This is a genomic window from Paenibacillus sp. FJAT-26967, assembly GCF_001541095.1.
Classification (GTDB): Bacteria; Bacillota; Bacilli; order Paenibacillales; family NBRC-103111; genus Paenibacillus_F.
Window position 1 is genome coordinate 1 of sequence record NZ_LMXH01000011.1, and the last position, 55,494, is coordinate 55,494.

A 55,494-nucleotide genomic window follows, 5' to 3' on the forward strand; every position below is an offset into this window, starting at 1 on the left:
TTGAAGACGACGAGGTAGATAGGTTGGAGGTGGAAGCACAGCAATGTGTGGAGCTGACCAATACTAATCGGTCGAGGGCTTGACCTACAGGTCTTTACGCGAGTAGAGGCCAACATCGGAAGCATAGCCTATGGCTGTGCACCACAAGATCTTTGGATGGATCTTAGTATATCTTTCGCTGCTAGTTTTCAGGGTACAAATCAAACCCCTACGAATGAAAAATTCGTAGGGGTTTTTGCTTTATTTGCATAAAATACAGGATAGCGTTAAAACTATAGAGAAGGATAATTAAAGAGTAGCCCTTATCAGGCACTTGCATAATTTACAGGAACTGATTATAATTAAGTTAAGGTCAAAGAAAGTCAAAGTCAATTTACTTCTCAAGTAACGGGGAGGATGAATTGATGCGTAATGTTTCCGAGATTATTGAGCAATACTTAAAGCACATTCTTCAGCAAAGTGCTGAGGGATCGGTTGAAATTCAGCGCAATGAACTTGCTGATCAATTTCAATGCGTGCCATCTCAGATTAATTATGTCATCAGTACGCGGTTTACCCTTGAAAAAGGATATGTGGTTGAAAGTAAGCGCGGCGGCGGTGGATATATTCGCATTCAGAAGATCGAATTAAACGCCTATGGTACACTGCTTGATACCATCATGACAACCGTTCGTGATAGTATAGATCAAGCTTCTTCTGAAGGATTAATCTACCGGTTGGAAGAAGGAAGAATCATTAGCCGTCGGGAAGCTGCTATTATTAAAGCAGCTATATCACGGGATGTGCTCCAGTTTAAGCTTCCCCTGCGCGATGAAGTGCGCGCCCGGATTTTGAAAGCCATGCTGATATCCTTACTGAGCAAATAAGGAGGGGTAGTATGACATGCCAGGAATGCGGTCAACGACCCGCAAGCCTTCATTTTACGAAAATCGTAAATGGAGAAAAGACGGAATTTCACTTCTGTGAATCATGCGCCAAAGAGAAAGGCGAACTGATCCCAGGTACACCGGGAGGATTTTCGATTCACAACCTGCTTTCTGGGCTGTTGGACTTTGATCCATCCTCAGGAGCCATGAGCAAGGCCCGCCCTATACGCTGCGAGCATTGTGGGCTTACTTATTCTCAGTTCAGCAAACTCGGGCGTTTTGGCTGCAGCAATTGCTATCAAAGTTTCAAGGAAAAACTGGACCCTCTTTTTAGAAGGGTTCACGGTAATACCCTCCATGTCGGCAAGGTGCCCAAAAGATCCGGTCAAGAGATTGAACAGAAACGTGAGATCGAGCGGCTCAAAAAGGAACTGCAGGGACTTATTGAGCAGGAAGAGTTCGAGAAGGCTGCCCAATTAAGAGACCGCATTCGAGATCTTGACAAGAAGCCAGCTGACAGCAGCGGTTAATCGCTCTGCCTCATGCCTTTGAATGATGGAATAAAGGAGGGGTTCCCTTTGAAACATTTTGTAGAAGAAGCACTGAGCGAATGGATGAAAGGGGACGGGCCGGATACGGACATTGTGATAAGCAGCCGTGTTCGTATTGCACGGAACTTAAAGGATTACCCTTATCCGATGTTGGCCACGATCCAGCAGTCTGCCGAAGTGCTAGAACAAGTATCAGCCGTACTTCAGAATGAAGATTTAAAAACGATTAGTGAATTCACACTTGTGCCGCTTCATGAGTTAAATGAACTGGAGAGAAGAATTCTGGTTGAAAAGCATTTGATCAGCCCGAACCTGGCAACAGAGTCTCGTAATGGTGCTGTTATTCTAAATGAGAACGAATCGATCTCCATTATGGTTAATGAAGAAGATCATCTTCGTATCCAATGTTTATGCCCGGGTTTTCAAATTAAGGAAGCGTGGGATTTGGCCAATCAGCTTGATGATATCTTCGAGTCCCACTTGGATTACGGATTTGATGAAACGAGAGGTTATCTTACCAGCTGTCCGACCAATGTGGGAACAGGGATCCGCGCATCGGTTATGATGCATTTACCGGCGCTAGTGCTTACCCAGCAGATCAACCGAATATTATCCGCTGTTTCTCAGGTTGGATTGACTGTTCGCGGATTATATGGCGAGGGCAGCGAAGCGCTGGGGAACCTGTTTCAAATCTCTAACCAGATCACCTTAGGTCAGTCGGAAGAAGAAATTATCGATAATCTTTATAGTGTAGCCAGACAGATCATCGAACATGAGCGTGCTGCACGCAAACAGCTTATGCAGGAATCCCGGATTAGAATTACAGACCGGGTTATGCGGTCCTATGGGATTTTAACGCATGCATCTATCATAGACTCCAAAGAAGCCGCTCAAAGGCTTTCGGATGTCCGTCTGGGAATTGACCTTCAAGTAATTGAGCATGTTCCCACACATACGATGAATGAACTTCTCGTCATGACACAACCTGGTTTCCTGCAACAAATCGCCGGAGCGCTCCTGTCACCTGATGATCGGGATATCCGGCGGGCACAAATTATACGCAGCCGATTCAATGCCGTGTCATAACGTTTAATGCTACTATACGGTTTTCGTTCGAAATTACAATGGAGGTGCTAAGTATGATGTTTGGAAGATTTACGGAACGCGCTCAGAAAGTTCTTTCTCTTGCGCAGGAAGAAGCAGTACGTTTGGGTCACAACAATATCGGCACAGAGCATATTTTGCTCGGCCTTATTCGTGAAGGGGAAGGGATTGCTGCCAAAGCACTGGTAGCTCTCGGACTCGGGCTTGAGAAAATTCAAGACGAGGTAGAATCCCTGATCGGCCGTGGACAAGAGCAGCCCTCCAATATCGCTTACACACCACGTGCCAAAAAGGTCATTGAACTTTCTATGGACGAAGCAAGAAAGCTTGGCCATACCTACGTCGGTACGGAGCATATCCTGCTTGGTCTGATCCGTGAAGGTGAGGGAGTCGCCGCAAGAGTGTTAAACAACCTCGGCATTTCTCTCAACAAGGCCCGCCAGCAAGTTTTACAGCTGCTAGGCAGCAGTGAAGTGGTATCAAGCAATCACGGGAGTGGCAACAACGTCAATACACCTACGCTAGACAGCCTGGCGAGGGATTTGACCACCTTTGCGAAGGAAAACAACCTGGACCCGGTAATTGGCCGTTCGAAAGAAATTGAACGTGTTATTCAAGTTCTGAGCCGCCGGACCAAAAATAATCCGGTATTGATCGGTGAACCCGGCGTAGGTAAAACGGCTATTGCCGAAGGCCTCGCCCAGAAAATTATCAACAATGAAATTCCGGAGACATTAAAAGATAAGCGTGTCATGACGCTTGATATGGGTTCCGTTGTTGCAGGCACCAAATACCGCGGTGAATTTGAGGATCGTCTCAAGAAGATCATGGATGAGATTCGTCAGGCAGGCAATATCATTCTCTTCATTGATGAGCTTCACACACTGATCGGTGCAGGTGGTGCGGAAGGCGCAATTGACGCTTCGAATATTCTGAAGCCGGCTCTAGCACGCGGCGAACTGCAATGTATAGGTGCCACTACTCTTGATGAATATCGCAAATATATCGAGAAAGACGCAGCACTGGAACGGCGTTTCCAGCCAATCACTGTCGATCAGCCGACTCCGGAGGAAGCTATTCAGATTCTCCATGGTCTTCGTGACCGGTATGAAGCACATCACCGGGTTAAGATTACGGATGCGGCTATTGAAGAAGCTGTTAAATTATCGGATCGGTATATCACGGACCGGTTCCTGCCAGATAAAGCAATCGATTTGATTGATGAGGCGGGTTCGAAAGTGAGGCTGCACTCCTACACGGTACCGCCTAGTCTGAAAGAGCTGGAACAGAAGCTTGAGAATATCCGTAAGGAAAAAGACGCTGCTGTGCAGAGCCAGGAATTCGAAAAGGCTGCATCCCTTCGCGATACGGAACAGAAGCTTCGTGAAGAGCTGGACAGCACAAAGAACGAGTGGAAAGAAAAACAAGGACGTATGGACACGGAGGTTACTCCGGATGACATCGCCCAAATTGTAGCTAGCTGGACAGGAATCCCGGTACGCAAGCTGGCAGAAGAAGAGACCGAGCGATTGCTGAAAATGGAGGATATCCTTCACAATCGTGTAATTGGTCAAGAAGAAGCCGTTAAGGCTGTCTCCCGGGCAATCCGCCGTGCTAGAGCGGGTCTTAAGGATCCGAAGCGTCCGATGGGCTCCTTCATTTTCCTGGGACCTACCGGTGTAGGTAAAACGGAGCTTGCCCGTGCACTGGCTGAATCCCTATTCGGTGATGAGAATGCGGTTATCCGTATAGATATGTCGGAGTACATGGAGAAACACTCCACTTCCCGTCTGGTCGGAGCGCCTCCAGGATATGTGGGCTACGAGGAAGGCGGACAGCTGACTGAGAAAGTACGCCGTAAACCTTACTCGGTTGTCCTGCTTGATGAAATCGAGAAAGCACACCCGGAAGTCTTTAATATTCTGCTTCAAGTTCTGGAAGACGGACGTTTGACAGATTCCAAGGGCCGTACGGTTGACTTCCGCAATACGCTGATCATTATGACATCTAATGTGGGCGCCGATATGATCAAGAAGAATTCCACGCTTGGTTTCACGGCAGTTCAGGATTCCGGTAAAGATTATAACAACATGAAGGATAAAGTCATGAACGAGCTCAAGAAAAGCTTCCGTCCTGAGTTCTTAAACCGGATCGATGAGATCATCGTATTCCATTCTCTGGATGAGAAGCATATTGCTGAAATCGTCAGTCTCATGGCTGAGGAATTGCGCAAGCGCCTCAAAGACCAGGAAGTGGATTTCATGCTCACCGAAAATGCTAAGAATTTCTTGGCCAAAGAGGGATTCGATCCAAGTTATGGAGCACGGCCTCTCCGTAGAGCCATCCAGAAACATATTGAGGACCGCCTGTCTGAAGAGCTGCTGAAAGGCAGCATTTCGAAGGGAGACTCCCTTACTATAGACGAAAAAGAAGGAGCGTTAGTTGTTCTGAAGAACGAGAACGCTATGTCTTAATCGTAATAAAATTGTAAGCATTTTGTGGTACTGTAAGAGTACTGCAAAATGCTTTTTCTTTTGAAAGTACTTTCATAGCATTCGCAAAAATGGTAAACTTTGAATGACGCTGGAACCTGTTCCTTGTTTTAGCGTAGAAAGAGAAAGGACCTTCGCGCCATGAGCAAAACGAAAACAAAATTCATCTGCCAGCAGTGCGGGTACGAGACCCCCAAATGGCTCGGCAAATGTCCCGGCTGCGGAGCATGGAACAGTTTCTCCGAAGAAGTTGAAACAGTTATCAAGACGCAGGGGATGAATTCAACCTTTCTGCGGACGAAAGAGAAACCAACTCCGATCATAAACATAGAGAGTACCTCTGAACAGCGCGTGCTAACCGATAATGGAGAGCTTAACCGCGTTCTGGGCGGAGGATTTGTCCCCGGTTCCCTAATTCTGGTTGGTGGAGATCCTGGTATCGGTAAATCTACTCTGTTACTGCAAACTTCACACTCGCTCACGAAAGAAGGGCGTAAAGTGCTGTATATCTCCGGTGAGGAATCGATCCGGCAGACAAAGCTGCGGGCAGACCGTCTGAATGCTGTTTCTCCGAACTTGTATGTGCTGTGCGAGACGAATATGGAAGTCGTGGAAGAGGCTATTCAGGATGTACAGCCTGATTTCTTGGTCATCGATTCCATTCAAACCGTATATCATCCGAGTGTTTCCTCAGCACCAGGAACAGTTTCACAAGTGCGTGAATGCACGAGCCACTTCATGCGCATAGCTAAACTCAAGAACATTGCAACCGTTCTGGTAGGCCATGTAACGAAAGAAGGAGCAATTGCCGGTCCCCGGCTGCTCGAACATATGGTGGACTGCGTTCTCTATTTTGAAGGAGAACGGCATCATACTTACCGGGTGCTTCGTGCGGTGAAGAACCGTTTTGGTTCTACGAATGAAATCGGTATTTTCGAAATGCTGGAGAGCGGCTTAGCCGAAGTGAGCAACCCCTCGGAGCTGTTCTTGTCCGAGAGGCCTCTGGGTGTAGCAGGTTCGACCGTTGTCGCAAGCATGGAAGGGACCCGGCCTGTTCTTGTTGAGATTCAGGCACTTGTGTCCACTACCAATTTCCCCTCCCCGCGGCGGATGGCAACAGGGATAGATCATAACCGGCTTTCCCTCATCATGGCGGTTCTGGAGAAACGCGTAGGCTTGTTTCTCCAAAGCCAGGACGCCTATCTGAATGTGGCAGGAGGTGTGAAGCTGGATGAACCAGCTGTTGATCTCGCTGTGGCAATCAGCATCGCATCCAGCTTCAAGGAAATGCCGACCCAGGCCTACGATGCCGTGTTCGGCGAAATCGGCTTAACCGGTGAGGTGCGCGGTGTATCGCGTATCGATCAGCGGGTCAAGGAGGCCCAGAAACTCGGATTCAGGCGTGTTATTATGCCGGAGAAAAGTCTTAAGGGCTGGACGCCACCGCAAGGTATCGAAGTGATTGGCGTCAGCACGGTATCGGAAGCTTTATCCGCGGCACTGGGCTGACGGAGCAGGAGCCAGGCGTGAGAAAGCTTAAACCGGCATCTCCCTCCTACCAAGGATACAAGCGATAATGCCATCAAGACTGTACAGAACGGATATGCTTCAGGAGGATTAACATGAGCAAAGAAGAAACCAAACGAGATGTGATGAGCCAACTGCTCCAGCTGGTCGCTCCCGGTACGCCATTCCGCGATGGCCTTGAGAACGTGCTTCGCGCTAAGACGGGTGCTTTAATCGTAGTCGGATGCAGTCCGGAAGTCATGGAAGTAGTAGACGGGGGCTTCAGCATTAATTGCGATTTTTCACCGAATTACTTATATGAACTGGCCAAAATGGACGGCGCCATCATCTTAAACGAAGACGGCAAGAAGATTCTTTATGCGAATACCCAACTGGTACCCAGTTCGTCGATCCCTTCGATCGAAACCGGAATTCGTCACCGTACAGCGGAACGTGTAGCCAAACAAACGAATAAGTTAGTGGTCTCGATTTCCCAGCGGCGCAATATCATTACACTATACCAAGGGAACTTGCGCTACTCACTGAAGGATATTGGCGTTATCCTGACGAAGGCTAACCAGGCTATTCAAACCCTGGATCGGTACAAGACAGAACTGGACCAGTCTTTAATTAATCTGGGTGCTTCTGAATTCGAGGAACTCGTTACCCTGCATGATGTCACCAATGCCATCCAGCGGGTAGAGATGGTGCTAAGAATTAAGAATGAACTAAACCGTTATATCACGGAACTCGGAACAGAGGGCCGGCTTATTTCTATGCAGCTGGAGGAACTTGTCGGCAATACAGAACTTGAGGAACGGCTGCTGCTCAAAGACTATGTCAGAGAGCTCAGTGAGGATAAGATCAAAGACATTCTTCTTGGACTCAAGCGACTGTCCTCTGAAGAGCTGCTTGATCCGCATCATATTATCAGACTGCTTGGCTACCCCCATACAAGTTCTATTGTGGAGGAATTGGTCTCTCCGCGTGGGTTCCGAGTCTTGAATAAAATCCCGAGACTGCCATCCATCATCATTCATAATCTGGTTGAAAAATTCGGTCGCTTGCCTCATATAACGGTGGCTTCCATAGAAGAATTGGATGAGGTTGACGGAATTGGAGAAGTCCGGGCCAGAGCTATTAAGCAGGGTCTACGAAGAATTCAGGAACAAGTACTAATTGACAGACATATTTAAATTGCATACAATCATAGGGTAATTAAAGAGAGAAGTCGCGTTGTTTGTATTAATGGGGTAAAGTATACTTAGAGGTGGACTAAACTAATATGATAACAAAATCGCTTCCTAGCCTGTTTACTGTTGGGAATCTGTTTTTAGGTGTTCTTGCCATTATTCTTGTCTTTAACGAGAATCCGGATATGGCGGCAGTACTCGTTATTGTGGCTATGCTTCTGGACGGGTTGGACGGGCGAGTTGCACGTGCATTGAATGCACAAAGTGAGTTTGGTAAAGAGCTGGACTCTCTGTCGGATGTTATTTCTTTCGGGGTAGCACCCGCGTTTATTATGTACGTAGTAGCTTTTGGCGATATCAGACCTGCTGCGGCTGCCTGGATCGTGACAGCCTTGTTCCCTATTTGTGGGGCCCTTCGTCTTGCACGCTTCAATGTAGTTGCCGGAACACCTGGGTATTTCATCGGACTTCCTATTCCAGCAGCTGGGGGCATTCTCGCAACACTGGCGTTGTTCCATAACGAAATTAACGTGTTCGTTCTTCTTGTCAGCACAATCTTGCTTTCCTATTTGATGGTCAGCAATGTAAAATACCCTAACTTCAAGAAAGCAGGCATTCCCAAAGCGGCGATCTGGGTTACGCCAATTATTGTTCTTGTAGCTGTAGTTATTGCAATCAAGGAACCATCCTTTATTTCTAAAATGATTTTTATCCCATTGGTCATTTATGCCCTATATGGCTTAAAAAAAAACGTTGATCGCCTCTTTACTCTCCGCCGCAGGAAGCGTAAAGGTAAAGGCGTGGAAGTCGAAGAACTGGCAAATTCTAAGACACATCTGTAAGGAGGAAGCCGTAAGGCTTCCTTTTTTATATCAATAACCTTTTATAAGACAGGATCTCATCCCTAATCTTTATCTCAATAAACATTGAGAATTCACATAGGTAAGTAGATTATGCTGTGAACTGGATTTAAAAAAGCATTTATTTTCTTCCGTTAAGAAACGGAGGAGAATAAATGCTTTTTTATTCGGACTCATATCTAAGACAAATTAAAAAAACCGAGTGTCGTACATTTCTTGGACTCATCTTCTAAGACCTTCTCAAGATTAACGTCAAGCAGGTTAGAAAGCGCGGATAAGTAGAAAAGGTGCTTCCCGATTTCGGCTGCAACGGCATCCATGCAATGTTCACATAGGTTACCCTCCAAATGAGTTTGCAGTTCATCCTTAGCTTGATCCAGAGTCATTTCGGGTGAATAAGATTGTTTCTTGGCATTTACTTCGATACAACCGCATTCTGTGATGGATTTGGTCACGGAACGGTTCACACCGGCGCTGGATTGTTGAACCTTGGAAAGGACATCAAGCAAACTACGGTGACGAAGAAGCAACTCGCCAACCTGGTCTTGGAAATCTTTAAGGGATAGGGCATTCATCTCATGCACCTCATTTTGAATTTCATCTCATCTTTATTATATAGAAGATCAGCAGATCAGGCAATCAAAGTCGAGGCAGGGCGTTTAGTGGGCCGATATTTGGAACATACTGGTAGAAGGGGAGTTTATCCTCATACATTGCATTGATGGAGGTGAATCCGTACGATGAGATGGATTCAATGGATTGTGGCCGTTTTGGGTGGTGTGCTCGGTTACGGGTGGAGTGATGCCATTATACGATTATTGGGAATTGCAGACACAGAGAAGATGAGCTATACAGTAGCAGGTGCAAGTGCTCTTGGTATGTTTCTCCTGACGCTATTGGGGATGGGACTGATTGTGAATCTTTTGAGGAGGGGAGAGAGTAAGTTATCTCAGCTTCCAGCGGAAGATTTACTGCCTGCCGCTTTTGGCATGGTCATCGGTTTGCTGGTGTCTGTACTTGTGTTTCCAGCCCTGGAAAGGGTTCATGTGATTTTGGCGGGTACCGTTACGGTCTTACTTGGAATGATGGGGTACCGGATCGGTTATCAGAAAAGAGACGAACTAGCCGATTTGTTTTCCAGCCAAAAAGGCGGGGGAGGCGGACGCGGAAAGCACCCGGAGGAACATAAGATTCTTGATACAAGTGTCATTATAGATGGACGTATTGCGGATATATGCAAAACCGGGTTTATTGAGGGAACTTTGGTTATTCCTGAATTCGTACTAGAAGAGCTGCAGCATATAGCGGATTCATCCGACCTGCTTAAGCGCAACCGCGGACGCCGAGGTCTGGATATTCTGAACAAGATTCAGAAAGAGCTGGATGTAAAGGTGCTGATTTATGAAGGTGATTTCGAAGAAATCTCGGAAGTTGACAGCAAGCTTGTACGTCTGGCGAAAGTGCTCCAGGGTAAGGTCATTACCAATGACTTTAACTTGAACAAAGTTTGTGAGCTTCAGGGGGTTTCGGTTCTTAACATCAATGACCTTGCTAATGCTGTGAAGCCCGTTGTTCTGCCGGGCGAAGAGATTCTGGTGCAGGTGATCAAAGACGGTAAGGAACACGGCCAAGGAGTGGCCTACCTTGATGACGGTACAATGATTGTGGTTGAGGGAGGACGTGACTTTATAGGTTCTCTGCTTGAAGTCATGGTGACGAGTGTTCTGCAGACATCTGCGGGACGGATGATCTTCGCCAAGCCGAAGCTATTGGAAAAAGCGCAATAAACGGTTATCATAGGGAGAGTATTTGCACCGGGTTCGGTTAGAATGCTGGATATATGCAGCAACTGCTGAATTAGGCCCGGTGGTAACCGGAGGGAATGCAGTGAACAAAGTCGGCGCTATTGTCGTCGCCGCCGGTAAAGGCTCGCGGATGCGGACGGCGGAGAGTAAGCAGTACTTGGAGCTGGCGGGAAAACCGATATTGGTGCATACGCTGGAGCTGTTCGAAAGGATTCGGGAGGTGGACTCGATCGTCCTAGTTGTAGGGGAAGGGGACGTCAGCCGCTGCGAATCTTATAAAGTTCAATATGGATTGGACAAGGTCACCCGCATTGTAGCGGGAGGTGGTGAACGGCAGGATTCCGTGAGCTTGGGACTAAAGGCTTTGCCCGATGACACGCAGTGGGTCCTTGTGCATGATGGTGTGCGTCCGCTGGTGTCCGAGCAGCAAGTGCTAGCCTGTCTGGATAAGGCTGCCGTCACGGAAGCGGCTGTTCTGGCCGTACCTGTTAAAGACACGATCAAAGTTGTAAACGACAAGGGGCATATCGTGTCAACACCGGACCGTAAAAGCTTGTGGGCGATACAAACGCCGCAGGCTTTTCGGCTTTCGCTGCTTCTGCAGGCGCACCAAATGGCCGGGCAGGATGGATTTGTCGGCACAGACGATGCCATGCTGGTCGAAAGAACAGGCGTGACCGTTCATGTAGTTGAAGGGGATTACTATAATATCAAAATCACAACACCAGAAGATCTGCCCTGGGCGGAATGGATCATGGGCAGCAGGAGAGGAGACGGCAGCAAATGATTCGTGTCGGGAATGGATTTGACGTTCATCAATTAACAGAAGGCCGGAAGTGTATTATTGGAGGAGTTACGATTCCTTATGAGAAGGGTCTGCTCGGCCACTCAGATGCGGATGTGCTGCTGCATGCGATTACGGATGCGATCCTTGGTGCGCTCGGTTTGGGCGACATCGGGAAGCATTTTCCGGATACGGCCGCGGAATTTAAAGACGCGGATAGCCTGGTTCTTCTTAAAAAAGTATGGGGACTAGCCAAGGAGCGGGGTTACAAGCTCGGGAACGTGGATTCAACAATCATCGCACAGAAGCCTAAAATGGCACCTTATATTCCTCAAATGGCCGAAATTATCGCGGAGGCACTCGAGGCGGAGCTGGAGCAGGTTAATGTTAAAGCAACCACGACAGAACAGCTTGGTTTTACCGGCAGAGGCGAAGGGATCGCAGCTCAATCTGTTGTTTGTTTGGTGAAAGGTATGCTATCATAGACTATTATTTATACGATCCCAAAAGGGAAGACGGAAGAGAGGTTTGACCTACATGAGTACCCCAATCCGCGTTCGTTATGCACCAAGTCCGACTGGGCATCTGCATATCGGTGGAGCACGTACCGCACTATTCGATTATTTACTGGCTCGAAAGAATGGCGGGCAATTCGTTGTCCGTTTTGAAGATACGGATCAGACACGTCATGTGGAGTCCGGCGTACAAAACCAGCTTGATGGTCTGAGCTGGCTTGGTTTGAATTGGGATGAGTCTGTTGATGTGGGTGGACCTTATGCGCCTTATCGGCAGATGGAGCGTCTTGACCTGTACCGTCCGTTCATTGATCAGCTGCTTCAAGACAAGAATGCTTACCCTTGCTATTGCTCTGAACAAGAAATCGAGCAGGAGCGTGAAGAGCAGGAAGCACGCGGCGAGACGCCTCAGTATTCCGGCAAATGCCGCCATCTGACCGATGAACAAAAAGCTCAGCTTGAAGCGGACGGCCGTAAGCCATCTATTCGTTTTCATGTCCCTAAAGATAAGATTATTTCTTTCACGGATAAAGTAAGAGAAGAGGTCGAGTTTGAGACCAACGGTATCGGCGACTTTATTATCGTCCGTCCGGATGGTATCCCGACCTATAATTTCGCGGTTGTTCTTGACGATCATTTGATGAGAATATCGCTGGTAATCCGCGGCGAGGAGCATCTGACCAATACGCCGCGTCAGATTATGCTTTACGAGGCTTTGCAGCTTCCGCTCCCGGAATTTGCGCATTTATCGCTTATTCTTAATCCGGACCGCAAAAAAATGAGTAAGCGTGATGAGTCGATAATTCAGTTCGTACAGCAGTACAACGAGCTCGGCTACTTGCCGGAAGCGGTTGTTAACTTTATTGCCCTGCTTGGATGGTCTCCGGTAGGGGAAGAAGAAATGTTCACGCTCGAAGAGCTCGTGGAACAATTCGATCTTGATCGTGTATCGAAGAGTCCGGCCGTGTTTGATATGGACAAGCTTAACTGGATGAACAATCATTATTTGAAAAAAGCCCCGCTGGAGCAAGTGGCCGGCCTAGCTATCCCGCATCTGCAGAAGGCCGGCCTTGTAGCGGCCGAGCCGACCGAGGAGCAGCTTCGCTGGGCAACCGAGCTCGTGGGCTTGTACCAGGAGCAGCTCCGCTACGCGGCGGAGATCGTCGATTTGTCCGAGCTGTTCTTCCGCGAACAGCTGGTCTTCGACGAAGAAGCGTCCGCTCTCCTGGCGGAAGAGCATGTACCGGCTGTTCTCCAAAGCTTCCTGAAGCAGGTGGAGAACGCGGCAGATCTGGAGCCCGGCAATGTGCAGAAGCTGCTCAAGAATGTGCAGGCCGAGACCGGCTATAAGGGCAAGCAGCTCTTCATGTCTATACGTGTTGCTTTAACAGGCCAGATGCATGGAAGAGACTTGAACATGACGATCCACCTGCTGGGTCGTGACAAAGTGCTGGCGCGTTTAAGCAGCTTATTGTAAACCGGGCTGTTTTGGGCTATACTGTAACCAACTTTATATGTACATGAACAGCATTGAACAGGAGAGTACACATAAGAAGGACCTTCAGAGAGGATAACCAGGCGGGCTTATTGGCCGCCAGGCTGCAAGTTATCCGATCCTTTTATGAGGAAATGCACCTGCGAGCTGCTGCACCGAAGTGACGTTTATCGTCCGTAGGTGCCGCCGGGTCGTTCCCGTTAATAACGAATAAGTTGGGAGACTTCAGAGTCACCAAGCAGAGTGGAACCGCGATAACACGCCTCTGCAGCCTTTCGGGCTGCGGAGGCTTTTTCTCTTTGAGGAAGAAGCGTATAGTTTTTCTCTTTTTTTGCAGAGAGTAGAGGTAGGAGCTAAGCTTTTTAGAACGAATAAGAAGGTGATGAACCTTGTGGAAATTTTTACGTTCCGATATCAAGGCGGTATTTGAGAACGACCCCGCTGCCCGCAGTTGGTTTGAAGTCGTCTTTACTTACTCCGGGCTTCATGCCATATGGGCACACCGGATTGCGCACTGGTTTTACATCAGAAGATGGTTTGTCATCGCCCGAATCGTTTCTCAGTTCAGCCGTTTTATGACAGGCATTGAGATTCACCCCGGAGCCACGATCGGACATAGACTGTTTATTGATCACGGGATGGGGGTAGTGATTGGCGAAACCTGTGAAATCGGCGATGACGTTATTCTTTATCAAGGAGTAACGCTTGGCGGTACGGGGAAAGAGAAGGGCAAGCGTCATCCGACGATCGGCAACAAAGTCGTAATTTCCTCCGGGGCTAAGGTGCTCGGTTCTTTTAAAGTGGGGGATCAATCTCTAATCGGGGCTAATTCCGTTGTTCTCAAAGAAGTTCCTGCAAACAGTACGGTTGTCGGAATACCGGGTAAAATAGTGAAACGGGACGGCATCCGGGTAAACCGGCTGGATCATGGTAACGTGTCAGACCCTGTAGGTGATATTTGCCGCTCTTTACAGCTGCAGATCGATGAGCTGAAGAATGAATTAGAAAAAGAAAAGATAAAGAATGGAGGACTCAGGGAGCATGACACTCAGAATGTTTAATACCATGACAAGGGAGAAGGAAGTATTCGAGCCCCTTGAATCAGGTAAAGTAAAAATGTATGTCTGCGGTCCAACCGTATACAATTACATTCACATCGGGAACGGTCGTCCCGCTATTTTCTTTGACGTCGTCCGGCGCTATTTGACGTATATCGGCTATGAAGTCAATTATGTGGTTAACTTCACCGATGTGGACGATAAAATGATCCGCAAGGCGGAAGAAACAGGCGAAACGGTACAGGAACTGGCGGATCGCTTTATCGCGGCTTACAAGGAAGATATGGAGACTTTGCGTATTGAACCGGCTTCCATTAATCCGCGTGTTACCGACAACATGGAAGTGATTATTACGTTTATCAATTCACTCGTTCAGCAAGGGTTTGCTTATGAAAAAGGCGGAGACGTTTATTTCCGTACTTCCCGCTTTAAAGACTACGGCAAGCTCTCGCATCAGAATCTGGATGAGCTTCAGTATGGTATCCGTATTGAAGTCGATGAACGCAAAGAAAATCCGCAGGACTTCGTTCTCTGGAAAGCGGCTAAGCCTGGAGAGATCTTCTGGAGCAGTCCGTGGGGGAACGGCCGTCCTGGTTGGCACATAGAATGTTCGGCTCTCGTACACAAGTACCTGGGTGCCACGATTGATATTCATGGTGGGGGTGTCGACTTGACTTTCCCGCATCACGAGTGTGAAATTGCCCAAACGGAAGTTCTCACAGGCAAGCCGATGGCTAAATATTGGCTCCATAATGAATTTCTTAACATTGATAATGAAAAAATGTCTAAATCACTTGGTAACGGGGTTCTGATTCGGGAAGTGGTTAAGCAGGTTCGTCCGGAAGCACTCCGGTTCTTCATGCTTTCTTCCCATTACCGCAATCCGCTTAACTTTAGCGAAGATGGCCTGACGCAGGCTACGAACGGGCTTGATCGCATTCAGAATAGTGTGACTAACTTGAAGCATCGTTTAACGGTTGCGCAGGAAGATGTGCTAGACGATCAAGTGGAGAAGCGAGTTAAGGATATTGAGACTCAGTTCATTGCCAAAATGGATGATGATTTCAATACGCCTGACGCAATCACGGCTGTATTTGATCTTGTGTCTGAAGCTAACCGGGTTCTGCAGCAGGACCGTGTATCGGCACCTACACTAAGGTTCCTGATGGGTCGCTTCCGTGCTTTTGATTCCGTGCTGGGTATTCTGGCGGAGGAGAGAGAGGAGCTGCTCGATGGGGAAATCGATAAGCTGATAGAGGAAAGAAATGAAGCGAGGCGGACTAAGGACTGGTCGCGAGCAGATGAAATCCGGGACTTACTGACTGAGAAGGGCATATATCTTGAGGATACACCGCAGGGTATTCGCTGGCGCAGGAAATGAACCAACCCTCATTGCCAATGAATACCCAGCTGTTCAGCTACCCGCCAGCCCAGAAGCCGGAACTGCTCAACCCGCTTGTGCTGGCTTACATCGGAGATGCCGTCTATGAGATGTTTGTCAGACAGTACGTTATCTCCCTGCCCAATCAGCGGCCTAACCATCTGCACCGCACGACAACGCGCTATGTGTCGGCTAAGGGACAGTCACGTGCACTTCAGCATATGATGCCGCTGCTTACAGAAGAAGAGGCTAATATTGTGAAGCGTGGACGTAATGCTAAATCCGGAACTATCCCCAAGAATGCGGATGTACTGGAATATCGGCACAGCACAGCTTTTGAATGTCTAATCGGCTATTTGTATTACAAGCAGTCCTCGGAAAGACTGAGGTATCTGATGGAGGTTTCGCTTACGCCTGAGAAGGCAGCTGAAGCGGCTGCGGCTTCTTTGACGACTGAGCCCGCAGCAGATCAGGCGGCGGAAGACGCATCCAGACAGCAGGGTTGAATGATGAACCCGGCAGCGCCCGGTTTTCACCGCGGCAGCTCTATCCGATGCGGACAATAAGAAGAACAACCTTTAGGAGGACTCAACATGGAAGAAGAATACATCGGCGGTAAACATTCAGTGCTCGAAGCACTCCGTTCCGGCCGCACCATTCATAAAATCTGGCTGGCTGAATCAGCGCAGAAACAGCTTGCACAGCCTATAGTGGCTGAGGCTAAGAAGCAAGGCATTGTCGTGCAGACGGCCGACAAGCGCAAACTAGACCAACTGGCGCCGGAAGTCCAGCACCAGGGAGTCGTCGCACAAGTGGCTGCATATGACTATGCCACGATCGACGACATTCTCGCGCGTGCAGAGCGCAAAGGCGAGGAGCCGTTCATTCTGATCCTCGATGAAATCGAGGATCCTCACAATCTCGGCTCCATTCTCCGCACCGCGGATTGCACGGGCGTTCACGGCGTCATCATTCCCAAACGCCGTTCCGTCGGTCTGACCGCGACCGTGTCCAAGACGTCCGCGGGAGCGATTGAATATGTGCCCGTAGCCCGCGTAACCAACATCACCCAAACGATCGGTGAGCTCAAGGAACGCGGCGTATGGGTAGCGGGCACGGATGTAACGGCAGCGGACGATGTATACCGCAGCAACTTTAAGCTGCCGCTCGCCCTCGTGATCGGCAATGAAGCCCGCGGCGTAGGGCGTCTGATTAAGGAATCGTGCGATTTCCTTGTGAAGCTGCCTATGCATGGCCGCATTAATTCGCTGAATGCCTCTGTAGCAGCGGGTGTTCTGATGTACGAGGTCGTCAGACAGCGCACGACAGGCTAACCGCTCATGAAGGAATTCTTGATTGTAGACGGCTACAATATTATCGGCGCCTGGGCGGAACTTCAAGCACTGCGTGACCGCAGTCTGGAAGAGGCGAGGGACAGGCTGATCGCGATACTTGCGGAATATCAATCGTTTTCGGGTATTAAGGTTTATCTGGTGTTTGATGCCTATCAGGTGCCGGGGCTTGGCAAAACCTACGTGCAGAGCAAGCTCAGCGTTCTTTACACAAAGGAGAAGGAGACGGCCGACGAATTGATCGAACGGCTGGTCTTCCAATTGGCTGGCCGCCGCCGTCAAATCTACGTAGCTACTTCCGATATGACCGAGCAGCATGTGATTTTCGGCAAAGGGGCGCTGCGGCTTCCAGCTTCTGAACTGCTCGTTAAGATCAAGCAGAACCGCGGTGAGATCCATAATCGAATTCGGGAAGAGGCCGAAACTGGCCGGAACTCTTTCGATAGCAAGTTGAATGAGGAGATGCGGGAAATCTTCGAGCGGTGGAGAAGAGGGAAGTAACATCAGGAACTTTTGAAAAACTCTGGAAATTAATCTCTCATTTGCATTGACGATGTAAGATTACATAATGTATACTTGACCTATCCTTTTAAGCAATCATGGGAGTTTTGCAGGCCGGAGGGATTTTTGGTGAGTGTCGACCTCAGAGAGCTCAGAATGACGGATTACGAACTCAAGACCGACGAGGATATCGTCGACGCTGTCCATAGTGGTAATAGCGATGCACTGGAGTTTCTGATCAATAAGTACCGCAATTTTGTACGTGCCAAAGCCCGTTCATACTTTCTTATAGGTGCTGACCGCGAAGATATCGTGCAAGAGGGAATGATCGGGTTATACAAATCAATCCGGGATTTCCGCGGAGACAAGCTCTCCTCGTTTAAGGCTTTTGCAGAACTATGCATCACGCGGCAGATTATTACGGCTATTAAGACGGCAACCCGTCAGAAGCATATTCCGCTTAACTCTTACGTTTCATTGGACAAGCCGATTTACGACGAGGATTCAGATCGTACGCTTCTCGATGTGATTTGCGGCTCCAAGGTAACCGATCCTGAGGAATTGATTATTAATCAGGAAGAATTCAGCGGGCTCGAAGACAAAATGGGTGAGATTCTTAGTGATCTCGAACGTCGTGTACTGATGCTTTATCTTGATGGAAGATCCTATCAGGAAATAGCTGTTGATCTGGACCGACATGTGAAGTCGATAGACAATGCTCTGCAGCGAGTCAAACGCAAGCTTGAGCGTTATTTGGAAGTGCGGGATTTATAGACAAGGCACCCTTCAGTGATTGGGTGTTTTTTTATTTGTTATAAAAACAGGTCCGATGAGACCGTCGCTAATGTTTCCTTCTTGCTGCACACACAATATTATGCGGTGATATCTTTCCCGCTGAGGCTTGATGTGGCAATTCATTTTTTATCAGGGCACTTACTAGGTTTAAACAGTTGAGACAAGGCCGATAATGAGAACAACCCAGGATCCGGCAAGGGGCTTTTTGCTGTGCACGGCGCAGGATCTTATCCTTGACACCCTATACCGGTTATGTTAAAGTATTGCAGGTAGCCCTATCGCTTTTTTTTTATGCGCAAAAAAGGGCGTATTTGATCCTGATCTCGGGAGGTGTACAACATGCGCGTTATCATTACGCTGGCATGCACAAGTTGCAAGCAACGGAACTATACGTCCAACAAGAACAAGCGTAACCATCCAGACCGTATGGAGTTCAAGAAATTCTGCAAATTCTGCAATGAACATACCGCTCATCGCGAAACCAGATAGTCTGTGGAGGTGTAGTGCGTGGCTTTCTTAGCTAAAATGAAGCAGGGCTTCGGCTCCTCGTTCTCGTTTTTCACCGAAAGCTGGAGCGAACTGAAGAAGGTCAAATGGCCAACTCGCAAGGAAATGATCAGCTATACGACCGTTACCCTTGTGACGGTGGCTTTCGTGACTGTCTATTTTTACTTGCTCGACCTGGGGATCTCTGAGTTGCTTCGTCTTGTCTTCAAATAAATTCAGGAACTAGGTGGCAAATATGGAAAAAAGATGGTACGTCGTTCATACCTATTCAGGTTACGAGAACAAAGTCAAAGCCAATTTAGAGAAGCGTGTTGAATCCATGGATATGACGGACAAGATCTTTCGTGTACTTGTACCCATGGAAGAAGAGCTGGTAAACAAAGACGGCAAGAAGAAAACCGTCATGCGTAAAGTTTACCCCGGATACGTGCTCGTTGAGATGATCCAGACGGATGATTCCTGGTACGTTGTTCGCAACACGCCTGGTGTTACTGGCTTTGTTGGCTCTACGGGTTCCGGCTCTAAACCGACAGCACTGCTTCCGGAAGAAGTCGAATCTATTCTGAAGCACATGGGAATGGAAGAACCGAAACCTAAGATCGATTTCGATCTGAAAGAGACGGTTCGCGTGAAGGTAGGTCCGTTTGCGAACTTCGTCGGTACTGTCGAAGAAATTATTGCAGACAAAAGTAAGCTTAAGGTTCATGTCAACATGTTTGGTCGAGAGACTCCGCTGGAACTCGATTTCCATCAAGTGGAGAAACTGTAGACAGCATCGATTCAAATCCCTCTATTTGAGGAAGTTTCTCTTGCGGAATCAGATTGCTGATTCTGGCTGGTTCCTTAAGAAAAGCTTAGCCAGATCTGTCTCTTTCGCGGATAGGCTTTTGCTGGTGGGAGGGAAATGATCCCGTCGAACCACACTACGTGCAAGGAGGTGTCACACACATGGCAAAAAAGGTTATTAAAATGGTGAAACTGCAGGTTCCTGCAGGGAAAGCGAATCCGGCTCCGCCGATCGGTCCTGCACTGGGTCAAGCTGGCGTGAACATTATGGCTTTCTGTAAGGAGTTCAATGCTAAGACTGCTGATCAAGCAGGTCTGATCATTCCGGTTGTTATCACTGTATTCGAAGACCGTTCGTTCACATTCGAAACTAAAACGCCTCCGGCAGCAGTACTTCTTCGTATCGCAGCTGGTGTCGAAAAAGGTTCCGGCGAACCGAACAAGAAGAAAGTTGCAACGGTTAAACGTGCGAAAGTTCGTGAAATCGCTGAAACTAAAATGCCTGACCTGAACGCTGCAACCGTAGAGGCTGCAATGCTGATGGTTGAAGGTACTGCTCGCAGCATGGGCATCACGATCGAAGATTAATTCGATTCGTTGGCTTCCTTCGGAAGCCGCAATACAGTGGGAGGGCAATCCGTTACGACCACAGAGGAGGATTACACATGGCTAAACACGGTAAGAAATATAACGAAGTAGCTAAGCAGATCACTGCTGAAGCACTTTATGAGCCGGCTGAAGCAATTGAGCTTGTTAAGAAATCAGCTCCGGCAAAATTCGACGAAACAGTTGATATCGCTGTTCGTCTGGGTGTAGACCCTAGAAAACAAGACCAGGCTGTTCGCGGCGTAGTAGTACTTCCGCACGGAACTGGTAAAACCAAGCGCGTTCTCGTATTCGCGAAGGGTGACAAAGCTAAAGAAGCAGAAGCGGCAGGCGCTGATTTTGTGGGCGATCTGGACATGATCAACAAAATCCAGCAAGGCTGGTTCGATTTCGATGTTTGCGTAGCTACTCCTGACATGATGAGTGAAGTTGGTAAGCTCGGACGTCTGCTCGGTGGTAAAGGCCTTATGCCTAACCCTAAAGCAGGTACCGTAACTTTCGACGTTACTAAAGCTGTTCAAGAGATCAAAGCTGGTAAAATCGAATACCGTTTGGATAAAGCGGGACAAATTCATGCTCCACTCGGCAAAGTATCTTTCGACGCTGACAAGCTCTCTGAGAACTTTAAAGCGCTGATCGACGCACTGCTCAGAGCGAAACCAGCAGCTGCTAAAGGTGTATACCTGAAGAGCGTTGCGATTTCCTCGACAATGGGCCCGAGCGTTCGCGTGAATCTCCAATCCTTCAGATAAGTTAATTGCGATTGACATATCATGTCGAACGTGATAATATAACTGAGGTTGTTAGTTAACAGTCGAATATATAGACCGTAGACAGCAGGTGCATGAGGGTTAGCCTGAATGCTTAATATCCCGCCGAGGTGTTATGATATAAATCGGTTCATCCGTAAATGTCATGCCTTCGTAGAGTCTACGAAGGCATTTCTTATGCTTAGGCAGTAGAAATGCTTGCGATAGATTCGGTGAAAACAAGATTGACAAGAAGTGAGGTGTAACCTATGGCAAACGCGAAGATTTTAGCAGAAAAAGAGCAGATCGTATCCGACTTGTCGGAAAAACTGCGTGAGAGCTCCTGTACAATCGTAGCAGACTATCGTGGTCTGAACGTTGCTCAAGTAACGGAACTTCGTAAGAAACTCCGTGAAGCTGGCATCGAATTCGCAGTTCTTAAGAACTCGATGGTAAGACGTGCAACTGCTAATACAGAGTTGACTGAACTTGATGCACATCTGACTGGTCCTACTGCAATTGCATTCAGTAAAGATGATGTTGTTTCTCCAGCCAAGATCCTTAACGATTTTGCGAAGAAAAACGACAGCCTTAGCATCAAAGCTGGTGTTGTAGAAGGTAAAGTTGTTGATGTTGCACAAATCAAAGCGCTGGCAGACCTGCCTTCCCGCGAAGGTCTTCTGTCCATGCTCCTCAGCGTGCTTCAAGCACCTGTTCGCAACTTCGCTCTTGCAGTTAAAGCTGTGGCTGATAAGCAAGAGACCGGAGCAGAAGCTTAATTTTTACCCACAAATAATTCGAATGAATATAATGGAGGTTTAACCATGAGTAACGAGCAAATCTTGGAAGCCATTAAAGGCATGACAGTTCTTGAACTGAATGATCTGGTTAAAGCAATTGAAGAAGAATTTGGCGTAACTGCTGCAGCTCCAGTTGCAGTAATGGGCGGCGCTGCTGGCGGTGCTGAAGCTGCTGAGCAATCCGAGTTCGACGTAATTTTGAACAACGCTGGTGCTTCCAAAATCAACGTTATCAAAGTTGTTCGCGAAATCACTGGTCTTGGTCTGAAAGAAGCAAAAGACCTGGTTGACAACGCACCAAAACCAATCAAAGAAAAAGTAAGCAAAGAAGAAGCAGAAGCAGTTCAAGCGAAACTTGCTGAAGCTGGCGCTTCCGTAGAAGTGAAATAATATTGGTTTAACGGGGAACCTCTTGAAGCCTGGCTTCAAGAGGTTCTTTTGGATTTAATAAAAGAAATGTGTTTGGCTTAAGCTAATTTCAAGAATCATCACAGTTAGGATATAATTTGTGCAACATGGCAGAAAAGGAGAGAATGCAGTTGACGGATCACTATTATACGCAAAAGCCGACAGTAAAGCATAAGGCTCAGCAAGTTGAGTTGCGGTTGGCTGGACGTAAACTTGATTTGAAGACGGATGCCGGTGTCTTCTCCAAAGGCGGCGTCGATTTCGGAAGTCGTCTTCTAATCGAGACTATGACAATGGATTCAAAAGCAAAGGTATTAGATGTCGGCTGTGGATATGGACCTATCGGATTAAGTGCTGCGCTGCAATGTCCGGAAGGATTTGTAACGATGGTCGATATTAATGAGCGGGCTGTTGAACTTGCCAAAGAAAATGCTAAGAATAATGGCATTACTAATGTGACCGTCCTGCAGAGTGATAAACTAGAAGCGGTTAAGGAACAAAAATTTACTGTTGTGCTTACTAACCCTCCGATACGTGCAGGTAAACAAACGGTTCATGAGATATTCGAACAGGCCTGGGATTGCCTTCTTCCCGGCGGTGAGTTGTGGGTCGTGATTCAAAAAAAGCAGGGTTCGCCATCTGCATTGGCTAAAATGGAGGAACTTTTCACAGAAGCAGAGGAAGTTACAAAGGATAAAGGCTATCGCATTTTGAAAGCAATCAAATAATATACGCCTTACGCAAAAAAACTTTGACTTGACAACACTAATATGATATCATTAAAAAATGTCAGTATTAAGATGGGCTTGATGTGTTTCCTTAACGAAAATGTCAAGCGTTTTTTTGAATAGAAATGAATAAAATTTCTAACGTTGAGTATAATGTTGAAATTTTAGGAAATTCTAACAGGATAAGTAGTATTATATGCCATAACTGTGCGGATCAACAAGAAAAACCTCCATCCATTGCAGTCGCTTCTTCGGACGGGCTCTCTGATCAGATCGGAGAATTCCACCGTTAGCGTGCGCTCGGCGTAGACGCCCTTCCTTAAGGGGGTGCCCAAACAACGAGGTGCCCATGAAGTGTACGTCGATAGAAGTTTTTCTTATTTATTTTTATGAACTGAGTAGACTTAAGGGGTGAATGAAGTTGGCGGGACATCTTGTTCAATTTGGACGACGCAAACGCAGGACTTATGCTCGAATTAATGAGGTGCTTGACATCCCCAACCTGATCGAAATTCAACAAAAATCTTATGAAGGATTTTTGGATGAAGGACTACGTGAGATGCTTTTGGACATTTCACCTATTCAGGATTTCACGGGGAATCTAGTACTTGAATTTATTGACTACAGCTTAGGAGAGCCTAAGTATTCCGTAGACGAATCCAAAGAGCGTGACGTCACCTACGCTGCACCGCTTCGGGTGAAGGTACGTCTGATCAATAAGGAAACCGGAGAAGTGAAGGAACAGGAAGTGTTTATGGGAGATTTCCCAATCATGACCGAAACCGGAACCTTCATTATTAACGGTGCTGAACGTGTAATTGTCTCCCAGCTCGTTCGTTCTCCTAGCGTCTATTATAGCACCAAAGTAGATAAGAACGGTAAAAAGACTTACACAGCAACAGTGATTCCGAATCGTGGGGCATGGTTGGAATTGGAAACCGATGCGAAGGATATCGTCTATGTACGTATTGATCGCACGCGTAAAATCCCAGTGACAGTTCTGCTGCGTGCACTCGGGTTTGGTACTGACGCTGAGATTCTTGATCTGCTTGGTGACAATGAATATATTCGGAATACGCTGGATAAAGACAACACGGATTCTACGGATAAAGCTTTGATTGAAATTTATGAGCGTCTTCGTCCGGGTGAACCACCGACGCTTGATAATGCGAGAAGCTTGCTTGTAGCTCGTTTCTTTGATCCAAAACGTTACGATCTGGCGAATGTAGGTCGTTACAAAATCAATAAGAAGCTTCATATTAAGAACCGGTTGTTTAACCAACGTCTTGCAGAAACGCTGATTGATCCGGAAACGGGCGAGATCGTTGCGGAGGCGGGCCAAGTTCTTGATCGTCGTCTTTTGGATGAAGTCCTTCCATTCCTGGAGAAGAGCATCGGATTCAAAGACTACTCTGTTCCTAACGGAGTTGCCGGAGAAGAGATCATTCCTGTCCAGACGATTGATGTGTATTCACCGATTGAAGACGGTAAGGTAATTAAAGTGATTTCTAACGGAGTTATTGATAAATCCGTCAAGAATATTACACCTGCGGACATCATTTCGTCCATTAACTACTTTATAAACCTTCTGCACGGAATCGGAAACACCGATGATATCGATCACCTTGGTAATCGTCGTCTTCGTTCCGTTGGTGAGCTGCTGCAGAATCAGTTCCGTATAGGTCTGTCTCGGATGGAACGTGTTGTTCGTGAGCGTATGTCCATTCAGGATGCGAACGTAATTACGCCGCAGGCTTTGATTAACATACGCCCGGTTATCGCGGCTATCAAGGAGTTCTTCGGAAGCTCCCAGCTCTCGCAGTTTATGGATCAGACGAACCCGCTTGCTGAGTTGACGCACAAACGCCGTCTATCCGCACTCGGACCCGGCGGTTTGACGCGGGAACGTGCCGGCTTTGAAGTTCGTGACGTCCATCACTCCCATTATGGGCGGATGTGTCCAATTGAAACGCCGGAAGGTCCGAACATCGGTTTGATTAACTCCTTGTCAACGTTCGCGCGGATCAATGAGTATGGCTTTATTGAAGCTCCATACCGTCATGTTGATCCCAAAACAGGCGTTGTTACGGAAGAAATCGTCTACATGACTGCCGATGAAGAGGATAACTACGTTGTTGCTCAAGCGAATGCAGAGCTTTCAGAAGAAGGATTCTTCGTGAATGACAGTGTTATCGTCCGTTATAAGGATGATATTCTGACGCTTCCTAAAGAACGTGTCGACTACATGGACGTATCTCCTAAGCAGGTTGTATCGGTTGCAACGGCGTTAATTCCATTCTTGGAAAACGATGACTCCAACCGTGCGCTCATGGGATCCAACATGCAACGTCAAGCCGTTCCGCTTCTCATCCCGAAAGCTCCGTTGGTTGGTACGGGTATGGAGCACAAGTCTGCGAAAGACTCTGGTGTTTGTATTGTTGCCAAACATGACGGAATTATCGAAAAAGTTGCGGGAAATGAAATTTGGCTTCGTCGTCAAGAGATGATTGAAGGCAAACTAGTGAACGGTAACTTGATTAAACATAAGCTTCACAAGTTTATGCGCTCTAACCAAGGAACGTGCATTAACCAGCGTCCGATCGTTCAGAAAGGTCAGTTGGTCAAAGCTGGAGACATTCTGGCTGACGGTCCATCCACAGAGCAAGGCGAATTGGCTCTTGGCCGTAACGTTGTAGTAGCCTTCATGACTTGGGAAGGTTACAACTACGAGGATGCGATTCTGCTGAGTGAAAGACTTGTGAAGGAAGATGTGTATACATCTATTCACATTGAAGAATATGAATCCGAGGCTCGTGACACGAAACTCGGCCCAGAAGAAATCACACGTGATATTCCGAACGTTGGTGAAGATGCTCTTAAGAACCTCGATGAGCGCGGAATCATTCGTGTCGGTGCGGAGATAGGTGCTGGAGATATTCTTGTTGGTAAAGTTACGCCTAAGGGTGTAACGGAGCTGACCGCTGAAGAGCGTCTGCTTCATGCAATCTTCGGTGAGAAGGCGCGTGAAGTTCGCGATACGTCGCTGCGGGTCCCTCACGGAACAGACGGTATTGTTGTCGACGTGAAAGTATTTACACGTGAGAACGGTGACGAGTTGCCGCCGGGCGTCAATCAGCTGGTTCGTGTTTACATCGCTCAGAAGCGTAAGATTTCTGAAGGTGATAAAATGGCGGGACGTCACGGTAACAAGGGTGTTATCGCACGTATTCTTCCGGAAGAAGATATGCCTTTCATGCCGGATGGAACACCGGTGGAGGTTGTTCTTAATCCGCTCGGCGTACCTTCTCGTATGAACATCGGTCAAGTACTGGAAGTTCACTTGGGTATGGCATCAAGAGCGCTTGGTATTCATGTAGCAACGCCGGTATTCGACGGAGCGCATGAGTATGATGTGTTTGACACCATGGAAGAGGCCGGCATGCAGCGTAACGGTAAAACGAAGCTGTATGACGGGCGGACAGGAGATTCCTTTGAACGTGAAGTTACAGTTGGGGTCATGTATATGATCAAACTGGCGCACATGGTCGATGACAAAATCCATGCACGTTCCACAGGACCATACTCACTCGTTACGCAACAACCTCTGGGTGGTAAAGCTCAGTTCGGCGGACAACGTTTCGGGGAGATGGAAGTATGGGCGCTTGAGGCTTACGGCGCTGCATATACTCTTCAGGAAATTCTTACTGTTAAGTCTGATGACGTGGTTGGTCGTGTTAAAACCTACGAGTCCATTGTCAAAGGCGAGAACGTGCCAGAACCTGGTGTTCCTGAGTCGTTCAAAGTATTGATCAAAGAGCTCCAGAGCTTGGGTATGGATGTTAAGATTCTATCCGGCGATGAGCAAGAGATCGAGATGAAAGAACTCGATGATGAAGAAGACACTACGAGTGATAAGCTTAATCTGAACCTTGAAGGGGCAGAAATTGGAGCTGAATAACTGCAATTGATACAGGAAAGGCGGACATAGAGTCCGCCTCCTTCCCATAATTAGCATATTCTAAGGAGGGTTGCTCCTTGTTGGACGTAAACAATTTCGAATTTATGAAAATCGGATTGGCTTCACCTGAGAAAATCCGTTCATGGTCCCGTGGGGAAGTTAAAAAACCGGAGACAATCAACTACAGAACACTGAAGCCCGAAAAAGAAGGCTTGTTCTGTGAGAAAATCTTTGGCCCGACGAAAGACTGGGAATGTCATTGCGGTAAGTACAAGCGTGTTCGCTATAAAGGCGTCGTATGTGATCGTTGTGGCGTTGAAGTAACGCGTCAGAAGGTTCGCCGTGAGCGTATGGGGCACATTGAACTTGCTGCGCCTGTCTCCCATATATGGTACTTCAAAGGTATTCCTAGCCGCATGGGCCTCGCACTGGACATGTCTCCGCGCTCGCTTGAGGAGATCATATACTTTGCTTCCTATGTTGTTACGGATCCGGGAGACACGCCTCTTGAGAAGAAGCAGCTTCTGTCTGAAAAGGAATACCGCAGCTACCGCGAGAAGTATGGATATGCCTTCCAAGCTGGTATGGGTGCTGAGGCAGTTAAGAAGCTTCTTCAGGATATCGACATCGACAAAGATGTTGAGATGCTGAAAGAAGAGCTAAAAACCGCACAAGGTCAACGCCGTAACCGCGCGATCAAGCGTCTGGAAGTTATGGAAGCATTCCGTAATTCTAAGAACCTGCCAGATTGGATGGTTCTTGATGTCCTGCCGGTTATTCCGCCAGAGCTCCGTCCGATGGTTCAGCTGGATGGTGGCCGTTTTGCAACGTCCGACCTTAACGATTTGTATCGTCGTGTTATTAACCGTAATAACCGTCTGAAACGTCTATTAGATCTTGGGGCTCCTGATATCATTGTTCAGAATGAGAAGCGGATGCTTCAAGAAGCTGTTGACGCGCTAATCGATAACGGCCGCCGTGGACGTCCGGTAACAGGTCCTGGTAACCGTCCGCTTAAATCTTTGAGTCACATGCTTAAAGGTAAACAGGGACGTTTCCGTCAGAACTTGCTCGGTAAACGTGTCGACTATTCGGGTCGTTCCGTTATCGTAGTAGGTCCTAGCCTGAAAATGTATCAATGCGGTCTGCCTAAAGAAATGGCTCTTGAGTTGTTCAAACCTTTTGTAATGAAAGAGTTGGTCAACAAAGGTCTTGCGCATAACATTAAGAGTGCGAAGCGCAAAGTGGAACGTGTAAGTCCGGAAGTATGGGACGTTCTCGAGGAAGTTATTAAAGAGCATCCCGTTCTTCTGAACCGCGCCCCTACGCTGCACAGACTGGGTATCCAGGCGTTTGAACCAATCTTGGTTGAAGGCCGTGCTATCAAGCTGCATCCACTCGTATGTACAGCCTACAACGCTGACTTTGACGGTGACCAAATGGCCGTTCACGTACCGCTATCTGCTGAAGCACAAGCAGAGGCTCGTGTATTGATGCTTGCATCCGGCAACATTTTGAACCCGAAAGACGGCAAGCCAGTTGTAACGCCATCGCAGGATATGGTCTTGGGAAGCTTCTACCTGACTACGGACAACAAGTACGGTAAAGGCGCTAACCTGATTCTTCGCTCTGTGAACGAAGCCGTATCTGTTTATCAGAACGGAACAGCTGAACTGCATGCGCGTGTAGCTATCCCTGCAAGAGTTCTTAATAAGAAGAACTTTACCGCAGCTCAACAGGAAGCATATTTGATTACGACGATCGGAAAAATCATTTTCAATGAAATTTTCCCGGAAGATTTCCCGTACATCAACGATGCTACCAAAGCAAACCTGCTTAACGGTCCATCCGACGATTACTTCGTGTTTGAGAAAGGCGCAGATATTCGCGCTAGAATGGAAGAATTGCCGGAAGCCAAAGCAGTAGGAAAAGACTATTTAGGATCGATTATTGCGGAGTGTTTCCGTAATTACCATACAACTAGAACTTCCGTAATTCTCGATAAGATTAAAGAGCTCGGCTTCACTTACTCCACTAAAGCGGGTATTACTGTAGCTGTTGCAGACGTTGTCGTGCCTTTAGAGAAGAAGAAGATTCTAGAAGATTCAGAGGAAAAAGTACGCACGGTTACGAATCAGTACCGCCGCGGCTTGATTACGGATGAAGAGCGTTACGATCGCGTAATTGCAATCTGGAGTAAAACGAAGGATGAAATCACAGATATCCTGATGAAATCCCTCGATAAATACAATTCCATCAACATGATGGTAGAATCCAAAGCACGGGGTAACAAATCCCAGATTACACAACTTGGTGGTATGCGTGGATTGATGGCCAACCCGTCCGGTAAAATTATCGAGCTCCCAATTAAATCGAACTTCCGTGAAGGCCTTACTGTCTTGGAATACTTTATTTCCACTCACGGTGCTCGTAAAGGTCTTGCCGATACAGCCCTTCGTACAGCTGACTCCGGTTATCTGACCCGTCGTCTGGTAGACGTTGCGCAGGATGTAATTGTTCGAGAAGATGATTGCGGAACAGATAAAGGATTTATTGTCAGTAAAATTCAAGACGGCAAAGAAGTAATCGAAGACTTGTTTGACCGTATTGAAGGCCGGTATGCATTCGAAACGATTCGTCATCCGCAGTCTGGTGATGTGATCGTCAATCGTAATGAATTGATTGAAGCTAATATCGCGAATTCGATCATCGATGCAGGTATTGAACGTCTGCAGATTCGTTCTGTTCTTAGCTGCCGCTCCCGTCATGGGGTATGTAAGAAGTGCTATGGACGTAATCTTGCGACAGGACAACATGTTGAAATCGGTGAAGCTGTAGGTATTATCGCAGCACAATCCATTGGTGAACCAGGAACGCAGCTTACTATGCGTACATTCCATACCGGTGGTGTTGCAGGGGATGATATCACACAAGGTTTGCCGCGTATTCAGGAGTTGTTCGAAGCGCGTAATCCTAAAGGGCAAGCGATTATTTCGGAGATTGATGGTCTCGTTAAAGAAATTCGCGAAGCTAAGGACCGCCGTGAAATCGAAGTACAAGGTGAAGCCGAGTCCCGCGTATACGCTGTTCCTTATGGCTCCCGTGTAAGGGCTGTTGTAGGACAGACGATCGAGGCGGGCGATGAATTAACCGAGGGTTCGATTGATCCTAAAGAAATGCTGCGCATCAAAGGTATCCGAGGCGTTCAGAACTATATCCTTCAGGAAGTTCAACGCGTATACCGGAACCAGGGCGTAGAGATCAATGATAAGCACGTGGAAGTAATGATTCGTCAGATGCTTCGTAAAATCCGTATCGTAGATGCGGGTGATACTACACTGCTGCCCGGATCATTCGTTGACATGCATGAATACGAAGAAGCGAACAAAGTGGCTTTGTTTGCGGATAATGAGCCTGCAGTTGCGAAACCGATCCTTCTCGGTATTACGAAGGCGTCGCTTGAGACTGACTCCTTCCTTTCCGCGGCTTCCTTCCAGGAAACAACGCGTGTCCTGACAGATGCAGCGATCAAAGGAAAAGTGGACCAGCTACTGGGCCTCAAGGAGAATGTTATCATTGGTAAGCTGATTCCGGCGGGTACAGGTATGCCTCGCTACCGGAACATTCGGGTTGTAGATCCTAATTCCGAGCCGGCTGCTGAAGACCAAGCAGAAAAAGAAACGGTGACGGTTGAATAGCCGTTAGCGCAATCAGTTAGAAGAAAAGGCGCCTGACCATCAACTATTTAAATAAATCTGTTGATTGTCAGGCAATTTTCTTGACACTGCTCTTTCAAGATGCTAATATATCGAAGTGTGCCTAAATTAATATCTTTACCTGTACTTTGGAGGATGTGGAATATGACATATGACAAAGTCAAGCAGGCGTCGAAATTAAGTGTCGGCACAAAGCAAGCTACGAAAAGTGTTGAACTTGGTACAGCACTAGAAGTTATTGTTGCCAAAGATGCAGATCCGCGTATGATAGCTAAGATTGTAAATCTCTGTTTGAATTCTGGAATAGAGATAACCTACGTAGATTCTATGAAATTGCTTGGTAAAGCATGCGGAATTGATGTTGGGGCCGCGGTGGCTGCAATCATAAATGAATAGCATGGCCGGATGTTTTTGTTTCTAGATCTCATGCGAGAAACAGCTTACTTTTTGCTGAGTCTAAAAACAAAAACTTCCCTTTGCTTATTTATGACTCGCCTGGATCTGTGGGCTTGCAATAAAGGTAAGATGTATACACTAGAGAGGAGGTGGCAGCATGCCAACAATTAACCAGTTAGTCCGTAAAGGACGTCAAGCTAAAGTTGTTAAATCGAAATCCCCGGCTCTTCAAAGAGGTTTTAACGCTTTGAAAAGAGAATCTACGGAACTCAGCGCTCCGCAAAAACGCGGTGTATGTACTCGTGTAGGTACAATGACTCCGAAGAAGCCAAACTCCGCACTTCGTAAATACGCTCGTGTGCGTTTGACGAACCGTGTAGAGGTTACAGCATACATTCCAGGTATCGGACACAACCTTCAAGAACACAGCGTTGTTCTGATTCGCGGAGGTAGAGTGAAAGACCTTCCAGGGGTACGTTACCACATCGTTCGTGGTGCACTGGATACTTCCGGTGTTAACAACCGTATGCAAGCTCGTTCCAAATATGGTACGAAGCGTCCGAAAGTTAAGAAGTAATCTATCTCTTGTTTGAAAGCAATTATTTTTTGAGAAAGGGGGATCACTATGCCTCGTAAAGGTCCAGTAACACGCAGAGACGTATTGCCAGATCCGATATATAGCAGCAAATTAGTTACTCGTCTCATCAATCGCATCATGATCGATGGTAAAAGAGGGGTAGCACAATCTATTCTATATAACGCGTTTGAAATGATTCAAGAACGTACCGGTAAGGAGCCGATGGAAGTTTTCGAACAAGCCATCAAGAACATCATGCCGGTGCTGGAAGTTAAATCCCGCCGCGTCGGTGGTGCTAACTACCAGGTTCCAATCGAAGTTAAGCCAGAGCGTCGCACGACACTTGGTCTGCGCTGGCTCGTAAACTACTCTCGTCTTCGTGGTGAGAAAACCATGGAAGAGAGACTGGCATTTGAAATTATCGATGCTAGTAACAACACAGGTTCTTCTGTGAAGAAACGTGAAGATGTACACAAAATGGCAGAAGCGAACAAAGCGTTTGCTCACTACCGTTGGTAGGATTTAGATCCTCGAATTAGGAAGGAGACATAACCATGGCTAGAGAGTTCTCCTTAAAAGATACACGTAACATCGGGATCATGGCACATATTGATGCCGGTAAGACTACCACAACCGAGCGGATTCTGTACTATACAGGCCGTACCCACAAAATCGGAGAAGTGCACGAAGGTGCAGCTACGATGGACTGGATGGAGCAGGAGCAGGAGCGCGGAATTACGATTACTTCCGCCGCTACCACTGCTGCGTGGAGAGGTCACCGCATCAATATCATTGATACCCCGGGGCACGTTGACTTCACAGTTGAAGTTGAACGTTCCCTGCGTGTATTGGATGGAGCTGTTGGTGTATTCAGTGCGAAGGAAGGCGTAGAGCCTCAGTCTGAAACCGTATGGAGACAGGCTGATAAATACAGCGTTCCACGTATTGCATATGTTAACAAAATGGATATCATCGGTGCCGACTTCTTGGGAGTTGTCGATTCGATGCGCGAAAAGTTGGGTGCCAATGCTGTAGCTATTCAGCTGCCGATTGGTGCTGAGAACGACTTTGTCGGTATCATCGATATCGTAGAAGAGAAGGCCATCCTTTATAAGGATGATATGGGTAAAGATGTTGAAGATATCGAGATTCCTGCAGAGTACAAGGATAAAGTTGCCGAACTCCGTCTGGAACTCGTTGAGAAGGTCGCTGAGCTTGATGAAGAGCTTACAATGAAATACCTGGAAGGTGAAGAAATTACGGTTGCTGAACTGAAAGCGGCTCTCCGCAAAGGTGTAGTAAACGTTCAAATCTTCCCGGTTATCTGCGGATCTTCTTACCGTAACAAAGGTGTTCAGCCTATGCTGGACGCTGTAATCGATTATTTGCCTGCTCCAATTGACGTTCCAGACATCAAGGGCTTGCTTGAAGACGGAACTGAAACAACTCGCAAATCTTCCGATTCCGAACCGTTTGCTGCACTTGCATTCAAAATCATGACCGATCCTTACGTTGGTAAACTCACGTTCTTCCGTGTGTATTCCGGTGTATTGCAATCCGGTTCTTATGTATTGAATGCAACTAAAGGCAAACGTGAGCGCGTGGGCCGTATTCTTCAAATGCACGCTAACAGCCGTCAAGAGATTTCCGAAGTACACTCCGGTGATATCGCGGCAGCTGTAGGTTTGAAAGATACAGGTACAGGCGACACCCTCTGTGATGAGAAAAATGCGGTGATCTTGGAGTCCATGAACTTCCCTGATCCGGTTATCGAAATCGCAGTTGAGCCTAAGACTAAAGCAGACCAAGATAAAATGGGTATCGCGCTTTCTAAGCTTACTGAAGAAGATCCTACACTGCGTGCACATACTGATGAAGAAACCGGTCAAACGATTCTTGCAGGTATGGGTGAGCTTCACTTGGAAATTATCGTTGACCGTATGCGTCGCGAGTTCAAAGTGGACACCAATGTAGGTAAGCCTCAAGTTGCTTATCGCGAAACTTTCAAATCTGGTGCTAAAGTTGAGGGTAAATTCGTTCGTCAATCCGGTGGCCGTGGTCAATACGGACATTGTTGGGTTGAGTTCGAACCGCTTGAACCAGGTTCAGGTTTTGTCTTCGAAAGTAAAATTGTCGGTGGTGCTATTCCACGTGAATACATCGCGCCAATTCAAGCTGGTATTGAAGAATCCCTGAAGAACGGTGTAATCGCCGGTTTCCCTGTTGTTGATATCAAGGCAACTGTCGTTGACGGTTCCTATCATGATGTTGACTCCAATGAGATGGCGTTTAAAATTGCCGGCTCTATGGCTCTTAAAGCAGCTAAGGACAAATGTAACCCTGCTCTGCTTGAGCCGATCATGAAGGTAGAAGTAACTGTACCTGAAGAGTACATGGGCGATGTAATGGGTGACCTGAACTCCCGCCGTGGACGCATCGAAGGTATGGACTCTCGTTCGGGTGCACAAGTTATCCGCGCTAAAGTACCTCTTTCCGAAATGTTCGGTTACTCCACGACTCTTCGTTCTAGAACGCAAGGTCGCGGTGTGTACTCCATGGAACTCTCTCATTATGAAGAAGTGCCTAAGTCCATTGCGGAAGAAATTATCACAAAGCACAAAGGCGCTTAATATAAAACTAGTTTTAAAATTTATTTCAAGGAGGAATTGTTTAACATGGCAAAGGCTAAATTCGAACGTAATAAACCGCACGTTAATATCGGTACTATCGGTCACGTCGACCACGGTAAAACAACCCTGACAGCTGCAATCACAACTGTACTGTCCAAAAGATATGGTGGAGCTGCAGTAGCATTCGACCAAATCGATAAAGCACCAGAAGAGCGCGAGCGTGGTATCACAATCTCCACTGCACACGTTGAGTACGAAACTCCTAACCGTCACTACGCACACGTAGACTGCCCAGGTCACGCCGACTATGTTAAAAACATGATCACAGGCGCTGCGCAAATGGACGGAGCTATCCTGGTTGTATCCGCAGCTGACGGCCCTATGCCGCAAACTCGCGAGCACATCCTTCTTTCCCGTCAAGTAGGCGTTCCTTACATCGTCGTATTCATGAACAAGTGTGACATGGTTGAAGACGAAGAGCTTCTTGAACTGGTTGAAATGGAAATCCGTGACCTTCTTTCTGAGTATGAGTTCCCAGGCGACGACACTCCGATCATTCGTGGTTCCGCTCGTGAAGCTCTTCAAAACCCAGATGGCGAGTGGGCGGACAAAATCATCGAGCTCTTCGAGCAAGTTGATACTTACATCCCACAACCAGAACGCGAAACTGACAAGCCTTTCCTTATGCCTGTCGAGGACGTATTCTCCATCACAGGTCGTGGTACAGTTGCTACAGGCCGTGTAGAGCGTGGTACTGTTAAAGTACAAGACGAAGTTGAAATCGTTGGTATCGCTGAAGAAACTCGCAAATGCGTAGTTACAGGCGTAGAAATGTTCCGTAAGCTTCTTGACTCCGCTCAAGCTGGTGACAACATCGGCGCACTGCTTCGTGGTGTTGACCGTAATGACATCGAGCGTGGACAAGTTCTTTCGAAGCCAGGTTCGGTTAAGCCGCACACTAGCTTTACAGCTCAAATCTACGTACTGACTAAAGAAGAGGGTGGCCGTCACAAGCCTTTCTTCACTGGTTACCGTCCACAGTTCTACTTCCGTACAACTGACGTAACAGGTATCATCAACCTGCCAGAAGGCACTGAGATGGTTATGCCTGGTGATAACATCACTGTAACGGTTGAACTGATCAACCCAATCGCTATCGAGCAAGGTACTAAGTTCGCGATCCGTGAAGGCGGACGTACTGTTGGTGCCGGTGCAGTAGCAACAATCATTAAGTAATTTATCGTCCTCGGACGATTTCATAAGCAACACGTACTGTAACGAGACCCCTGTACTGTAACGGAGTAAGACGAAGGCCCTGCCCTTGGTGGCGGGGCTTTTCTATTAAACATAGTTGTACACAGTAATACATTGCCGTAATAAGTTCCGGATATATGCGCGGCGTCAACTAACACGGTTCTCACTATAATAGAAGAAGCAATCAAAAGGATGCCGTTTAAAAGACGGATAATATCGACTGAAAACTTTCTAGATATTTGTCTTATAAAAATGTTGCATTTATTAATTGTATTCGATATAATAGTTAGCGTTGGTCTGTGACGTTGCGATGATGTGAGAGGTTGCTGACACACCCGGCCCCTTTGCCATGGGAAAGGTTGTCAGGGGATTTTCACGGAGTATGTCCGATAATAAATTGGGCGATAGAAGGAGGGACTTATATGGCAAAGCAAAAGATTCGTATTCGTTTAAAAGCTTATGATCACAGAGTGATCGATCAATCTGCTGAGAAAATCGTAGAAACTGCCAAGCGTTCCGGAGCAAGTGTTTCCGGTCCGATTCCGCTTCCAACTGAGAAGCAAATTGTTACAATTCTACGTGCGGTACACAAATACAAAGATTCTCGTGAACAATTCGAGCAGCGCACACACAAGCGTTTGATCGATATCGTGAATCCTACACCACAAACTGTGGATGCTTTGATGAGACTGGACTTGCCGTCCGGTGTTGACATTGAAATTAAATTGTAAGATTAAATAGAAGAAACGATAAGGAAGAGAGGTGTCAACGAATGAAAGGTATCTTAGGTAAAAAACTTGGAATGACTCAAGTATTTACACCAGAAGGAAACGTCGTACCTGTAACAGTTATCGAAGTTGGACCATGTGTGGTTCTGCAGAAGAAAGATGTCGATAACGATGGTTACGAATCGATCCAAATCGGTTTTGCCGACAAGAAAGAAAAGAATGCAACTAAGCCTGAAATTGGTCATGCAAAGAAGGCTAACACTGCTCCTAAGCGCTACGTTAAAGAATTTCGTGGTGTGACACTTGGAGAATATGAAGTAGGCCAAGAGCTGAAAGCGGATCTGTTCAGCGAAGGTGAGTTTGTTGACGTGTCTGGTACATCCAAAGGTAAAGGATTCCAGGGCGTAATCAAAAGACATAATCAACACACTGGTCCGATGTCTCACGGTTCCCGTTATCATCGTGGTCCGGGTTCCATGGGTTCCATCGCAGCTAACCGTGTTATGAAGGGCAAGAAATTGCCAGGACATATGGGTAGCGAAACAGTAACCCTGCAAAACCTGCAAGTTATTAAAGTTGATGCGGATCGTAACGTAATCCTGGTTAAAGGTTCCATTCCGGGTCCTAGAAACAGCTACGTAAGCGTGAAATCCGCGGTGAAAAAGTAAGAAAGGAGGAAGACTGATGCCAAAAGTAGCGCTATATAACGTATCCGGCTCTCAGGTCGGTGAAGTTGAACTGTCTGATGCTGTGTTCGGTATCGAACCTCACGTGCATGCTCTGCATGAAGCGGTTCTATTGCAACAAGCATCTGTTCGTCAAGGTACCCACAAGGTAAAAGGACGTTCTGAAGTACGCGGCGGCGGACGTAAGCCTTGGAAACAAAAAGGAACTGGACGCGCACGTCAAGGTAGTATCCGTGCTCCACAATGGAAGGGCGGCGGTGTAGTATTCGGACCGACTCCTCGCAGCTATGGTTACAAATTGCCTAAGAAAGTTCGTCGTCTTGCAATTAAGTCTGCTCTTTCATCTAAAGTGATTGAGAATGACATTATCGTATTGGATCAGCTGCAGATGAATGCTCCGAAAACGAAAGAATTCGTAGCGATTCTGAAGAACCTCAACGTAGACCGTAAGGCACTTGTTGTTGCTGCATCATACGAAGACAGCGTAGCACTTTCCGCTCGTAACATTCCGGGAGTGAAGTTCGTTGTTGCTGATGGAATCAACGTACTCGACGTAATGGTTCATGACAAATTGATCATTACGAAGGATGCGGTTCAGAAGGTAGAGGAGGTGCTTGCGCAATGAAAAACCCACGCGATATAATCAAGCGCCCAGTCATCACGGAACGTTCTACTGAAATGATGGCTGACAAGAAGTATGTATTCGAAGTTGAGCTCCGTGCGAACAAAACGGAAATCAAACAAGCGATCGAAGAGATCTTTAAAGTTAAAGTAAGTAGCGTAAACACGCTTAGAATGCCAGCTAAGCCGAAGCGTCAAGGTCGTCATTCCGGTTATACTTCCGCTTGGAAGAAAGCTTTCGTGACACTGAGTGCAGATAGCAAGGAACTGGAGTTCTTTGAAACGGTATAATAAAATCTCTAAAGTAAGGAGGTAACACAGATGCCAATTAAAAAGTATAAACCGACCTCTCCAGCAAGACGTGCAATGTCCGTATCTACTTTTGAAGAGATCACGACATCCACACCGGAAAAATCCTTGCTTGCTCCTCTGAGTAAACAAGCAGGTCGTAATAACCAAGGTAAAATCACGACTCGTCATCATGGTGGCGGTCATAAGCGTAAATATCGTATCATCGACTTTAAGCGCAACAAAGACGGCATTCCAGGTCGCGTTGCTACAATCGAGTACGATCCAAACCGTTCCGCTAACATCGCTCTGATCCACTACGCAGACGGTGAAAAAAGATACATTCTGGCACCAAAAGGCTTGAAGGTTGATGACCAAATTCAATCCGGACTTGGTTCTGATATCAAAGTTGGTAATGCACTTGCACTGGAGAACATTCCGGTCGGTACAGTTATCCACAACATCGAGCTGAAACCAGGCAAAGGCGGACAAATGGTACGTGCTGCTGGTACCGAAGCTCAACTGCTTGGTAAAGAAGATGTGTACGTGACAATTCGTCTTTCCTCCGGAGAAGTTCGCAAAGTGCTGAAAACTTGCCGCGCGACTATCGGTTCCGTTGGTAACGGTGATCACGAACTCGTCAAGATCGGTAAAGCCGGACGTAATCGTTGGCTTGGCAAGAGACCAGAAGTCCGCGGGGTAGTAATGAATCCGAACGATCACCCACACGGTGGTGGTGAAGGTCGCGCTCCTATCGGCCGTAAGTCTCCGTTGTCCCCTTGGGGTAAACCGACACTCGGTTATAAAACTCGTAAAAAAGGCAAAGCTTCTGACAAGTACATTGTACGTCGTCGTACGAAGTAATTTATACACATCTGAATATCTCAATGTTCAGAGAAGGGAGGCGCTTCTATGGGTCGCAGTTTGAAAAAAGGTCCATTTATCGATGGACACCTCATGAAAAAAGTTGAGGAGCAAACCGAAGGCAGCAAAAAGACCGTAATCAAAACTTGGTCTCGCCGTTCTACTATTTTCCCTCAGTTCGTGGGTCACACTATCGCGGTTTATGACGGAAGAAAGCATGTGCCTGTATACGTTACAGAAGATATGGTTGGACACAAACTAGGTGAGTTTGCACCAACTCGTACGTACAAAGGTCATGATGACGATAAGAAAACCGGAAAACGCTAATCGTTATTTTTAGTGAGAGGAGGTACTACTATGCAAGCTAAAGCTGCTGCTAAATTCGTTCGGATCGCTCCTCGCAAAGTGCAACTGGTAGTTGATTTGATTCGGGGCAAACAAGTAGGGGATGCGGTTGCAATCCTACGCCATACTCCTAAATCAGCTTCTCCTATCGTGGAGAAGGTTTTGAACTCAGCAATTGCCAACGCAGAGCACAATTATTCGATGGATCCTAACAAACTCGTGATCAGTGAAGTGTATGTAAACCACGGTCCGATCATGAAGAGATTCCGCCCTCGTGCCATGGGTCGCGCGAGCCGCATTAATAAACGTACCAGCCACATTACTGTTGTGGTATCTGAGAAATAAGGAGGGATAACGTGTGGGTCAAAAAGTAAACCCGGTAGGTCTGAGAATTGGTATTATTCGCGATTGGGAATCCAAATGGTACGCTGAGAAAGATTTCGGCGATTTGCTGATGGAAGACGTTAAAATTCGTGAGTATCTGAAGAACAAACTGAAAGATTCTGCACTTTCTCATATCGACATTGAGCGCGCGGCTAATCGCGTGAACGTGACGATTCATACCGCTAAGCCTGGTATGGTTATCGGTAAAGGTGGAGCGGAAGTAGAAATTATCCGCAACTACATTGCTACAATGACAGGGAAAAAAGTTCACATCAACATCGCTGAAGTGAAAAACCCTGAGCTCGACGCTGTCCTCGTTGCAGAAAGCATTGCACAACAGTTAGAGCGCCGCGTGTCTTTCCGTCGTGCTATGAAACAAGCGATGCAAAGAACGCAAAGAGCGGGAGCTAAAGGTATTAAAGTTTCGACCAGCGGACGTTTGGGCGGAGCGGAAATTGCCCGTACGGAAGGATACAGCGAAGGAACAGTTCCACTCCACACGCTTCGTGCGGATATCGATTATGGTACAGCTGAAGCGCATACGACCTACGGACGGATCGGCGTTAAAGTATGGATCTATCGTGGAGAGGTACTTCCGACAGCTAAGAAAAAGGCTCAATCGGAAGGAGGCAACTAATCATGTTAGTACCTAAACGTGTAAAACACCGCAAAGAACACCGCGGTAAAATGAAAGGTCGCGCTAAAGGCGGCACTGAAGTTGCATTCGGTGAATTCGGTCTGCAAGCTCTTGAGCCTGCATGGATTACTAACCGTCAAATCGAGGCTGCTCGTATTGCCATGACACGTTACATCAAACGTGGCGGTAAAGTATGGATTAAAATCTTCCCTGCGAAGCCAATCACTCAAAAGCCTCTGGAAGTCCGGATGGGTAGTGGTAAAGGTAACGTTGAGAAGTGGGTAGCTGTTGTAAAGCCTGGCAAGGTTATGTTTGAACTGGCTGGTGTTAGCGAAGAAGTTGCTCGCGAAGCTATGCGTCTTGCTATGCACAAGCTCCCGGTTAAATGTAAGTTCGTGAAGAAAGAAGAAGTGGGTGGTGAAGCACATGAAGGCTAGTGAATTCCGCAACTTAACCACTGCTGAAATCGAACAAAGAATTTCCGGTTTTAAGGAAGAACTCTTTAACCTCCGTTTTCAACTAGCTACCGGACAACTGGATAACCCGGTTCAAATTCAGAAGCTGCGCAAAGAGATCGCCCGTGCGAAAACTGTTTTGCGTGAAAGAGAACTCGGGATTGGTTAAGCAAATTCAGAAGGGAGGGCTCGTATATGGCAGAGCGTAACGAACGTAAAGTCCAGATCGGTAAAGTGGTCAGCGACAAAATGGAAAAAACCATTGTTGTTGCCGTGGAAACATACAAAAAACACGATCTGTACCACAAGCGGATTAAATATACGAAGAAGTTTAAAGCTCACGATGAGAACAACGAAGCGCAAATCGGCGACACCGTGAAAATCATGGAAACTCGCCCATTGTCCAAAGACAAGCGTTTCCGTCTCGTTGAGATCGTTGAAAAAGCTGTTATTGTTTAAACAACAGATATATTCCGAAAGGAGGGACTAACATGATCCAACCATTATCTCGTTTAAAGGTTGCGGACAATTCCGGTGCGAAACAACTGATGTGCATTCGTGTACTTGGTGGTACTGGACGTCGTGTAGGCAGTATCGGTGATTTGATCATCTGCTCTGTGAAAGAAGCAACACCAGGGGGCGTTGTCAAAAAAGGTGATGTTGTTAAGGCGGTAATCGTACGTACGAAGAGCGGTGCTCGTCGTAAAGACGGTTCTTACATCACATTTGATGAGAACGCGGCAGTTATCGTAAAAGATGATAAGAGCCCTCGTGGAACTCGTATTTTCGGACCAGTTGCTCGTGAACTTCGTGATAAAGATTTCATGAAGATCGTTTCTCTTGCTCCTGAAGTTATCTAACACAGGCAGCGTAGTAATAATTGCGGCGTAACTTTCTTATTGAAAGTTCGGCAGCTTTTACGAAGTTAGCTTTCCATCGAAAGCTTAGGAGGTGTAATCAACATGCCAAGAACGAAAAAGAGACTTGAATCTCATAACAATAAACTGCATGTAAAGAAAGATGACACGGTTTTTGTTATCTCCGGCAAAGACAAAGGCAAGAAAGGCCGCGTTATCGCAGCTTACCCGCGTGAGAATCGTGTTCTGGTTGAAGGAATCAACATGATCAAGAAGCATGCAAAACCTTCACAAGCGAATCCGCAAGGCGGAATCATCAATCAGGAAGCTTCAATCCACGCATCCAACGTTATGCTAGTGGATCCTAAGAGCGGTAAGCCGACTCGTGTAGGTTACAAGGTCCTGGAAAACGGCAAGAAAGTACGCATCGCGAAAAAATCCGGCGAAGCTATCGATTAATCGAATTGTGCGGAAAGGAGGCACCAGTATGACAGCGAGAATGAAAGATCGTTTCTTAAACGAAATTACTCCTGCTCTGATGCAGAAGTTTAACTATACGACTGTTATGCAAGTACCAAAGATCGAGAAAGTCGTCATCAACATGGGGGTTGGTGAAGCAGTATCGAACTCCAAGGTGCTCGACAGTGCAGTAGAGGATCTGCAAAAAATTGCAGGTCAAAAACCAGTAATCACTCGTGCTAAAAAATCCATTGCAGGTTTCAAACTGCGTGAAAACATGCCGATCGGTGTGAAAGTAACGCTGCGTGGACAACGCATGTATCAATTCCTGGACAAATTGTTCAATGTATCGCTTCCTCGTGTACGTGACTTCCGTGGCGTATCGTCGAAAGCATTCGACGGCCGTGGTAACTATACGCTGGGTCTGAAAGAACAGCTTATTTTCCCGGAAATCGAATACGATCAAATTGACAAAGTACGCGGTATGGATATCGTTATCGTAACGACTGCTAAGTCTGACGAAGAAGCTCGTGAACTGCTTACCCAACTCGGAATGCCGTTTGTGAAGTAAGAAACAACCATCACGGAGCTTTCGGAAGAGAGCCCCTTAGCCGATAAAATGATCGGAGAGAGTTTTCAAGCGAAAACTTGTAGGAGGTGTAATTTAAGTGGCAAAAACTTCGATGAAAATCAAGCAACAACGTCCCCCTAAGTTCAAAGTGCAGGCGTACACACGCTGCGAACGTTGCGGCCGCCCGCATTCCGTTCTCCGCAAATTTAAAATTTGCAGAATTTGTTTCCGTGAACTAGCATATAAAGGCCAGATTCCTGGTGTGCGTAAAGCAAGCTGGTAATCCACTTATTTTCGGGAAGGAGGTTCACATCCATGGTTATGTCTGATCCAATTGCAGATATGCTTACACGCATTCGTAATGCAAACATTGTTCGTCACGAAACGGTAGAAATCCCGGCATCGAAGATCAAAAAAGAGATTGCTGAAATCCTCAAAAAAGAAGGTTTCATTCGTGACGCTGAATTCGTTGAAGACAACAAGCAAGGTATCATTCGCTTGTTCCTGAAATATGGTCCTAACAACGAACGCGTAATCACCGGTTTGAAGCGTATCAGCAAGCCTGGTCTGCGCGTATACACAAAATCACAAGAGATCCCTCGGGTACTTGGCGGTCTTGGTATTGCTATCATCTCCACTTCAGGTGGCGTAATGACAGACAAAGACGCTCGTCAAGCAAAATCCGGCGGAGAAGTTCTCTGCTACATCTGGTAATATAGAAACATTTGAATGGAGGTGCAAACATGTCTCGTATTGGTCGCAAGCCAATTACTGTTCCAAGTGGTGTTGATGTAACACTTGAGAACACAACGATCACGGTAAAAGGTCCGAAAGGAACCCTGTCCCGCGAACTTCATAAAGAAATGAAGGTATCCGTACAAGACAACGTCATTACGGTAGAAAGACCTTCTGACCATAAACTGCATCGTTCCCTGCACGGTACGACCCGCAGCGTATTGAACAACATGGTAACAGGAGTAACGGAAGGATTTGCGAAAAACCTTGAGCTTGTTGGTGTCGGTTACCGTGCTAACAAAACAGGTGACAAACTTGTCCTGAACGTAGGTTACTCCCACCCAGTTGAGTTCAATCCTGAGTCCGGCATTGAATTTGATGTACCAAGCAACACTAAGATTACTGTAAAAGGCATCGACAAAGAACTTGTTGGTGCAACAGCAGCTAAAATTCGTGCCGTACGTGAACCTGAACCGTATAAAGGTAAAGGTATTAAATACGAAGGCGAACGCATTATTCGCAAAGAAGGTAAAGCCGGTAAGAAGAAGTAAGGCGGCCTAAACACTGCCTAACTTCCGAATACAGATGAAAGGAGTACAATCCATGATTACTAAAAGCGATAAGAATAAAGCGCGTCTCAAAAGACATCTGCGTGTTCGTAAGAAAATTCAAGGAACACCAGCGCGTCCTCGCTTGAATATTTTCCGCTCAGCTAAGCATATGTATGCACAACTGATCGATGATGTGAACGGAGTAACACTGGTATCGGCTTCCACTCAGGATAAAGAACTTACAGAGGTTGGCAACGGCGGCAACGTCGAAGCTGCTCGTAAAGTCGGCGAACTGGTTGCGAATCGTGCAAAAGAAAAAGGTGTAAGTGACGTCGTTTTCGACCGTAGCGGTTACCTTTACCATGGGCGTGTTCAAGCTTTGGCTGATGCAGCTCGTGAAGCAGGCCTTAAATTTTAAGAAATCCATCTCATAAGGAGGTTAACGACTTGCGTGTAGATCCTAACACTTTAGAGCTGACTGAAAAAGTTGTTCATATTAATCGCGTTGCTAAAGTTGTAAAGGGCGGACGTCGCTTTAGCTTTAGCGCTCTTGTCGTAGTAGGCGACGGTAACGGCTATGTCGGCGCTGGTATCGGTAAAGCTTCTGAAGTTCCTGATGCGATTCGCAAAGGAATTGAAGATGCTAAGAAGAACCTCGTCCACGTTCCTATCGTTGGAACTACGATTCCTCACCTTGTAACTGGTCATTTCGGCGCTGGACGTGTGCTGTTGAAACCAGCATCTGAAGGTACTGGAGTTATTGCTGGCGGCCCTGTTCGTGCAGTTCTCGAACTTGCTGGCGTTGGCGACATTTTAACAAAATCCCTGGGTTCTTCGAACTCCATGAACATGGTGAACGCTACTTTAGAAGGTCTTTCCCGTCTAAAGAAAGCGGAAGAAGTAGCCAAACTTCGCGGCAAAACCGTTGAAGAGTTGATGGGTTAAGGAGGATAAACATGTCTAAACTTCAAATTACCCTTAAGCGTAGTCTGATCGGACGTCCAGAAACACAAAAGAAGACGGTTCAAGCATTGGGTCTTAGAAAGCTGAACCACTCTGTTGTTCAAAACGACAACGAAGCCATTCGCGGCATGATTAATCAAGTCAGCCACCTGGTAGAAGTTAAAGAAATTCAAGCATAACAACCATACTCAAACTGGAGGAGGTGCAACTATGAAATTACATGAGCTTAGCTCTGCAGAAGGCTCCCGCCACACTCGTAAGCGTATTGGTCGCGGTGTAGGTAGCGGACTTGGAAAGACATCCGGACGTGGTCATAAAGGCCAGAACGCTCGCTCCGGCGGTGGTGTTCGTCCAGGTTTTGAAGGTGGTCAAAACCCACTTTACCGTCGTCTTCCGAAACGTGGTTTTGTTAATCCAACCCGTAAGGAATTCGCAATCGTGAACCTCGAGGACCTGAACAAATTTGAGGCTGGTACGGAAGTAACTCCTGAGCTTCTTATGGAAACAGGTATTGTCAAAGCACAAAAAGATGGGATCAAGATTCTTGGGAATGGCGAACTCACTGTAAAGCTTACAGTTAAGGCGAACAAGTTCTCTCAATCTGCGGTGGATAAAATCCAGGCTGCCGGCGGTCAATCCGAGGTGATTTAATGTTCCGCACCCTATCCAACATCTTTAAGGTAGAAGATTTGCGAAAGAGAATCATCTTCACGCTTCTCGTGTTAATCATCTACAGGATCGGTGCCTTTATTCCGGTACCCAACATCAATACGGAGCTCCTGAAGATGCAGGATCAGGCAAGCCAGAATAGTATCTTTGGACTGTTGAACACTTTCTCCGGCGGAGCGCTGTTCCAGTTCTCCATCTTCTCGATGTCGATTTTCCCGTATATTACGGCCTCGATTATCGTACAACTACTGTCCATGGACGTTGTTCCTAAGTTCACACAGTGGGCGAAAGAGGGAGAAGTGGGGAGAAAGAAGTCCACACAGTTCACTCGTTACTTGACGGTTGTTCTTGGTTTGATTCAAGCATTCGGATTCGCAATCGGGTTTAACAACATGAATGCTGGACTAGTAATCAATCCAAGCTTCGCAACCTATGCGATGATCGCTATTGTTCTTACCGCGGGAACTATGTTCCTGATGTGGTTGGGCGAGCAGATCACCGAAAAGGGAATCGGTAACGGAATATCGATTATTATCTTCGCTGGTATCGTGGCTGCGATTCCTACAGGAATCAGTCAGATTTATCAGACACAGTTTGCGAATGCTGGAGATGCCCTGTTCCTTAACATTTTGAAAGTCGTTCTAATACTGCTCGTATTGATTGCCATTGTTATTGGTGTCATATACGTACAGCAGGGGATTCGTAAGATTCCTGTTCAATACGCTAAACGTGTTGTAGGACGCAAAATGTATGGTGGACAGAGTACGCACATTCCTTTGAAAGTGAATGCTGCAGGCGTAATCCCAGTAATCTTTGCTGTTTCACTTCTTCAGTTCCCTACGATTCTTGCTAGCTTCTGGCTTGGGAATCCTGTAGCGGACTGGATCAGTACCAACTTAAACATCAGCACATCAGCGCCGTTAGCGCTTGTACTATACGTATTACTGATTGTAGGTTTCACCTATTTCTACACGTTTGTGCAGATTAATCCGGTGCAAATGGCCGATCAAATGAAGAAGAACGGAGGGTACATTCCTGGCGTTCGTCCTGGTAAACCAACCTCTTCTTATCTGACAAGAATTATGTCGAGAATAACCTTGTCTGGTGCTTTCTTCTTAGCTTTCATCTCTATTCTTCCAATGATCTTCGGATCTCTGGCTGGACTTCCAAGTTCGGTTCAAATTGGCGGAACTTCGCTCCTGATTCTTGTGGGTGTTGCACTGGAGACTTTGAAAACTGTCGAGAGCCAACTGATCAAGCGTCATTACAAAGGATTTATCAACAAATAGCAATAGGTTCTGATGTAGGCACTTTGTTGCGGCATCAGCACCTATTGTGCTGTTCGTACCATCAAGTGCCGAAGGAGGGGTAAACATGAACATTTTATTTATGGGTCCTCCTGGTGCGGGTAAAGGTACTCAGGCGGAGAAAATTGTTAGTGAATTCAACATTCCTCACATTTCAACCGGCGATGCCTTTAGGCTGGCAATGAGTCAAGGGACGCCACTCGGCTTAGAAGCTAAATCCTATGTCGATCAAGGCAAACTTGTTCCAGACGAAATCACGAATGGTATCGTTCGTGAACGTCTTCAGCAGCCGGATTGCGATAAAGGATTTCTTCTGGATGGCTTCCCTAGAACTATTGCTCAAGCGGAAGCACTTGAAGAGATTCTGGATTCGCTCGGTAAGCGTATCGACCATGTCATTAATTTGACGGTTGACCGCAGCTTCTTGCTGGCCAGACTGACCGGCCGTCGCATCTGTAAATCATGCGGCGCTACGTATCACGTATTGTTCAATCCTCCGAAGCAGGAAGGCGTATGCGATAAATGCTCCGGTGAATTGTACCAAAGATCTGATGATACGGAAGAAAAAGTCGGAACCCGCTTGGACGAATACACGTCGAAGACAGCACCGCTTCTTGAGTACTACCAGAAACGCAATGTACTGCGCGAGGTTGATGGGGAACAGGATATCCATGATGTAACTTCTCAAATCAGTTCATTACTGCGGGGTCATTCTTAATGATCATTTGTAAGTCCGAAGTTGAATTGGACCTTATGCGGGAAGCCGGTCGGATTGTAGCGGATACTCACGTTAGGTTGAAGCAAGCTATACGTCCCGGTATCACGACAAAGGAACTTGATAAAATCGCTGAGGAATACATCCGCAGTCAAGGAGCCGTACCATCTTTCAAAGGCTACAATGGTTTCTCTGGCAGCATCTGCACTTCAGTCAACGAAGAATTGGTGCACGGCATTCCCGGTAACCGTAAACTGGTCGAGGGTGACATTATCAGCATTGATATCGGGGCACAATATAAGGGATATCATGGTGATTCCGCCTGGACCTATGGAGTCGGGGAGATTTCTGAAACCGCACAGAAGCTTCTGGAAGTTACTGAACGATCGCTGTATGCCGGACTGGCGGAAGCCAAACCGGATGCTCGGCTGTATACGATCTCACATGCCATACAGCAAGTCATAGAAGACGCCGGATTTTCAGTGGTGCGCGAATATGTCGGTCATGGTATCGGCACTGAGCTGCATGAAGACCCACAAATTCCGAACTATGGAATTCGAGACAAGGGCCCTCGCCTCAAGCCGGGGATGGTTCTTGCGATCGAACCTATGGTCAACGTCGGACAGCGTTACGTAAAGACACTTGATGATGATTGGACCGTTGTTACCACGGACAGCTCCTTATGCGCCCATTTTGAACATACTATTGCCATTACGGTAAACGGTTATGAAATACTAACCCAGCTGAAGGTTTAGAATGGAGAAATCGGTGAATCAGGGATCGCTGCCCCAAACCGGTCAAATCGTAAAGATACTTCGAGGCAAAGATCAAGGTCAGTATGCAGTCATTATCCGCGTTGAAGACAGTAAATTCGTATGGATTGCTGACGGGGATAAGCGCAGATTCGACCAGCCGAAGAAGAAGAATGTTCAACATCTTCAACTTCAGCTTACGATTAGTGGAGAAGTATCCAGAAGTTTAACGGAAAGCAGCCGTGTTACGAATGCTAAGTTAAGACATGCGGTGAATATATTTATCGACAGTCTACAATCTGATGCAGATGAGAAAGGAGAATGACCATGGCTAAAGAAGATGTTATTGAGGTGGAAGGTACAGTAATTGAACCTCTTCCGAATGCAATGTTTAAGGTAGAGCTTGAGAACGGACATAAGATACTGGCCCACGTTTCAGGTAAAATCAGAATGCATTTCATTCGTATTCTACCTGGTGACAAGGTTACCGTAGAACTATCCCCTTATGACTTGACGAGAGGTCGCATAACCTATCGGTTCAAATAAATAGCAAGAGACGCCGCAGTCTTAACCGACATAGCGGCCAACCCTTACGAAGCAAGTTTGCGGTGGCAAACTCTCAGGAGGTAATAAACATGAAGGTAAGACCGTCGGTCAAGCCAATTTGCGAGAAATGCAAAGTCATTCGCCGCAAAGGCAATGTTATGGTAATTTGCGAAAATCCGAAACATAAACAAAAACAAGGCTAAAAGGAGGTGCACGTTCAACAATGGCACGTATTGCTGGTGTAGACTTACCACGCGACAAACGCGTTGAAATCGCATTGACGTACATTTTCGGTATCGGTAAAACCACTTCTCAGAAAGTTCTGAGTCAAACTGGCGTTGACGCATCTACTCGTGTTCGCGACCTCACTGAAGAAGAAGTAAGCAAAATTCGTGAAGTCATCGACAAAACGATCAAAGTAGAAGGCGACTTACGTCGTGAAATCGCCCTGAACATTAAGCGCCTGGTAGAAATCGGCTGCTATCGTGGTATCCGTCATCGCCGTGGCCTGCCTGTTCGTGGTCAACGTACTAAGACAAATGCACGTACGCGTAAAGGTCCTCGTCGTACTGTAGCTAACAAGAAGAAATAATAAAGGGGGTTAGAGTGAACAATGGCTAAACCTAAAAAGGTCGTCCGTACTAAACGTCGTGACCGTAAGAATATTGAATCCGGTGTGGCGCACATCCGCTCCACATTCAACAATACAATCGTAACCATTACGGATCCACATGGTAATGCGCTGTCTTGGGCAAGCGCAGGTAACCTGGGCTTCAAAGGATCCCGTAAAAGCACACCATTTGCAGCACAAATGGCAGCTGAATCCGCTGCTAGAGCAGCAATGGAGCACGGTCTGAAAGTTGTTGAAGTCATGGTTAAAGGTCCTGGTGCCGGCCGTGAAGCAGCAATCCGTTCTTTGCAGGCAGCTGGTCTGGAAGTCAACCTGATTAAGGACGTAACACCAATTCCTCATAACGGTTGCCGTCCTCCAAAACGTCGTCGCGTATAATTAGAAGTCGGCATGTGGTATAAATATTCTAAACATGTGAATAATGATGTTGAAGGATTGGCATACTACATCGTTTATGGATTGTTCCAGGGTAACGACGTTTTGAAGGAGGGTTAATTTCATGATCGAAATCGAAAAACCAAAAATAGAGACCGTATCTTTAAGTGAAGACGGGGCTTACGGCAAATTCGTCGTAGAACCGTTGGAACGCGGATACGGAACCACATTAGGTAACTCACTACGTCGTATCTTATTGTCCTCGCTGCCGGGTGCTGCGGTCAGCTCCGTACAAATCGACGGAGTTCTTCATGAATTCTCGACTATTCCGGGAGTTATGGAGGACGTAACCGAGATTATTCTGAACCTGAAAGGACTTTCTTTGAAAATCCATTCAGATGAAGAAAAAGTATTGGAGATTGACGCCGAAGGAGAAGGTAGAATCACAGCCGCTGATATTCGCGCAGATAGTGATGTGGAGATCTTGAACCCGGATCTTCATATCGCAACTCTTTCGTCGGATTCCCGTCTTCATATGAGAATCCATGCGAACAGAGGCCGCGGTTATGTACCGGCTGATAAGAACAAACGGGATGAGCAGCTGATTGGCCTTATTCCGGTTGATTCGATCTACACTCCGATTACCCGTGTAAACTACAGTGTGGAGAACACACGTGTAGGCCAGGTAACAAACTACGACAAACTAACCCTCGAAGTGTGGTCGGACGGAAGTATTCGCCCTGAGGAAGCAGTTAGTCTAGGAGCGAAGATCCTGACGGAACACCTAATGCTCTTTGTTGGATTAACCGATGAAGCTAAAGACGCTGAAATTATGGTCGAAAAAGAAGAGGATAAGAAAGAAAAAGTTCTGGAGATGACCATTGAAGAACTCGATCTTTCTGTTCGTTCTTATAACTGTTTGAAGCGTGCCGGTATTAATACTGTGCAAGAGCTCATCACTAAAACCGAAGAAGATATGATGAAAGTACGTAACCTCGGCCGTAAATCTCTTGAAGAAGTTCAAGAGAAGCTCGAAGAGCTTGGACTTGGCCTGCGTACTGAAGAATAATCACCTCAGAAGGAGGGTTAAGACATGGCATACCAAAAGTTGGGTCGTGATTCTAGCGCACGGAAAGCATTGTTTCGTGACTTGGTAACGGACCTGTTCATAAACGAACGCATTCAAACAACAGAAGCAAAAGCGAAGGAAGTTCGTTCTATCGCCGAGAAGCTTATTACATTAGCTAAACGCGGAGATCTGCATGCTCGTCGTCAAGCGGCTGCATTTGTTCGTCGTGAATCTGCAGGGGATCAGGATGCTATCCAGAAATTATTCTCCGAGCTTGCTACCCGCTATGCTGAGCGTCCAGGTGGATACACTCGTATCCTTAAACTAGGACCTCGTCGCGGCGATGCTGCTCCTATGGTATATCTGGAACTGGTAGACCGGGCGTAACAAAGGATGGGAAAGGGTGGACAGAATCGTATGATTCTGCTGAAGCCCTTTTTTTGTAATCTGATTAGATTACAGTCCTTGGGTTTCCCGCTCACCTGTCCGTTTGTTCATACGGAGGGTCTTGTTCGTGAGAAATATACGCTTAACGGTAAGTTATGATGGCACCTCGTACTCGGGATTTCAGACACAGCCACATGGGAAAACGGTTCAGGATCATCTGGAGCGAGCCATTTGGATGTTGTCCGGGGAAACGGTGAAGATCACCTCTTCGGGGCGTACGGACGCTGGCGTTCACGCACGTGCTCAGGTGATCAATTTCACTACGGCTTCCCAAATACCCGCTGAACGCTGGTGCCTTGCTCTTAATTCCAGGCTTCCGAAAGACATCGTGGCACTTTGTGCGGATGAAGTGCCCCTGTCTTTTCATTCCCGCAGATCTGCTAAACGAAAAACATACACATATACCATCCGTATTGCACGGATGCCGGATGTTTTTAACCGCCGCTATCAATACCATCATCACAGTCCACTCAACGTGGAGGCCATGAGAGACGCGCTAGCGGCAATTATAGGCCAGCATGATTTTTCCTCGTTCTGCTCGATCAGAACCGTAACCGAATCGCGCGTACGCACGATATACGACGCTTGGATTGATGAAGAGCCTGATCTATTGTCTGGTGGAGCCGAGGGTACAGGGCAGCTGAAGTTTTATTTCTGCGGTAACGGCTTCTTGTACAATATGGTAAGGATTCTTGTGGGAACATTAATACAAGTCGGAGAAGGCAAACGCTCATCTGATGACATGGCTGCGATTTTGAGGGGACGTAACCGGGCACTCGCGGGACCGACAGCAGTGGCTCAAGGGCTGATGCTGTGGAATGTAGAATATGCAGATTAGTTTAATTTAATTCTTGCTATTCTCTGGACTATGCTGTAAAATATGTGATGGTGTTTCTTGAAGGGCTACCCCACGGCCCCGTCTTCAAGTCGCCATTGACATGACGTAATTTAACCTATGAATGTGTTAGTTAATAAGGTTTTAGATATATTTTCTAGGAGGATCAAAGCATGCGTACCACATATATGGCTAAGTCCAATGAAGTAGAACGCAAATGGTACATCATTGATGCTACCGGCAAGACGCTCGGACGTCTTGCAAGCGAAGCTGCAAGCATTATCCGCGGCAAGCATAAGCCGCAATTCACACCGCACGTGGATACTGGTGATTTTGTTGTTATTATCAATGCAGAGAAGATTCATCTGACTGGTAACAAACTTCAAGATAAGAAATACTACCGTCACTCCATGCATCCAGGTGGCCTGAAAGTTACAACGGCGCAGGAAATGCTGAATAAAAAGCCTGAACGTGTACTGGAACTCGCTATTCATGGCATGCTTCCAAAGACTCGTCTGGGTAACGCAATGAAGTTGAAGTTGAAAGTATATGCAGGTGCGGAGCATCCACACCAAGCACAACAACCAGAAGTTTGGGAACTTCAGGGTTAATTGAAAGGGAGGACTGACTTGTGGCACAAGTTCAATACTACGGAACCGGTCGTCGTAAGCATTCGGTAGCACGTGTACGTCTCGTACCGGGCGAAGGACGCATCGTCATCAACAAGCGTGACCTGAACGAATACTTCGGTCTGGAGACGCTGAAACTGATCGTGAAACAACCTTTGGCGCTGACTGAAACAATCGGTAAGTACGATGTACTCGTACTGACTAACGGCGGTGGAATGAGCGGACAAGCGGGCGCAATCCGCCATGGCATTTCCCGCGCACTGCTTAAAGCAGATCCTGAGTTCCGCGGATCTCTGAAGCGTGCAGGATTCCTGACTCGTGATCCTCGTATGAAGGAACGTAAGAAGTACGGCTTGAAAGCAGCTCGTCGTGCACCTCAGTTCTCGAAACGTTAAGATCGGCATACAAACAACCCTTCTATGTACACTACTTGGTGTATATAGAAGGGTTTTTTATGCTTAAGCATCTTTTTCTTTGCAAGATGTGTTCTATAAGTAAAATGCACATACCACCTGATCAACCAGATCTTTTTCCATTAGGTATATTGCGTGGAAAGTCCTGCTAGTCCTTCATCTCATATACCTGAAAACTGAGTTTATACTCCGTTTGATGATGCTTTTATTCATTTTATAATTTACACATCCGTCATAGCTAAAATCCTCCTGTCTTTTGATCCCTATCTAAAGGAACCAAGTAACCTTTTATTCAATATGATATAAAGGTATGAAAATAGCTATTGACTTCATCAGGAAGTGAATTATAATTATGGTAAATAATAAAACATATACGTATACTCGGAATTAACAGGAGGACACTAGGTATGAACTTATTGGAGAAAGAGTCTTTGGTAGCTAAAGCTGCAATAGAATTCGAAAATCAATCACCGGAGGAGCTTATCCGCTGGGCCGTACAAACTTTTCCTAACATTACATTAGCCTGCAGTTTTGGAGCTGAAGATGTCGTGTTAGTGGATATGCTTCAGAAGGTAAGCCCTGAAACTGATATTTTTTATTTGGATACAAACGTGCATTTTCAGGAGACCTACGAAACTAGGGATCGCCTTCAGAACCATTATCAGAAATCGTTTATTCAGGTTCTTCCTAAACTTACACTTGAAGAGCAGGCTGCTCAATATGGGGCTGACCTGTGGCTTTCCAAGCCTAATGAGTGCTGCGGGATTCGCAAGGTTGATCCTCTGACGGATATTCTGAAGAATTACGATGCCTGGATAACAGGAATCCGCCGTGATCAAGCGCCTACCAGGGCTAATGCCAAAAAGGTTGAGTACGATGTAAAGTTCGGATTAATCAAATTTAATCCTATTGCGAACTGGACTTCCGAGGATGTTTGGGAATATATACGCGCTAACGGCATTATCTACAATGCACTTCATGATCAAAATTATCCTAGTATCGGTTGCAGCCATTGTACCAAAGCGGTCGCACCTGGTGAGGACCCGAGGGCAGGACGCTGGGCTGGTAATGAAAAGACAGAGTGCGGACTTCATAAATAAACTAATCGAACTAAAACAAAGGAGAATATACGATGACATCTCCAATTGCCCCACACGGAGGCTCTTTAATTAATCGCATTGCTGTAGGAGCAGAGCGTGATAACCTGCTGAAACTAGCCTTAAACCTTACACAACTAAAAGTAAATGCTTGGACATTGTCCGATTTGGATCTGATATCAGTAGGTGCGTTTTCTCCATTAACCGGATTCCTTGAAGAAAACGACTACCTGTCTGTAGTAGAGAATATGCGTCTGGCTGACGGTACAGTATGGAGTATACCCATAACCCTGGCTGTTGAAGAAACAATAGCTCAGAGCCTCGTTATCGGCTCTCAGGTGGCCCTTGTAGGGGAAGACAATACTACCTACGCCATTCTTGATGTAAACAGCATATATAAAGCTGATCAAGAGCGTGAATCGTTGCGTGTATTTGGCACCAATGATCAAGAACATCCGGGTGTTCAGAAGCTGCTATCCAGGCCTGAAACCTATATCGGCGGACCAATTCGTATGCTGAACAGACCCCGTCCGGAGAAGTTTGACGAATTTTACTTTGACCCTGCCGAGACACGCCGTATCTTTGCGGAGAAGAATTGGAGAACGATCGTCGGTTTCCAGACGCGTAATCCTGTACACAGAGCTCATGAATATATTCAAAAGTCTGCAATGGAAATTGTTGATGCTTTATTCCTCAACCCTCTGGTGGGGGAAACGAAGTCGGATGATATTTCAGCGGATGTAAGAATGAAAAGCTACCTAGTTCTTCTTGAAAATTACTATCCGCAAGATCGCGCATTCCTAGGTGTATTTCCTGCCGCTATGCGTTACGCTGGTCCTAGAGAAGCCATTTTCCATGCCCTTGTCCGTAAAAATTATGGCTGTACACACTTTATCGTAGGTAGGGATCATGCCGGTGTAGGGGATTACTATGGGACCTACGAAGCCCAAGATATATTCCGTAACTTCACAGCAGAAGAGATTGGGATAACCCCTCTATTCTTTGAACACAGTTTCTTTTGCACGAAGTGCGGTAATATGGCCTCGAGTAAGACATGTCCTCACGATAAGGCGGATCATATGCATTTATCGGGTACCAAAGTCCGTGCGCTTCTTAGAGACGGACAATGCCCTCCTAAGGAATTTACACGGCCTGAAGTTGCCCGCGTTCTTATTGAAGGGATGTCAGAACCAGCTGCTATAACGACATAATTGTTTTCATAACAGTCTATATCCGCACTCCCATGTACGGCGTAACTTCATAAGGTATAATTGTCCACCCTGTCCCATATAGATTGAAAAGAGTCTATTGGAACTGAGGTGGATTTTTCATGCGGAGACCTAGAAAAAGATTAGTCGTGTGGTTGACTTGGGATAGCAGTATTAGAATCGTGATGGCTGCTCTGCTGATCGTCCTTATGACATTCATGTATACCTACGAGCTTCCCTCTACAAGAACATGGAGTGAATGGTCCATGCCTCTCTCCGGAAGA

70 protein-coding genes, 1 rRNA gene and 1 other annotated feature (1 of these 72 only partly in view) are annotated in these 55,494 nt (G+C 46.7%); of the genes, 70 read left to right on the plus strand and 1 reads right to left on the minus strand.

From position 1 onward, the window contains the following. From AR333_RS22655 to pssA, 8 genes are all read left to right on the plus strand, one after another. A 23S ribosomal RNA gene (locus AR333_RS22655) occupies positions 1–87 on the plus strand; the annotation flags it as partial. Positions 88–404: 317 nt separating this feature from the next. Next, entirely contained in the window at positions 405–866 is a 462-nt protein-coding gene (locus tag AR333_RS22660) for a CtsR family transcriptional regulator (RefSeq protein WP_068777645.1), read from the plus strand. Between the two features lie 11 nt (positions 867–877). Continuing rightward, positions 878–1,396, plus strand: coding sequence for a UvrB/UvrC motif-containing protein (locus tag AR333_RS22665; RefSeq protein WP_068777646.1), 519 nt, complete (start codon positions 878–880; stop codon positions 1,394–1,396). Positions 1,397–1,480: 84 nt separating this feature from the next. Next, a complete protein-coding gene (locus AR333_RS22670; protein ID WP_253735953.1) occupies positions 1,481–2,503 on the plus strand; it encodes a protein arginine kinase in 1,023 nt (340 codons plus the stop codon). Positions 2,504–2,556: 53 nt separating this feature from the next. Continuing rightward, complete coding sequence (gene clpC / locus AR333_RS22675; RefSeq protein ID WP_068777648.1) at positions 2,557–4,995, plus strand: ATP-dependent protease ATP-binding subunit ClpC; 2,439 nt, start codon at positions 2,557–2,559, stop codon at positions 4,993–4,995. Positions 4,996–5,154: 159 nt separating this feature from the next. Continuing rightward, positions 5,155–6,522, plus strand: a complete 1,368-nt coding sequence (gene radA, locus AR333_RS22680) for a DNA repair protein RadA (RefSeq protein ID WP_068777649.1) — start codon at positions 5,155–5,157, stop codon at positions 6,520–6,522. Between the two features lie 113 nt (positions 6,523–6,635). Beyond that, positions 6,636–7,715 (plus strand): DNA integrity scanning diadenylate cyclase DisA, encoded by a 1,080-nt coding sequence (gene disA, locus AR333_RS22685; RefSeq protein WP_068777650.1) that lies wholly within the window; start codon positions 6,636–6,638, stop codon positions 7,713–7,715. An 89-nt stretch (positions 7,716–7,804) separates the two neighbouring features. Continuing rightward, on the plus strand, positions 7,805–8,554 hold the full coding sequence (pssA, locus tag AR333_RS22690) for a CDP-diacylglycerol--serine O-phosphatidyltransferase (RefSeq protein WP_068777651.1): 750 nt from the start codon (positions 7,805–7,807) through the stop codon (positions 8,552–8,554). A gap of 197 nt (positions 8,555–8,751) precedes the next feature. Here the strand turns inward: pssA and AR333_RS22695 are convergent, their stop codons facing one another. After that, on the minus strand, positions 8,752–9,147 hold the full coding sequence (locus tag AR333_RS22695; RefSeq protein ID WP_068777652.1) for a hypothetical protein: 396 nt from the start codon (positions 9,145–9,147) through the stop codon (positions 8,752–8,754). 165 nt (positions 9,148–9,312) lie between these two features. On the opposite strand from AR333_RS22695, the gene AR333_RS22700 reads away from it, so the two are divergent. The 62 genes from AR333_RS22700 to cwlD all read left to right on the plus strand — a co-directional run. Beyond that, on the plus strand, positions 9,313–10,359 hold the full coding sequence (locus tag AR333_RS22700) for a PIN/TRAM domain-containing protein (protein WP_068777653.1): 1,047 nt from the start codon (positions 9,313–9,315) through the stop codon (positions 10,357–10,359). A 100-nt stretch (positions 10,360–10,459) separates the two neighbouring features. Continuing rightward, complete coding sequence (ispD, locus tag AR333_RS22705; protein ID WP_068777654.1) at positions 10,460–11,164, plus strand: 2-C-methyl-D-erythritol 4-phosphate cytidylyltransferase; 705 nt, start codon at positions 10,460–10,462, stop codon at positions 11,162–11,164. Then, complete coding sequence (gene ispF, locus AR333_RS22710) at positions 11,161–11,646, plus strand: 2-C-methyl-D-erythritol 2,4-cyclodiphosphate synthase (RefSeq protein WP_068777655.1); 486 nt, start codon at positions 11,161–11,163, stop codon at positions 11,644–11,646. The genes ispD and ispF overlap by 4 nt, the downstream gene beginning before the upstream one ends. Positions 11,647–11,698: 52 nt before the next feature. Beyond that, positions 11,699–13,153 carry a glutamate--tRNA ligase gene (gene gltX, locus AR333_RS22715; protein WP_068777656.1) on the plus strand — a complete coding sequence of 485 codons (1,455 nt, stop codon included), beginning with the start codon at positions 11,699–11,701 and terminating at the stop codon, positions 13,151–13,153. A 407-nt stretch (positions 13,154–13,560) separates the two neighbouring features. After that, on the plus strand, positions 13,561–14,232 hold the full coding sequence (cysE, locus tag AR333_RS22720) for a serine O-acetyltransferase (RefSeq protein ID WP_068777657.1): 672 nt from the start codon (positions 13,561–13,563) through the stop codon (positions 14,230–14,232). Further along, a complete protein-coding gene (gene cysS / locus AR333_RS22725; RefSeq protein WP_068777658.1) occupies positions 14,213–15,610 on the plus strand; it encodes a cysteine--tRNA ligase in 1,398 nt (465 codons plus the stop codon). The genes cysE and cysS overlap by 20 nt, the downstream gene beginning before the upstream one ends. Continuing rightward, on the plus strand, positions 15,607–16,116 hold the full coding sequence (locus AR333_RS22730) for a Mini-ribonuclease 3 (RefSeq protein ID WP_084783986.1): 510 nt from the start codon (positions 15,607–15,609) through the stop codon (positions 16,114–16,116). The genes cysS and AR333_RS22730 overlap by 4 nt, the downstream gene beginning before the upstream one ends. Positions 16,117–16,203: 87 nt before the next feature. Next, positions 16,204–16,944 carry a 23S rRNA (guanosine(2251)-2'-O)-methyltransferase RlmB gene (rlmB, locus tag AR333_RS22735; RefSeq protein ID WP_068777659.1) on the plus strand — a complete coding sequence of 247 codons (741 nt, stop codon included), beginning with the start codon at positions 16,204–16,206 and terminating at the stop codon, positions 16,942–16,944. A gap of 6 nt (positions 16,945–16,950) precedes the next feature. Continuing rightward, entirely contained in the window at positions 16,951–17,463 is a 513-nt protein-coding gene (locus AR333_RS22740; RefSeq protein WP_068777660.1) for an NYN domain-containing protein, read from the plus strand. A gap of 129 nt (positions 17,464–17,592) precedes the next feature. After that, positions 17,593–18,237, plus strand: a complete 645-nt coding sequence (gene sigH, locus AR333_RS22745; protein WP_068777661.1) for an RNA polymerase sporulation sigma factor SigH — start codon at positions 17,593–17,595, stop codon at positions 18,235–18,237. A gap of 360 nt (positions 18,238–18,597) precedes the next feature. Next, positions 18,598–18,747, plus strand: coding sequence for a 50S ribosomal protein L33 (gene rpmG, locus AR333_RS22750; RefSeq protein ID WP_068777662.1), 150 nt, complete (start codon positions 18,598–18,600; stop codon positions 18,745–18,747). An 18-nt stretch (positions 18,748–18,765) separates the two neighbouring features. Then, positions 18,766–18,978: a preprotein translocase subunit SecE gene (secE, locus tag AR333_RS22755; RefSeq protein ID WP_068777663.1), complete on the plus strand. Its 213-nt coding sequence runs from the start codon at positions 18,766–18,768 to the stop codon at positions 18,976–18,978. Positions 18,979–19,000: 22 nt separating this feature from the next. After that, a complete protein-coding gene (gene nusG / locus AR333_RS22760) occupies positions 19,001–19,534 on the plus strand; it encodes a transcription termination/antitermination protein NusG (protein ID WP_068777664.1) in 534 nt (177 codons plus the stop codon). A 179-nt stretch (positions 19,535–19,713) separates the two neighbouring features. Beyond that, on the plus strand, positions 19,714–20,139 hold the full coding sequence (gene rplK / locus AR333_RS22765; protein ID WP_009674499.1) for a 50S ribosomal protein L11: 426 nt from the start codon (positions 19,714–19,716) through the stop codon (positions 20,137–20,139). Positions 20,140–20,216: 77 nt separating this feature from the next. Further along, positions 20,217–20,909, plus strand: coding sequence for a 50S ribosomal protein L1 (rplA, locus tag AR333_RS22770; protein WP_068777665.1), 693 nt, complete (start codon positions 20,217–20,219; stop codon positions 20,907–20,909). Positions 20,910–20,966: 57 nt separating this feature from the next. After that, positions 20,967–21,112, plus strand: a sequence feature (ribosomal protein L10 leader region). Between the two features lie 63 nt (positions 21,113–21,175). Continuing rightward, complete coding sequence (rplJ, locus tag AR333_RS22775; RefSeq protein WP_068777666.1) at positions 21,176–21,685, plus strand: 50S ribosomal protein L10; 510 nt, start codon at positions 21,176–21,178, stop codon at positions 21,683–21,685. Positions 21,686–21,730: 45 nt separating this feature from the next. Then, complete coding sequence (gene rplL / locus AR333_RS22780) at positions 21,731–22,096, plus strand: 50S ribosomal protein L7/L12 (RefSeq protein WP_068777667.1); 366 nt, start codon at positions 21,731–21,733, stop codon at positions 22,094–22,096. 149 nt (positions 22,097–22,245) lie between these two features. After that, the gene (locus AR333_RS22785) at positions 22,246–22,842 is read left to right on the plus strand and encodes a class I SAM-dependent methyltransferase (protein ID WP_068777668.1); all 597 of its coding nucleotides are present in this window, start codon (positions 22,246–22,248) and stop codon (positions 22,840–22,842) included. A gap of 421 nt (positions 22,843–23,263) precedes the next feature. After that, a complete protein-coding gene (gene rpoB / locus AR333_RS22790; RefSeq protein WP_068777669.1) occupies positions 23,264–26,800 on the plus strand; it encodes a DNA-directed RNA polymerase subunit beta in 3,537 nt (1,178 codons plus the stop codon). A 77-nt stretch (positions 26,801–26,877) separates the two neighbouring features. Continuing rightward, positions 26,878–30,498 (plus strand): DNA-directed RNA polymerase subunit beta', encoded by a 3,621-nt coding sequence (gene rpoC / locus AR333_RS22795; RefSeq protein WP_068777670.1) that lies wholly within the window; start codon positions 26,878–26,880, stop codon positions 30,496–30,498. Positions 30,499–30,660: 162 nt separating this feature from the next. Further along, entirely contained in the window at positions 30,661–30,912 is a 252-nt protein-coding gene (locus AR333_RS22800) for a ribosomal L7Ae/L30e/S12e/Gadd45 family protein (protein ID WP_068777671.1), read from the plus strand. Between the two features lie 157 nt (positions 30,913–31,069). After that, complete coding sequence (rpsL, locus tag AR333_RS22805) at positions 31,070–31,489, plus strand: 30S ribosomal protein S12 (RefSeq protein ID WP_068777672.1); 420 nt, start codon at positions 31,070–31,072, stop codon at positions 31,487–31,489. 48 nt (positions 31,490–31,537) lie between these two features. Next, positions 31,538–32,008, plus strand: coding sequence for a 30S ribosomal protein S7 (gene rpsG, locus AR333_RS22810; RefSeq protein WP_068777673.1), 471 nt, complete (start codon positions 31,538–31,540; stop codon positions 32,006–32,008). Between the two features lie 35 nt (positions 32,009–32,043). After that, entirely contained in the window at positions 32,044–34,119 is a 2,076-nt protein-coding gene (fusA, locus tag AR333_RS22815) for an elongation factor G (protein ID WP_068777674.1), read from the plus strand. Between the two features lie 45 nt (positions 34,120–34,164). Next, complete coding sequence (tuf, locus tag AR333_RS22820; protein WP_068777675.1) at positions 34,165–35,355, plus strand: elongation factor Tu; 1,191 nt, start codon at positions 34,165–34,167, stop codon at positions 35,353–35,355. A 440-nt stretch (positions 35,356–35,795) separates the two neighbouring features. Continuing rightward, the gene (rpsJ, locus tag AR333_RS22825; protein ID WP_068777676.1) at positions 35,796–36,104 is read left to right on the plus strand and encodes a 30S ribosomal protein S10; all 309 of its coding nucleotides are present in this window, start codon (positions 35,796–35,798) and stop codon (positions 36,102–36,104) included. A gap of 41 nt (positions 36,105–36,145) precedes the next feature. Then, a complete protein-coding gene (rplC, locus tag AR333_RS22830) occupies positions 36,146–36,769 on the plus strand; it encodes a 50S ribosomal protein L3 (protein ID WP_068777677.1) in 624 nt (207 codons plus the stop codon). A 16-nt stretch (positions 36,770–36,785) separates the two neighbouring features. After that, positions 36,786–37,412, plus strand: a complete 627-nt coding sequence (gene rplD / locus AR333_RS22835) for a 50S ribosomal protein L4 (RefSeq protein WP_068777678.1) — start codon at positions 36,786–36,788, stop codon at positions 37,410–37,412. Beyond that, on the plus strand, positions 37,409–37,699 hold the full coding sequence (gene rplW, locus AR333_RS22840) for a 50S ribosomal protein L23 (protein WP_068777679.1): 291 nt from the start codon (positions 37,409–37,411) through the stop codon (positions 37,697–37,699). Before rplD ends, rplW begins: the two co-directional genes overlap by 4 nt. A gap of 30 nt (positions 37,700–37,729) precedes the next feature. Then, positions 37,730–38,560, plus strand: a complete 831-nt coding sequence (rplB, locus tag AR333_RS22845; RefSeq protein ID WP_068777680.1) for a 50S ribosomal protein L2 — start codon at positions 37,730–37,732, stop codon at positions 38,558–38,560. Between the two features lie 48 nt (positions 38,561–38,608). Next, on the plus strand, positions 38,609–38,887 hold the full coding sequence (rpsS, locus tag AR333_RS22850) for a 30S ribosomal protein S19 (RefSeq protein ID WP_068777681.1): 279 nt from the start codon (positions 38,609–38,611) through the stop codon (positions 38,885–38,887). A gap of 30 nt (positions 38,888–38,917) precedes the next feature. Continuing rightward, positions 38,918–39,250 (plus strand): 50S ribosomal protein L22, encoded by a 333-nt coding sequence (gene rplV / locus AR333_RS22855; RefSeq protein ID WP_068777682.1) that lies wholly within the window; start codon positions 38,918–38,920, stop codon positions 39,248–39,250. 13 nt (positions 39,251–39,263) lie between these two features. Beyond that, positions 39,264–39,926 carry a 30S ribosomal protein S3 gene (rpsC, locus tag AR333_RS22860; protein WP_068777683.1) on the plus strand — a complete coding sequence of 221 codons (663 nt, stop codon included), beginning with the start codon at positions 39,264–39,266 and terminating at the stop codon, positions 39,924–39,926. Between the two features lie 2 nt (positions 39,927–39,928). Continuing rightward, positions 39,929–40,363: a 50S ribosomal protein L16 gene (gene rplP, locus AR333_RS22865; protein WP_068777684.1), complete on the plus strand. Its 435-nt coding sequence runs from the start codon at positions 39,929–39,931 to the stop codon at positions 40,361–40,363. Further along, complete coding sequence (gene rpmC, locus AR333_RS22870) at positions 40,353–40,550, plus strand: 50S ribosomal protein L29 (RefSeq protein WP_068777685.1); 198 nt, start codon at positions 40,353–40,355, stop codon at positions 40,548–40,550. The genes rplP and rpmC overlap by 11 nt, the downstream gene beginning before the upstream one ends. Positions 40,551–40,576: 26 nt before the next feature. Beyond that, positions 40,577–40,840, plus strand: a complete 264-nt coding sequence (gene rpsQ, locus AR333_RS22875) for a 30S ribosomal protein S17 (protein WP_068777686.1) — start codon at positions 40,577–40,579, stop codon at positions 40,838–40,840. 32 nt (positions 40,841–40,872) lie between these two features. Beyond that, positions 40,873–41,241, plus strand: a complete 369-nt coding sequence (gene rplN, locus AR333_RS22880) for a 50S ribosomal protein L14 (protein ID WP_068777687.1) — start codon at positions 40,873–40,875, stop codon at positions 41,239–41,241. Between the two features lie 102 nt (positions 41,242–41,343). Continuing rightward, the gene (gene rplX, locus AR333_RS22885; protein ID WP_084783987.1) at positions 41,344–41,697 is read left to right on the plus strand and encodes a 50S ribosomal protein L24; all 354 of its coding nucleotides are present in this window, start codon (positions 41,344–41,346) and stop codon (positions 41,695–41,697) included. A 28-nt stretch (positions 41,698–41,725) separates the two neighbouring features. Further along, positions 41,726–42,268, plus strand: a complete 543-nt coding sequence (rplE, locus tag AR333_RS22890) for a 50S ribosomal protein L5 (RefSeq protein WP_068777688.1) — start codon at positions 41,726–41,728, stop codon at positions 42,266–42,268. Between the two features lie 97 nt (positions 42,269–42,365). Beyond that, positions 42,366–42,551: a type Z 30S ribosomal protein S14 gene (locus AR333_RS24415; RefSeq protein ID WP_040953112.1), complete on the plus strand. Its 186-nt coding sequence runs from the start codon at positions 42,366–42,368 to the stop codon at positions 42,549–42,551. Between the two features lie 32 nt (positions 42,552–42,583). Further along, complete coding sequence (gene rpsH / locus AR333_RS22895) at positions 42,584–42,982, plus strand: 30S ribosomal protein S8 (protein ID WP_068777689.1); 399 nt, start codon at positions 42,584–42,586, stop codon at positions 42,980–42,982. A 29-nt stretch (positions 42,983–43,011) separates the two neighbouring features. Beyond that, positions 43,012–43,554, plus strand: a complete 543-nt coding sequence (gene rplF, locus AR333_RS22900) for a 50S ribosomal protein L6 (protein ID WP_068777690.1) — start codon at positions 43,012–43,014, stop codon at positions 43,552–43,554. Positions 43,555–43,606: 52 nt separating this feature from the next. After that, entirely contained in the window at positions 43,607–43,972 is a 366-nt protein-coding gene (gene rplR, locus AR333_RS22905) for a 50S ribosomal protein L18 (protein ID WP_068777691.1), read from the plus strand. A gap of 29 nt (positions 43,973–44,001) precedes the next feature. Then, positions 44,002–44,499, plus strand: a complete 498-nt coding sequence (gene rpsE / locus AR333_RS22910) for a 30S ribosomal protein S5 (protein WP_009676829.1) — start codon at positions 44,002–44,004, stop codon at positions 44,497–44,499. 11 nt (positions 44,500–44,510) lie between these two features. Further along, positions 44,511–44,696: a 50S ribosomal protein L30 gene (gene rpmD / locus AR333_RS22915; protein ID WP_068777692.1), complete on the plus strand. Its 186-nt coding sequence runs from the start codon at positions 44,511–44,513 to the stop codon at positions 44,694–44,696. Between the two features lie 31 nt (positions 44,697–44,727). Then, a complete protein-coding gene (gene rplO, locus AR333_RS22920) occupies positions 44,728–45,168 on the plus strand; it encodes a 50S ribosomal protein L15 (RefSeq protein WP_068777693.1) in 441 nt (146 codons plus the stop codon). Next, positions 45,168–46,475: a preprotein translocase subunit SecY gene (secY, locus tag AR333_RS22925; protein ID WP_068777694.1), complete on the plus strand. Its 1,308-nt coding sequence runs from the start codon at positions 45,168–45,170 to the stop codon at positions 46,473–46,475. The genes rplO and secY overlap by 1 nt, the downstream gene beginning before the upstream one ends. Before the next feature lie 85 nt (positions 46,476–46,560). Beyond that, the gene (locus AR333_RS22930; protein ID WP_068777695.1) at positions 46,561–47,211 is read left to right on the plus strand and encodes an adenylate kinase; all 651 of its coding nucleotides are present in this window, start codon (positions 46,561–46,563) and stop codon (positions 47,209–47,211) included. Further along, entirely contained in the window at positions 47,211–47,963 is a 753-nt protein-coding gene (map, locus tag AR333_RS22935) for a type I methionyl aminopeptidase (protein WP_068777696.1), read from the plus strand. Before AR333_RS22930 ends, map begins: the two co-directional genes overlap by 1 nt. Before the next feature lies 1 nt (position 47,964). Beyond that, positions 47,965–48,285 (plus strand): KOW domain-containing RNA-binding protein, encoded by a 321-nt coding sequence (locus AR333_RS22940; RefSeq protein ID WP_068777697.1) that lies wholly within the window; start codon positions 47,965–47,967, stop codon positions 48,283–48,285. 2 nt (positions 48,286–48,287) lie between these two features. Next, positions 48,288–48,506 carry a translation initiation factor IF-1 gene (gene infA, locus AR333_RS22945; RefSeq protein ID WP_009676800.1) on the plus strand — a complete coding sequence of 73 codons (219 nt, stop codon included), beginning with the start codon at positions 48,288–48,290 and terminating at the stop codon, positions 48,504–48,506. Positions 48,507–48,595: 89 nt separating this feature from the next. Then, the gene (rpmJ, locus tag AR333_RS22950; protein ID WP_003333770.1) at positions 48,596–48,709 is read left to right on the plus strand and encodes a 50S ribosomal protein L36; all 114 of its coding nucleotides are present in this window, start codon (positions 48,596–48,598) and stop codon (positions 48,707–48,709) included. A 20-nt stretch (positions 48,710–48,729) separates the two neighbouring features. Next, a complete protein-coding gene (gene rpsM, locus AR333_RS22955; protein ID WP_016423661.1) occupies positions 48,730–49,098 on the plus strand; it encodes a 30S ribosomal protein S13 in 369 nt (122 codons plus the stop codon). Between the two features lie 21 nt (positions 49,099–49,119). After that, entirely contained in the window at positions 49,120–49,515 is a 396-nt protein-coding gene (gene rpsK / locus AR333_RS22960) for a 30S ribosomal protein S11 (RefSeq protein WP_016423660.1), read from the plus strand. A gap of 121 nt (positions 49,516–49,636) precedes the next feature. After that, complete coding sequence (locus AR333_RS22965; RefSeq protein WP_068777698.1) at positions 49,637–50,581, plus strand: DNA-directed RNA polymerase subunit alpha; 945 nt, start codon at positions 49,637–49,639, stop codon at positions 50,579–50,581. Between the two features lie 24 nt (positions 50,582–50,605). Further along, a complete protein-coding gene (gene rplQ, locus AR333_RS22970; protein ID WP_068777699.1) occupies positions 50,606–50,968 on the plus strand; it encodes a 50S ribosomal protein L17 in 363 nt (120 codons plus the stop codon). Positions 50,969–51,095: 127 nt separating this feature from the next. Beyond that, complete coding sequence (gene truA / locus AR333_RS22975) at positions 51,096–51,866, plus strand: tRNA pseudouridine(38-40) synthase TruA (RefSeq protein ID WP_068777700.1); 771 nt, start codon at positions 51,096–51,098, stop codon at positions 51,864–51,866. A gap of 170 nt (positions 51,867–52,036) precedes the next feature. Continuing rightward, positions 52,037–52,474 (plus strand): 50S ribosomal protein L13, encoded by a 438-nt coding sequence (rplM, locus tag AR333_RS22980; RefSeq protein ID WP_068777701.1) that lies wholly within the window; start codon positions 52,037–52,039, stop codon positions 52,472–52,474. Between the two features lie 20 nt (positions 52,475–52,494). After that, positions 52,495–52,887, plus strand: a complete 393-nt coding sequence (rpsI, locus tag AR333_RS22985) for a 30S ribosomal protein S9 (RefSeq protein WP_068777702.1) — start codon at positions 52,495–52,497, stop codon at positions 52,885–52,887. Positions 52,888–53,312: 425 nt separating this feature from the next. Further along, positions 53,313–54,005: a phosphoadenylyl-sulfate reductase gene (locus tag AR333_RS22990; protein WP_068777703.1), complete on the plus strand. Its 693-nt coding sequence runs from the start codon at positions 53,313–53,315 to the stop codon at positions 54,003–54,005. Positions 54,006–54,037: 32 nt separating this feature from the next. Beyond that, positions 54,038–55,213, plus strand: a complete 1,176-nt coding sequence (sat, locus tag AR333_RS22995) for a sulfate adenylyltransferase (RefSeq protein ID WP_068777704.1) — start codon at positions 54,038–54,040, stop codon at positions 55,211–55,213. 119 nt (positions 55,214–55,332) lie between these two features. After that, a protein-coding gene (cwlD, locus tag AR333_RS23000; RefSeq protein WP_068777705.1) for an N-acetylmuramoyl-L-alanine amidase CwlD crosses the window boundary here: on the plus strand, positions 55,333–55,494 show its start. It continues 597 nt past the right edge of the window; 162 of the gene's 759 nt are visible here — the first part of the coding sequence; the start codon lies at positions 55,333–55,335; its stop codon lies beyond the right edge, outside the window.

What these genes read in the sequence shown, in the direction of transcription:
- AR333_RS22660 (WP_068777645.1), top strand. Translation starts at nt 405, where the DNA reads ATGCGTAATGTTTCCGAGATTATTGAGCAATACTTAAAGCACATTCTT.
- AR333_RS22665 (WP_068777646.1), top strand. Translation starts at nt 878, where the DNA reads ATGACATGCCAGGAATGCGGTCAACGACCCGCAAGCCTTCATTTTACG.
- AR333_RS22670 (WP_253735953.1), top strand. Translation starts at nt 1,481, where the DNA reads ATGAAAGGGGACGGGCCGGATACGGACATTGTGATAAGCAGCCGTGTT.
- clpC (WP_068777648.1), top strand. Translation starts at nt 2,557, where the DNA reads ATGATGTTTGGAAGATTTACGGAACGCGCTCAGAAAGTTCTTTCTCTT.
- radA (WP_068777649.1), top strand. Translation starts at nt 5,155, where the DNA reads ATGAGCAAAACGAAAACAAAATTCATCTGCCAGCAGTGCGGGTACGAG.
- disA (WP_068777650.1), top strand. Translation starts at nt 6,636, where the DNA reads ATGAGCAAAGAAGAAACCAAACGAGATGTGATGAGCCAACTGCTCCAG.
- pssA (WP_068777651.1), top strand. Translation starts at nt 7,805, where the DNA reads ATGATAACAAAATCGCTTCCTAGCCTGTTTACTGTTGGGAATCTGTTT.
- AR333_RS22695 (WP_068777652.1), bottom strand. Translation starts at nt 9,147, where the DNA reads ATGAATGCCCTATCCCTTAAAGATTTCCAAGACCAGGTTGGCGAGTTG.
- AR333_RS22700 (WP_068777653.1), top strand. Translation starts at nt 9,313, where the DNA reads ATGAGATGGATTCAATGGATTGTGGCCGTTTTGGGTGGTGTGCTCGGT.
- ispF (WP_068777655.1), top strand. Translation starts at nt 11,161, where the DNA reads ATGATTCGTGTCGGGAATGGATTTGACGTTCATCAATTAACAGAAGGC.
- gltX (WP_068777656.1), top strand. Translation starts at nt 11,699, where the DNA reads ATGAGTACCCCAATCCGCGTTCGTTATGCACCAAGTCCGACTGGGCAT.
- cysS (WP_068777658.1), top strand. Translation starts at nt 14,213, where the DNA reads ATGACACTCAGAATGTTTAATACCATGACAAGGGAGAAGGAAGTATTC.
- AR333_RS22730 (WP_084783986.1), top strand. Translation starts at nt 15,607, where the DNA reads ATGAACCAACCCTCATTGCCAATGAATACCCAGCTGTTCAGCTACCCG.
- rlmB (WP_068777659.1), top strand. Translation starts at nt 16,204, where the DNA reads ATGGAAGAAGAATACATCGGCGGTAAACATTCAGTGCTCGAAGCACTC.
- AR333_RS22740 (WP_068777660.1), top strand. Translation starts at nt 16,951, where the DNA reads ATGAAGGAATTCTTGATTGTAGACGGCTACAATATTATCGGCGCCTGG.
- rpmG (WP_068777662.1), top strand. Translation starts at nt 18,598, where the DNA reads ATGCGCGTTATCATTACGCTGGCATGCACAAGTTGCAAGCAACGGAAC.
- nusG (WP_068777664.1), top strand. Translation starts at nt 19,001, where the DNA reads ATGGAAAAAAGATGGTACGTCGTTCATACCTATTCAGGTTACGAGAAC.
- rplK (WP_009674499.1), top strand. Translation starts at nt 19,714, where the DNA reads ATGGCAAAAAAGGTTATTAAAATGGTGAAACTGCAGGTTCCTGCAGGG.
- rplA (WP_068777665.1), top strand. Translation starts at nt 20,217, where the DNA reads ATGGCTAAACACGGTAAGAAATATAACGAAGTAGCTAAGCAGATCACT.
- rplJ (WP_068777666.1), top strand. Translation starts at nt 21,176, where the DNA reads ATGGCAAACGCGAAGATTTTAGCAGAAAAAGAGCAGATCGTATCCGAC.
- rplL (WP_068777667.1), top strand. Translation starts at nt 21,731, where the DNA reads ATGAGTAACGAGCAAATCTTGGAAGCCATTAAAGGCATGACAGTTCTT.
- AR333_RS22800 (WP_068777671.1), top strand. Translation starts at nt 30,661, where the DNA reads ATGACATATGACAAAGTCAAGCAGGCGTCGAAATTAAGTGTCGGCACA.
- rpsL (WP_068777672.1), top strand. Translation starts at nt 31,070, where the DNA reads ATGCCAACAATTAACCAGTTAGTCCGTAAAGGACGTCAAGCTAAAGTT.
- rpsG (WP_068777673.1), top strand. Translation starts at nt 31,538, where the DNA reads ATGCCTCGTAAAGGTCCAGTAACACGCAGAGACGTATTGCCAGATCCG.
- fusA (WP_068777674.1), top strand. Translation starts at nt 32,044, where the DNA reads ATGGCTAGAGAGTTCTCCTTAAAAGATACACGTAACATCGGGATCATG.
- tuf (WP_068777675.1), top strand. Translation starts at nt 34,165, where the DNA reads ATGGCAAAGGCTAAATTCGAACGTAATAAACCGCACGTTAATATCGGT.
- rpsJ (WP_068777676.1), top strand. Translation starts at nt 35,796, where the DNA reads ATGGCAAAGCAAAAGATTCGTATTCGTTTAAAAGCTTATGATCACAGA.
- rplC (WP_068777677.1), top strand. Translation starts at nt 36,146, where the DNA reads ATGAAAGGTATCTTAGGTAAAAAACTTGGAATGACTCAAGTATTTACA.
- rplD (WP_068777678.1), top strand. Translation starts at nt 36,786, where the DNA reads ATGCCAAAAGTAGCGCTATATAACGTATCCGGCTCTCAGGTCGGTGAA.
- rplW (WP_068777679.1), top strand. Translation starts at nt 37,409, where the DNA reads ATGAAAAACCCACGCGATATAATCAAGCGCCCAGTCATCACGGAACGT.
- rplB (WP_068777680.1), top strand. Translation starts at nt 37,730, where the DNA reads ATGCCAATTAAAAAGTATAAACCGACCTCTCCAGCAAGACGTGCAATG.
- rpsS (WP_068777681.1), top strand. Translation starts at nt 38,609, where the DNA reads ATGGGTCGCAGTTTGAAAAAAGGTCCATTTATCGATGGACACCTCATG.
- rplV (WP_068777682.1), top strand. Translation starts at nt 38,918, where the DNA reads ATGCAAGCTAAAGCTGCTGCTAAATTCGTTCGGATCGCTCCTCGCAAA.
- rplP (WP_068777684.1), top strand. Translation starts at nt 39,929, where the DNA reads ATGTTAGTACCTAAACGTGTAAAACACCGCAAAGAACACCGCGGTAAA.
- rpmC (WP_068777685.1), top strand. Translation starts at nt 40,353, where the DNA reads ATGAAGGCTAGTGAATTCCGCAACTTAACCACTGCTGAAATCGAACAA.
- rpsQ (WP_068777686.1), top strand. Translation starts at nt 40,577, where the DNA reads ATGGCAGAGCGTAACGAACGTAAAGTCCAGATCGGTAAAGTGGTCAGC.
- rplN (WP_068777687.1), top strand. Translation starts at nt 40,873, where the DNA reads ATGATCCAACCATTATCTCGTTTAAAGGTTGCGGACAATTCCGGTGCG.
- rplX (WP_084783987.1), top strand. Translation starts at nt 41,344, where the DNA reads ATGCCAAGAACGAAAAAGAGACTTGAATCTCATAACAATAAACTGCAT.
- rplE (WP_068777688.1), top strand. Translation starts at nt 41,726, where the DNA reads ATGACAGCGAGAATGAAAGATCGTTTCTTAAACGAAATTACTCCTGCT.
- rpsH (WP_068777689.1), top strand. Translation starts at nt 42,584, where the DNA reads ATGGTTATGTCTGATCCAATTGCAGATATGCTTACACGCATTCGTAAT.
- rplF (WP_068777690.1), top strand. Translation starts at nt 43,012, where the DNA reads ATGTCTCGTATTGGTCGCAAGCCAATTACTGTTCCAAGTGGTGTTGAT.
- rplR (WP_068777691.1), top strand. Translation starts at nt 43,607, where the DNA reads ATGATTACTAAAAGCGATAAGAATAAAGCGCGTCTCAAAAGACATCTG.
- rpmD (WP_068777692.1), top strand. Translation starts at nt 44,511, where the DNA reads ATGTCTAAACTTCAAATTACCCTTAAGCGTAGTCTGATCGGACGTCCA.
- rplO (WP_068777693.1), top strand. Translation starts at nt 44,728, where the DNA reads ATGAAATTACATGAGCTTAGCTCTGCAGAAGGCTCCCGCCACACTCGT.
- secY (WP_068777694.1), top strand. Translation starts at nt 45,168, where the DNA reads ATGTTCCGCACCCTATCCAACATCTTTAAGGTAGAAGATTTGCGAAAG.
- AR333_RS22930 (WP_068777695.1), top strand. Translation starts at nt 46,561, where the DNA reads ATGAACATTTTATTTATGGGTCCTCCTGGTGCGGGTAAAGGTACTCAG.
- map (WP_068777696.1), top strand. Translation starts at nt 47,211, where the DNA reads ATGATCATTTGTAAGTCCGAAGTTGAATTGGACCTTATGCGGGAAGCC.
- AR333_RS22940 (WP_068777697.1), top strand. Translation starts at nt 47,965, where the DNA reads ATGGAGAAATCGGTGAATCAGGGATCGCTGCCCCAAACCGGTCAAATC.
- infA (WP_009676800.1), top strand. Translation starts at nt 48,288, where the DNA reads ATGGCTAAAGAAGATGTTATTGAGGTGGAAGGTACAGTAATTGAACCT.
- rpmJ (WP_003333770.1), top strand. Translation starts at nt 48,596, where the DNA reads ATGAAGGTAAGACCGTCGGTCAAGCCAATTTGCGAGAAATGCAAAGTC.
- rpsM (WP_016423661.1), top strand. Translation starts at nt 48,730, where the DNA reads ATGGCACGTATTGCTGGTGTAGACTTACCACGCGACAAACGCGTTGAA.
- rpsK (WP_016423660.1), top strand. Translation starts at nt 49,120, where the DNA reads ATGGCTAAACCTAAAAAGGTCGTCCGTACTAAACGTCGTGACCGTAAG.
- AR333_RS22965 (WP_068777698.1), top strand. Translation starts at nt 49,637, where the DNA reads ATGATCGAAATCGAAAAACCAAAAATAGAGACCGTATCTTTAAGTGAA.
- rplQ (WP_068777699.1), top strand. Translation starts at nt 50,606, where the DNA reads ATGGCATACCAAAAGTTGGGTCGTGATTCTAGCGCACGGAAAGCATTG.
- rplM (WP_068777701.1), top strand. Translation starts at nt 52,037, where the DNA reads ATGCGTACCACATATATGGCTAAGTCCAATGAAGTAGAACGCAAATGG.
- AR333_RS22990 (WP_068777703.1), top strand. Translation starts at nt 53,313, where the DNA reads ATGAACTTATTGGAGAAAGAGTCTTTGGTAGCTAAAGCTGCAATAGAA.
- sat (WP_068777704.1), top strand. Translation starts at nt 54,038, where the DNA reads ATGACATCTCCAATTGCCCCACACGGAGGCTCTTTAATTAATCGCATT.